This is a genomic window from Stenotrophomonas sp. P2112, from assembly GCF_041897515.1.
Classification (GTDB): domain Bacteria; phylum Pseudomonadota; class Gammaproteobacteria; order Xanthomonadales; family Xanthomonadaceae; genus Stenotrophomonas; species Stenotrophomonas sepilia.
Genome location: NZ_CP169216.1, coordinates 4,325,001 through 4,382,056, shown reverse-complemented (window position 1 = coordinate 4,382,056; position 57,056 = coordinate 4,325,001). Strand labels below are relative to the sequence as shown.

Below are 57,056 nucleotides of genomic sequence, written 5' to 3'. Positions count from 1 at the left end.
AAGCGATTCCCTCGCTCTGCGCGGGTTCGCACGCGTGCCGAATACTCAACGGTCTTCAACGGCGCCCGCCGTGTGTCCGATCCGCTGATGACCCTGCACTGGCTGCCGGCTGACCGGCCGGCCAGGCTGGGTCTGGCGGTTTCCCGCAAGGTCGATCCGAACGCCGTTGGGCGTAACCGGATCAAGCGCGTCCTGCGCGACATCCTGCGTCAGACACGTACCGATATCCAGCCAGGCGACTTCGTCGTCGTGGCCCGTAGTGCTGCGCGTTCCGCCAGCAACGACGAGATCCGCCAGGCCTTCCTGCGCCTGCTGCGTCGCCTGCGTGCATTGCCCGCGCCGGGCGTGGACGGCACAATGCCGCCGCCTGATGGCATCGCAACTCCTTCTTTGACCGAGCCGGCATCGCGTCCCGGCCCCGCCGAGCCTGTCCGCTGATGAACCAGACCCGCGTATTCCTCATTTTTGCCTGGCTGATGGTGGCCGTGCTGCTGTGGATGGAGTGGAGCCGTGAAAAGGCTGCTCCGACCCCGCCACCGACGACCACGTCGGCCCCGGCTGCCGTACAGAGTGTTCCGGGCGCTGCCTCGGGCAGCATTCCCAGTGCACAGGTCCCGGGCGCCCCGGGCCAGGCCGCTGTGCAGGCGCAGGCCAGTGCCACCCCGGCCAGCCAGCGCGTGACCGTCACCACGGACGTGCTGCGCCTGGTGCTTGATGGTGGCCGCGTGCTCGACGCCGAGCTGCTGCAGTTCCCGCAGACCAAGGACGAAGGCAGCCCGCCGGTTCGCCTGCTGACCGAAGACCCCGCGCATCCGTACAGCGCGATCAGTGGCTGGGCCAGCGAAGACAAGAACACCCCGGTTCCCGGCGCCGACGGCTTCAAGCTGGTCGGTGACACCAAGGACTTCGTGCTGGCCAAGGGCCAGAACGAGCTGCAGATCCCGTTCGTGTGGACTGCCGACAACGGCGTGACCATCAAGCGCACCCTGACTGTCTCGCGCAACGAGTACGCCGTGCGCTTCAAGGACGAAGTCAGCAATGCCGGCGCCGCGCCGTGGAACGGCTACGTCTACCGCACCCTGGACCGCACCCCGACCATCCTGTCGCGGAGCATGACCAACCCGGACTCCTTCAGCTTCAACGGTGCCACCTGGTACGACAACGACAAGAAGTACCAGCGTCGTGCGTTCAAGGACTACCTGGAAGACGGCACGCTCAACCAGAACATCACCGGCGGCTGGCTGGCGATGCTGCAGCACCACTTCTTCACCGCCTGGATCCCGCAGAAGGACCAGACCGCACACTACGTACTGTCGCAGGTGGCCGGTCGTGACCTGATCGAAGCGCGTGGCCCGGCCTTCACCGTGGCCCCGGGCCAGTCCACCAGCACCGAAGCCCGCCTGTGGGTCGGCCCGAAGCTGGTCAACCTGATTGCCAAGGAAGACGTGCCGGGCCTGGACCGCGTGGTCGACTACAGCCGCTTCTCGATGATGGCGGTGATCGGCCAGGGCCTGTTCTGGGTGCTGAACCAGGTGCACAAGCTGGTCGGCAACTGGGGCTGGGCGATCGTCGGCCTGGTGGTGCTGCTGAAGCTGGTGCTGTACCCGCTGTCGGCGACCCAGTACAAGAGCGGTGCCAAGATGCGTCGCTTCCAGCCGCGCATCGCGCAGCTGAAGGAGCGCTATGGCGATGACCGCCAGAAGTTCCAGACCGCGATGATGGAGCTGTACAAGAAGGAAAAGATCAATCCGATGGGCGGCTGCCTGCCGATCCTCATCCAGATGCCGATCTTCTTCGCCCTGTACTGGGTGCTGGTGGAATCGGTCGAACTGCGCCAGGCGCCCTGGTTCGGCTGGATCCAGGACCTCACTGCACGCGACCCGTACTTCATCCTGCCGGTGATCAACGTGGCGGTGATGTGGTTCACCCAGAAGCTGACCCCGGCACCGGGCATGGACCCGATGCAGCAGAAGATGATGCAGTTCATGCCGCTGGTGTTCGGCGTCATGATGGCCTTCATGCCGTCCGGCCTGGTCCTGTACTGGGTGGTCAACGGCGGCCTGGGCCTGCTGCAGCAGTGGTGGATGACCAAGCGCCATGGCGGCGAGCCGGTCCCGGCCACCACCACTCCGGCCCCGGTCAAAAAGAAGTAATCGGTAGAGCCGGCCGCTGGCCGGCTGACCCCAGCAGAAGCCCGCCGCAAGGCGGGCTTTTCGCATGCGGCGGTAGAATCGCCGGCACACCGTTCCTCCCACCTTCGAGTCCGCCATGCCGCGTGCGTCGTCGTTCCGCCTGTTCCTGCCCTCGCTGTTGTTGACCCTGGTTGTTGCCGGCTGCGGCGACAAGGACGCGAAGGCGCCGGCGACCACCGTCACCCAGGCGAGCGCGCAGGCTGCGGCCGCCGCCGATCCTGCCGCTTCGCCGTTGCTGGCGGCGCTGCAGAAGCAGCTCGATGGCTACCGCCGGATCATCGTGCTGCTGGCCGACGAGGAGCAGCAGTCGACCGCCGACCGCGGCACCTCCACGCGTGTGGGACAGCAGCTGTTCCACGATGGCCTGGAACAGCGAACGACCATCGCCGCGCAGTTCGACACCCTGCTGCGCGGTTCCAGCCCGCAGCGCTTTGCCACTCTCGGCACGGTGCTGGACTACATCGAGTCTGCGCCGGAACTGTTCGACGCCGATCGCCTGGCCTTCCGTGAAGTGCTGCGTGACCTGCATGAGCGGGTCGGCACCGATTCCTCGCTGCCGGCGGTGAAGCTGCACCAGCGCATCGGTGAGGATCTGGAAGCGCTCGATGAGATCGAGCGCAACTACAACCAGGAACTGACCCGCATCTTCAGCCGCTTCGAGCGCACCCGCGCCATCGAACTGAAGCGCGAGAAGTGGGACGACTACATCGCCCACCTGCACAAGGACTACAGCCGTGAAGCGATCCTGCGCGACTACGGGGTGATCGAGCCGTATCCGATGTCGATGAAGGACAGTGACCGCGAGATCTTCGGCCGAGACCTGCCGGCCAAGACCGTGGTGCTGACCTTCGACGACGGTCCGCACAAGGCCTACACCGATGAAGTGGTGGCCATCCTCAAGCGTTACGACGTGCCGGGCGTGTTCTTCGAAGTGGGCCGCAACCTGGGCAAGGTCGAGGCCGATGGCAAGGTCAGCCTCGGCCCGATGGCGAAGATCAGCCGCAACCTGATGGAACAGGGCTATGCGGTCGGCAACCACAGCCTGACCCACGCCCAGCTGTCGCGCACCACCGGCGACGCCCTGCGCCAGCAGGTGCTGGACACCGACACGCTGCTGAAGGATGTCGACAGCAAGCGCGCGCCGCTGTTCCGCTTCCCGTACGGCGCGCGCAATGCCGAAGGCCTGCAGCTGCTCAACGAAGCCGGGCTGAAGTCGATCATGTGGAACATCGACTCGATGGACTGGGCTGACCCGGTGCCGGAATCGATCGTGCAGCGCGTACTCGACCAGGTGAACAAGGAGCAGCGCGGCATCATCCTGTTCCATGACATCCACGATCGCGCAGTGAAGGCGCTGCCGCAGATCCTCGACCGGCTGATCGCCGAGGGTTACCAGTTTGCCGGCTGGAACGGCCGCGACTTCACCGTGGCCCGTGCGCGCAAGGGTGATGCCGCTGCCGCCACCGTCACCACCGGCTACGAGAAGTCGTGGGCGATCGTGGTCGGCATCGACAACTACGCCAAGTGGCCGAAGCTGGAATACGCCAGCCATGATGCGCAGGCGGTGGCCGATACCCTGACCGGGCAGTTCCGCTTCCCGTCCTCGCAGGTGATCGTGCTGAAGAACGAGCAGGCCACGCGCAACAACATCCTCGCGGCCTTCCACGACCGCCTGGCTGACGATCGCACCGGGAAGAACGACCGCGTGTTCGTATTCTTCGCTGGCCACGGCGCGACCCGCCAGCTCGCCTCCGGGCGCGACCTCGGCTACATCATCCCGGTCGATTCTGATCCGAAGGAATTCGCCACCGACGCGATTGCGATGACCGACATCCAGAACATCGCCGAAAGCATGCAGGCCAAGCATGTGTTGTTCGTGATGGATGCCTGCTACAGCGGCCTGGGCCTGACCCGTGGCGGCCCGTCGTCGTCGTCGTTCCTGCGCGAGAACGCACGTCGCAGCGCGCGGCAGATGCTGACCGCCGGCGGCGCCGACCAGCAGGTGGCCGATGCCGGCCCCAACGGCCACTCGGTGTTCACCTGGGTGCTGCTGCAGGCGCTGGCTGGCAAGGGTGACCTCAACGGCGACGGCCTGATCACCGGTACCGAGCTGGCCGCCTACGTGGCGCCGGCCGTATCGGCGGTCTCGCACCAGACCCCGGCCTTCGGCAGCCTGCCCGGTTCGCAAGGCGGCGAGTTCGTGTTCCAGGTGCCGGACAGCCAGGAATTCCTCAATGCCGATACGCGCCAGCTGACCGCCGATGCGATCGCGCTGAACAACAAGGTGGAGGCCGCCAGCGAGGCCAAGGGCAGCCAGGCACCGGTGACGGTGGCTGACCTGCAGGGCGGCAAGGCCAAGCTGGTAGTGCCCTCCGCCGGACCGGCGTCCGACCGCCAGCGCGCGCAGCAGGCCAACGACCGTGGCCTGCAGCTGTACCGCGAGAAGCAGTACGACGAGGCAGCCGCGCAGTTCACCGAAGCGCTGAAGCTGCGTCCGGACTTCGCCCAGGCCGCCAACAACCTCGGCTTCGTCTACTACCGCCAGCAGCGCTACGTCGAAGCGGCGCGCTGGCTGGAGAACACGCTCAAGATCGATCCGTCGCGTGCGGTGGCCTATCTCAACCTGGGCGATGCCTACTTCAACGCCGGCGACAAGGCCAAGGCGAAGCGGGCCTACACGACCTACCTGGCGCTGCAGCCGCAGGGCAGTGGTGCCGCGCAGGCACGCGCGCAGCTGGAGAAACTCTGAGCCATGAATGATGCAATCCGCACCGATACCATCGTGGCCATCGCCAGTGCCCCCGGCGCGGGCGGTGTCGGCCTGCTGCGCCTGTCCGGTCCGCGCGCAGCGGCCATCGCCAACGCGTTGGGTGCGCCTGCATTGCGCCCCCGCCATGCGCACTACGCACGCCTGCGCGACGCTGATGGCGAGGTCATCGACGATGGCATCGTGCTGTGGTTCCCGGCGCCGAACAGCTTCACAGGCGAAGAGGTGGTGGAACTGCAGGGGCACGGCAGCCCGGTCCTGCTGCAGCAACTGGTCGCGCGCTGCATTGCGCTCGGTGCGCGCCAGGCGCGGCCGGGTGAGTTCAGCGAACGCGCGTTCCTCAACGGCAAGCTCGACCTGGCCCAGGCCGAGGCCATCGCCGACCTGATCGCGGCCGGCGACAACCGCGCCGCACGCGCCGCGCGACGTTCGCTGGATGGTGTGTTCTCGCGGCGCATCGACGCCGTGGTCGAGCAGTTGGTGCTGCTGCGCATCCACGTGGAAGCAGCCATCGACTTCGCCGACGAACCGCTGGATACCCTCGGTGGCGCGCAGGTGCGGCGTGGCCTGGAACAGGCGCGCAGTGATCTCGCCCTGCTGCGCGGCGACGCCGAACGTGGCCGCCGCCTGCGCGATGGCCTGCATGCCGTGCTGATCGGTCCGCCGAATGCCGGCAAGAGCTCACTGCTGAACGCGCTGGCCGGCAGCGAACGCGCCATCGTTACCGACATCGCCGGCACCACCCGCGACACGTTGCGCGAGACCATCCGCCTGGATGGCCTGGAGCTGACCCTGGTCGACACCGCCGGCCTGCGCGACGGCGGCGATGCCATCGAACGCGAAGGCATGCGCCGCGCGCACGTGGAAATCGAGCGCACCGACCTGGCGCTGATCGTGCTGGATGCGCGCGATCCGGCGGCCGGGCAGGCGGCGTTGGGTGACGCCGTGGCAGCAGTGCCGCACAAGATCTACATCCACAACAAATCGGACCTGCTCGGTGTGCTGCCGGCGCTGGACGACCCGGACCGCGTGTTCGTTTCGGCCGCCACCGGCGCCGGGCTGGACGACCTGCATGCGCGCCTGCGTTCGATTGCCTCGGCCGGGGCAGGGGAGCAGGTGGATGGCGAGTTCTCCGCGCGCACGCGCCATGTGCATGCCATCGAGCGAGCGCAGGAACACGCGCAGCGCGCCGATGGCGAGCTGGCGCACGAGCACCTGGAGCTGGCCGCCGAGGAATTGCGGCTGGCGCATGATGCGCTGGGTGAGATCACCGGGCAGATGAGTGCCGATGATCTGCTGGGAAGGATCTTCTCCAGTTTCTGCATCGGCAAGTAACACGGGGTCACATCCCCGAAGACGCTCTGATCGTCTAGCTTACCCATGACTGGCGGCAATGGGTTTCAAACCTGTGCGCGACACCTCCTTGATATCATCCCGCCATGAACCCGATTACCGACAGTGACGTGCGATCAGCTCTGCTGGGCAAGGTCATTGCTGAGCATGTCGCAAATCCAAACACGCTTGTGGTGGAGGAAATGGGGCTTGCGCGCGGCGCCTGCCGTGTCGATGTATGTGTCATCAATGGCCACCTGCACGGCTACGAGATCAAGAGTGATGTCGACACGCTGCGGAGACTCCCGTTGCAGCAGCAGTTCTACTCCGATGTCCTCGACAAGGCGACGATCGTGGTGGGTCAGCGCCACCTGGACCATGCATTGGAGACGTTGCCTGCTTGGTGGGGGGTCAGGCTGGCATCACGTGGAGCGCGCAACGCAGTGAGGCTAGAACTAGTGCGGCCTGCAAAACTCAATCCATCAGTGAGCGCGACGGCCGTCGCAGCACTCCTATGGCGCGATGAACTTTCTGCTCTGATCGGTGGGCGGACGCCGGAAAGATCAGCGCTGCGCGGCAACCGCGCAACGCTATGCGAACGACTGTCGGAGCTCTACAGTCTTGCGGAAATCCGTGCGCTGGTCAGGGAACAGTTGAAGCGCCGGTCAGACTGGCGAGGTCGCGAACAACCTTAGTCATATGGTGGTTGGTCGCCACCGTTGGCCAGGTCGAGCTTCCCCCGGTACTGGTGACACTGTTTGCGCAGTCTTCGATGTACGCATCGCCCCAGCTGTAGCCGCGCCCCATGAAGACCACCGGCAGATCGGAGACCAGGTGCCTGCACAGATCACGGTACTGGTCGCGGCCATTGCGCTTGATCTGGGTACCCACAACAATCCGCCACTGATCATCGATCGTGTACTTGATCTTGGCGTTGGGGTCGAACAGGCGCGGATCCATCAGTTCCGTCTGCGGGGAAGCGCAGCCATAGTCACCAAACCACGGCATCCGTCCAGAATGCATGCCGGCTAGCCGCGTGTACGCGCGCCATTCCCGGCGATTCACATCGCCATGTGGGCGATAGCTCGAAGAGGGGCTCAGACTGGCAGGAAAACTGCCTCCTACGATGGTGATTGATCTCCAGTCGGCCAGATCCGGAACCGCCGCAATCCATGCCTGCCAAGTCGATGCCTGCAGCGTGGGTGAGTCGGCGACGTCGGCCGAGCTATCGAGGATCAGATCCACCTGACCAGATACCACTCCCAACAGTCTCAGCAGCCCGGAGATCCGAGCAAGGCGTCCTCCTTCAAGATCATCCGGTACGAGCCGCAATCCGCAGCCACGATCATCGCGTGCGACAATGCGTGCCACCGCCTGTTGGTAGTCGACGTGCCGGTCAATGCCGGTAACGGGAATGGCCTCGCATCCCGCGGTGCGAATGAGGTCGAAGATCCGCTCCAGATGATGCTGGCCGTCCGCCATGGTGTCGTCCCCAGCAAGATAGGGCGAATCAAACAGGCAGCGGCGCGACTTCCAGTTACTGCTCAGACGTCTGCCCACATTCTTCAGGTGGTCATCGAGTGACTTGGCCGGCGCATCGTTCTCGAAGTCCCACTGCTCGATAGGGATCTCGAACAGAGGATAGATCCCATCCTTGATTCCTTCGTTGGTACGACCCACCGCGAGATACTCACCCTGTCGCCATTTGAGGATCGGCATGTACATCGGTTGTTCCATGATCTGCCCCTGACAACCCGCTTTTGGTCATTCGAGGCTAGTCGCGGGCCATATAGCGCTTCAATCAGAATTGTTTGAAGAGTGGCGGCGGTCAGATCGGAGCCCCTGCCGGCATCCGCTCCCCCCCTTCCCCCACCTGTCATATTGCCGCCGCATACTGACAGCCATCACATACCGCTTGGGGAAGTCGCAGTGAAGTCGTGGGGTTGTGCGTTGCTGTTGTCGCTGGCCGTGGCACCATCGGTGGCCATGAGTGCTGAATCCTCCACCCCGGCCGCACCCAAGGTGTCGGTCTATGGTCATCGCGGCGCAAGCGCACTGCTGCCCGAGCACACCCTGGCGTCGTACGCGCAGGCGATCGCCGATGGCGCCGACTACATCGAACCGGACCTGGTGATGACCAGGGACGGGGTGATGGTGGCCCGCCACGAGAACGAGATCGGCGGCACCACCGACGTCGCCTCGCATCCGGAGTTCGCCAGCCGCCGCACGAGCAAGGTGATCGACGGTCAGAAGGTCGACGGCTGGTTCACCGAAGACTTCACCCTGGCCGAGCTGAAGACCCTGTACGCGCGTGAGCGCCTGCCGGAGCTGCGCAGTACTGCCTACGACGGCCAGTTCCGCATCGCCAGCCTGGACGAGATCCTGGCCTTCCTGGTGCAGCAGGCCGGGCGTGCCAACCGCGGCATCGGCCTGGTGCCGGAGATCAAGCACCCGACCTACTTCCAGTCCATCGGCCTGCCGATGGAAGACAAGCTGCTGGCCGCACTGCGTGGCAACGCGTACACCAATGTCGGGCCGGTCACCATCCAGTCATTCGAGACCGCCAACCTGCGCTACCTGCGCGGGAGGATCGGCCGGGGCAGCAACATCCGGCTGCTGCAGCTGCTGTGGAAGGGCGATACCCAGCCGGCCGACATCGTCAAGGCCGGCGGCGCGCTGACCTATGCGCAGATGATGACCCCGGCCGGCCTGAAGGACATTGCCGGCTACGCCGATGGTATCGGCCCCGAGCTGCGTTCGATCATTCCACTGGATGCCAAGGGCGCGCTGGGCACGCCGACCTCGCTGGTACGTGACGCGCATGCCGCTGGCCTGATGGTGATTCCGTACACCTTCCGCCCGGAAAACCACTTCCAGCCCAGCAACCTGCGCCAGGGTGCCGACAGCGCGCGCAATGCCGAGGGATCGATCGCCGAGATGCGGGCTTACCTGGCGACGGGCATCGATGCCTTCTTCACCGACGACCCGGCACTGGGCAGGCAGGCGGTGGATGGGATGGGCGCGGCGGGGAACTGATTCTCCTGGTAGTGCCGGCCGCTGGCCGGCAACGCAAGGATTGCCAACGAAGGTTCATGAGGTTGCCGGCCAGCGGCCGGTACCACCCTCACCTCAACCGCGCGGTTCGTCCGGGCGGCGGAACGGGATCACCACGTAGTCCTGGCCCTCGCGCGGCTGCCACAGTACCGGCACGCGCTGCGGTGACGGCGGCTCCAGCTCGTCGTCGGACAGCGGCTCGGCCTCGTCTTCTTCGTCTTCCCAGCTGTAGCGCTGGCGCGGTGGCAGTGGGTCGGCGTTGCGGAACAGCAGCGCGGCGATGATGCCGGCGAAGGCGCCGCCCATGTGCGACTGCCAGGACACACCATCGGCGTGCGGCAGGATGGTCATCAGCATGCCGCCGTAGAACAGCATGCCGATCAGACCGGTGGCGATCGCCGCACGGTCGCGGCGCAGCAGGCCGAGGCTGGCCAGCAGGAACATCAGGCCGTGGGTCACGCCACTGGCGCCCAGGTGCACGCTGCCCGGATTGCCCAGCATCCACGCGCCGAGGCCCGAACCCAGCCACAGCAGGGGCAGCGCGCGTACGGTGGCCTTCGGATACACGCTGCCGGCGAGCGTGCCGAGGATCAGGATGGCGATGCTGTTGGCGGCGATATGCTCGACCGAGGCATGCAGCATCGGGCCGCCGATCAGGCCGAGCAGGCCCTTGGCTTCCAGCGGTGCGACCGCCCAGGGTCGCCAGTCGAACGTGCCCTGCAGGGCGAACACGGCCACCAGCACCAGCACGGCGGCCAGGCTGACATTGAACGCCCGCAGGATGCGCGAGCGATCATTGCGGGGGGCCGGCACGTCGTCGGCGGGCAGGGGCGCGTTGTTGTCCATACCTCAGCAATGGCGGTGACTGGCGCGAAACCAAGGCCACCGTAACGGGAGAGTGGAGGCGGCCGGCGGGACAATCCCACCGGCCGCACCGTTCAACGGGTCAGGCTCAGGCCTGGCCTTCGCCTTCCTTCGGCGGGTACTTCAGGCTCAGCACCACGGTGGCGGCGATGATCACCGCGACCACGCCCAGCGAGACCGGGGTCGGGATCTTGAACAGGTCGATGATCATCATCTTGATGCCGATGAAGCCCAGTACCAGCGCCAGGCCGTACGGCAGCAGGTGGAAGCGGTCGGCCATGCCGGCCAGCAGGAAGAACATCGCGCGCAGGCCCAGCACCGCGAACACGTTGGAGGTGAGCACGATGAACGGGTCGGTGGTGATCGCGAAGATTGCCGGGATGCTGTCCACGGCGAAGATCACGTCGGTGACCGCGATCAGGATCAGCACCGCGAACAGCGGGGTGAACCAGCGCACGCCATCACGCTTCACGCTCAGCGCGTTGCCGGCGTAGTCCGGCAGCAGGCGCAGGTGCTTGCGCATCCAGCGCAGGGCCGGATTGGTCTCCAGGTCCGGCTCCTGGCCGGCGGCGAACCACATCTTCCAGCCGGTGAACAGCAGGAAGGCACCGAACACGTAGAGCAGCCAATGGAACTGGCTGATCAGCACGCTACCGGCGAAGATCATGATCGTACGTAGCACGATCGCACCCAGGATGCCGATGATCAGCACCTTCTGGCGCTGCTCTTCCGGCACCGCGAAGTAGCTCATGATCATCAGGAAGACAAAGATGTTGTCGACCGCCAGCGCCTTCTCGACCAGGTAGCCGGTCAGGAACTCGAGGCCGACCTTGTTGGCCACGACCTGGCCGGCGGTCTCATTCAGGTAGTACCAGAGGCCGGCGTTGAACAGCAGGGCCAGCGCGACCCAGCCGATGGACCACCACAGGGCCTCCTTGAAGGTGACCTTGTGCGGTCCACCATGGCGCATCAACACGAGGTCGACCAGCAGGGCGATGACCACCACCGCTGCGAAGCCGCCCCACAACCACACGTTACCGATCGTCTGCATTGGGAATGTCCGTTGGAAAGATGAATGCCAGGCCGGACGGCGAGGATCTGCAACGGAGGATCGGGAGGGGATCCAGGGACAGAGCTTCGCCAGTACGGCGAAGGTCTCGCTCGCAGTTCCAGTCGGCTGGAACTGCCGTTGCACCGGAGCCTGCGGGCTCGAAATGACGGCGACAACGTCTGGGAGCTACTCCCCTTCTGGGGCCGATTCTGCCGTCTGGCCCCGCCGCCGTCAAATGGGGAGGCCAGGGGTCGGATCCCCAAAGGGGCTCCGACCTCATCGTCGCCACACTGGGGTCAGAGCCCCTGCGGGGATCCGACCCCGGCGCCCGGTTTACAATGGGTGGATGAATACCCCCCTTCCGATTGTCCGCCTCAAGAATGCGTGGCGCTCCAGCCACCCGTGGATCTTCCAGAAACTGGTCGAGAAGCCGACCGTCCGGCCCAAGCCCGGTTCCATCGTCGACGTGGTCGGCATCGATGGCGAGTTCATTGGCCGCGGGTTCTACAACGGGCACTCGCGCATTGCCGTGCGCATCCTTGAAACCGACCAGAACGTACCGGTGGATGCCGGCTGGTTCTCGCGCAAGATCGCCCAGGCAGTGTCGCTGCGCCGTGAGGTACTCAAGCTCGATGCGGTGTCCGATGCCTGGCGCGTCGTGCACAGTGAAGGCGACGGCCTGTCCGGCCTGGTGGTGGACCGCTACGGCGACCTGGTGGTGGTCGAGTTCTTCGCCGCCGGCATGTTCCGCCACCGCGAATGGATCTACGATGCGCTGCGCGAGCAGTTCCCCGGCTGCCGCTTCCACAGCTTCGCCGACGAGCACGTGCAGAAGCAGGAAAGCTTCGACTTCCACGGCAACACCACCACCGAAGCGTCGGTGATCACCGAGTACGGCATCAAGTTCCGCGCCGACCCGGCCGGTGCGCACAAGACCGGTTTCTTCGCCGACCAGCGCGAGAACCGTGAGTGGCTGAGCCAGCAGGTGGAAGGCAAGAGCGTGCTCGACCTGTGCTGCAACACCGGCGGTTTTGCCGTGTACGCGGCGGCGCGTGGTGCTTCGGAAGTGATCGGCATCGACATCGACGAGGACGTGATCCAGATCGCCAAGGGCAATTCGCGCCTGAACAACGTGCGTCCGAAGTTCATCCAGTCCGATATCTTCCCGTGGCTGCGCGACGCCGCCAACCGCGGTGAGCAGTACGACGTGGTGATCCTGGACCCGGCGAAGATGACCCGCGACCGCGACCAGGTCATCACCGCACTGAAGAAGTACCTGGACATGAACAAGCTGGCGCTGGGCGTGGTCAAGCCGGGCGGCCTGTTCGCCACCTTCTCCTGCACCGGCCTGGTGGCCGAGGACCAGTTCCTCGACATGCTGCGCCGCGCGGCCTATTTCTCCGGCCGCACGATCCAGATCCTGAAGGTGGCCGGCGCCGGTCCGGACCATCCGTTCATGGCCCACGTGCAGGAATCGCGTTATCTCAAGGCCGTGTTCTGCCGCGTAGTGGATTGACCGCAGGACGCTGTAGAGCCGAGCCCATGCTCGGCTGATCTGCCTGACAGCCTCAAGATCCGCCGGGCGTGGCCCGGCGCTACCCAATGCGCGGCCACGGCGCTATGGTCGGGCTCTTCCCCATGCCGGTGAGAGCCCATGCCATCGTTGCGCCACCTGTCCGTCGTGCTCGCCCTGGCGCTGTGCGCGCCGCTGTCCGTCCACGCCATCGAGTTCAGCGCGCAGGAGCTGGCCCGCGCCAAATCCCTGCAGCAACGCCTGGTCACGCTCGACAGCCACCTGGATACGCCGGCCAACTTTGGTCGCAGCGGTTTCGACATCGAGCAACGCCACGACCGCAACGCCCTTTCGCAGGTCGACTACCCGCGCATGGTCGAAGGCGCGCTGGACGGCGGTTTCTGGGCGATCTACACCGACCAGGGCGACCGCACCGCTACCGCCCATCTGGCCGAGCGTGACCACGGCCTGCAGCGACTGATGGAAATCCGCGAGATGCTGGCGGCCAATCCCGAGCGCTTCGCGCTGGCACTGACCGCCGATGACGCAGCGCGGATCAAGGCTGCCGGCAAGCGCGTGGTCTACATCAGCATGGAAAATGCCAGCCCGCTGGTGGCTGACCCCAGCCTGCTGTCGTTCTATCACCGCGCCGGCCTGCGCCTGCTCAGCACCGTGCACTTCGCCAACAACGAGTTCGCCGATTCGGCCACCGATCCCAAGGGCGCGGAATGGAAAGGACTTAGCCCGGCCGGCAAGGAGCTGGTGCGGGAGGCGGTGAAGCTGGGCATCGTGATCGACCAGTCGCACGCCTCGGACGCGGTGTTCGACGACCTGCTGGCAATGATGCCGGTGCCGTTCGTGCTGTCGCACAGCTCGGCCAAGGCGGTCTATGACCATCCGCGCAATCTCGACGATGCGCGCCTGCGCAAACTGGCCAAGGCCGGCGGCGTGATCCAGGTGAACGCCTATGGCGGCTACCTGATCGACACCGCAAAGACGCCCGAGCGCAAGCAGGCCGAGGAAGCGCTGAGCAAGCAGCTGGGCGGCTGGGAAGGCATGGGCATCGAACAGGGCGTTGCGCTGCTGAAGGCCGAGCAGGCGCTGGACCACGAGCACCCGGTGCGCCACGCCAGCCTGGACGACTTCTTCGCCCACTTCGAGCACATCCTCACGGTGGTCGGCCCGGAACATGTGGGCATCGGCCTGGACTGGGATGGTGGTGGCGGACTGAGTGACCTGCCCGATGTCAGCCAGCTGCCGAAGATCACCGCGTGGCTGCTGCGCAAGGGCTATACCGAGAAGCAGATTGCCGGCATCTGGGGCGGCAACCTGCTGCGGGTGATGCGCCAGGCGCAGGATTACGCTGCAAAGCAGGGCGGTTGAAGCGCCCTGCGGTAGTGCCGGCCGCTGGCCGGCATTGCTCGTATCAACAGGATGCGAGGTGCCGGCCAGCGGCCGGCACTACCGGCGAGCCGGTTACTTCGCGATCAGTGCGTGGCGGCGGCTGTACAGGAAGTACAACACCAGGCCGACCACGTTCCACAGCAGGAAGTACAGCTGAGTGGTGTGCGGCAGGCTGATGAACAGGTAGATGCAGCCCAGTGCGGCCAGCGGGCCGACCACGAAAGCCACCGGCGTGCGGAAGGTGCGCTCGCGGTTCGGCTCGCGCAGGCGCAGCACCACCAGACAGATGCCCACCGCAGTGAACGCGGCCAGGGTACCGGCATTGGCCAGCGCCGCGATCTCGTCCAGGCGCGCCACACCAGCCAGCGCCGACACCACCACCGCAGTGAACAGTGTGGTCGCCACCGGCGTGCCGGTGCGTGCGTTGACCTTGGACAGGCCACGCGGCAGCAGGCCATCGCGGCTCATCACAAAGAAGATGCGGCTCTGGCCGTACAGGAAGGCCAGCAGCACCGTCGGCAGGGCGATGATCGCGATCACGCCGATCACCATTGCCGCGGTCGGATGGCCCAGCTGGCGCATGATCAGCGCCAGCGGCTCGGCGCTGTGGCCGAACACCGCGTAGCTCATCGCACCGACGGCCGCCAGCGCCACCAGCACGTAGACGATGGTGCAGCCGATCATCGAACCGATGATGCCGATCGACAGGTCGCGGCCCGGGTTCTTGGTCTCCTCGGCGGCGGTGGAGATCGCATCGAAGCCGTAGAAGGCGAAGAAGATGATGGCTGCCGCCGCCATCACGCCGTGCTCGACGCCGTCGGGGCCCATCGATTTGGCAAAGCCGTACGGCATGAACGGCTGCAGGTTGGCGCTGTCGAAGGCGGGCAGGGCCACGGCGACGAAGATGGCCAGCGCGATCAGCTTGAACACCACCAGGATGGCGTTGAGCGTGGCGCTTTCCTTGGTGCCGGCCATCAGCATGCCGGCCACCAGCCAGGTGATGATGATCGCCGGCAGGTTGATCATGCCGCCTTCCACGTGCGGGCCGGCGGCCAGCCAGGCCGGCAGGTGCACATTCCAGCCGAACTGGGTATGGACCCATTCGAGGAAGCCGACGAAGTAGCCTGACCAGCCCACCGCCACCGTACTCACCACCAGCGAGTACTCCAGGATCAGGCTCCAGCCCACAACCCAGGCGAATACCTCGCCCAGCGCGCTGTAGCTGTAGGTGTAGGCACTGCCGGCGGCCGGCATCATCGTCGACAGTTCGGCGTAGGACAGTGCCGCGCAGGCGCAGACCGCACCGGCAATCGCGAAGGAGATCAGCACGGCCGGGCCGGCCAGGTTGGCACCCACGCCGATCAGCGTATAGATGCCGGTACCGACGATGGCGCCGATGCCCAGCGCGATCAGGTGCGGCCAGCTGAGCGTCGGGATCAGGCGCCTGCCGGCTTCGTGGACGGTGACGGAATCTAGGGACTTGCGCCGGAACAGGGACATGCAGGCCTCGGAAGGGGTGACTAAGAACGACAAGTTCCCGAGTGTGACCGAACGCAGCGCAGCATTACCACTGACGCGGGTCATACCCGACGCGCCGCGCGCTGCACCGCGATCAGGCTGCCGGAATCGGCATAAAGCAGGCCGGACCCCCGCGCCGGGCGACGTCAGGGCATGGCGGGCCAGTGGCAGCCGTCTTCCTGCCAGGCCTCGACGTCGTCGTGAAAAGAGCTCCTGCGCCCGTCACGGGCACGCTCATAGCGCAGGTCCAGCACCAGCGCGCCCTGGGTACTCAACAGGTAGCGGCCGTTGAGGCGGCCATCGATGCGCTCTTCCCAGACGCTGTCGAACTGGTACGGGCGATCTTCGGCCAGCACCGTGCTTTGCATCGAGATCCGGCGCAGGGGCAGGCGCTTGCGCTGGCCGGCGTAGCGCACGTCGGACTGTCCGTCCTCCAGCCAGCGCCATTCCAGGTGGATGCTGCCGTTGCGACCGCCGGTCAGGCAACGATGGTCCTGTACGGTGGCGCCAGAGGCGGTGCCGGCGAACAGCAGGGCCAGGCCGAGCAGCGGCAGCCGCCCGTTCATCCGTTCAGCCCCAACCGGATGCCGAACCCCACCAGGAACAGGCCGGCCACGCGGCGCAGCGCGTCGCTGATCCGCGGGTGCTGGATCAGCCGGCGACGGGCCAGGTTGCCCACGCCGATCAGCATCGAACAGTAGGCGATGCTGACCACCAGGATGATGCCGGCCAGCGCCGCGAAGGTGGCGATGCCCTGGTGTGCCTTGGGATCGATGAACAACGGCAGGAAGGCCATGTAGAACAGGATCGCCTTCGGGTTGAGCAGGCTGACCAGGATCGCCTGCTGGAAGTAGCGGCCCGGTTGCATGCGGATCGGGCCGGCATCACCGCCCTCGTGCTTCGGTGTGCGCAGCAGGCCGATGCCGACCCACACCAGGTAGGCCGCACCCAGGTACTGCACGGCGTGGAACACCAGCGGGTTGGCCTTGAGCAACGCGGCCACGCCGGCCAGCGCCAGCCACATCAGGATCTGGTCGCCGACCAGCAGGCCGGCCAGTGCGGTGTAGCCGCCGCGCACGCCACCACGGCCGGTGGCGGTCAGCAGGGTGAAGGTACCGGGGCCGGGCAGGGCGAGAAACACCAGCACGGCGACCAGAAACGTCCACAGGTCCTGGATGCCCATCCACGGCATGGCGGCGTTCTCTCTTACGGGGGGCCGCCATTGTCGGCCAGCGCCGGGACCGGCGACAGGGGGCCGGCAGGACCCTCGGGCATGCCAGACAGCAGAGGTTGCAGGTGCTGGCGCAGCTGCGCGTGCAGCTGCCGCACCGCCGGCGAGAACTGCTTGCGGTGCGGGCAGACCAGCTGCAACGGTATGTGGCTGCCGATGCCGTCGAGCAGCAGCTGCAGGCGCCCTGCGAGCACATCCTCGCGCAGGTCCAGCCAGGATTTGTAGGTGATGCCTTCGCCGGCCACCGCCCAGCGCCGCACCACATCGGCGTCATCGCAGACCAGCGGGCCGCGCACCGGAATCACGCTACGGCGCCCGTCGACCTCGAACGACCAGCGATCATAGGCGCGGCCACTGAGCTGGTAGACCAGGCAATGATGCTCGCGCAGATCGTCCAGGCGCGTGGGCGTGCCGCGCCGCTGCAGATAGTCGGGCGACGCCGCGAGTACGCGCCGATTGCCTTCCAGCAGGGGCAGGGCGACGTAGTTGGCGTCGTCGAAGTGGCCGATGCGGATGGCCACGTCGACCGGGTCGCGGAACACGTCGGCCACTTCGTCGGACAGGCGCAGGTGCAGGCGCAGCCGGGGGTGCGCGGCGCGAAAGGCGCTCAGCCAGGGCAGCAGCAGATTTCGACCGAAGTCCGACGGCGCCGACAGCTGCAGGGTGCCGTGCAGTTCGGCGTCTTCGCCCTGAACGCGCGCCTGGCCCTCGCGGAGGGTGGCCAGCACCTCCTGCGCATACGGCAGGTACAGCGCCCCCTCGCCGGTCAGGCGCAGGCTGCGCGTGGTGCGCACGAACAGGCGCAGGTCCAGCTCGCGTTCCAGCCGCGCCACCGCCGCAGCAACCTGCCCCGGCAGCAGGTCGGCTTCGCGGGCCGCCTGCGAGAAGCTGCCCAGTGCGGCAGTACGGACGAACAGCTGCAGATCGTCGAAGCGGATCATCTTCATCGCCAGAGTGAAAGTGCTGCCCGATTCTGCGCCTTTCCGAGGGACCGCGCGCGGCGCAACCTGTCGCCTCCTTCCCCACTGGACCGCTGCCATGCGCGCCATTGCCTACACCCAAGCCGGCCTGCCGATCGATGATGCCCAGGCCCTGATCGACATTGAACTGGAACTGCCGCAGCCCGGCCCGCGTGACCTGCGCGTGGCGGTACGCGCGGTGGCGGTGAACCCGGTCGACACCAAGGTCCGCCGCGGCGTGGCCACCGATGGCCCGCGCGTGCTGGGCTGGGATGCGGTCGGCATTGTTGATGCGGTGGGCAGCGAGGTGACCCTGTTCCAGCCCGGCGACGCGGTCTACTACGCCGGCGTCATCGACCGCCCGGGCAGCAATGCGCAGTACCAGCTGGTGGATGAGCGCAGCGTCGGGCGCAAGCCGGCCAGTCTCGACGATGCCGCCGCCGCAGCGTTGCCACTGACTGCAATCACCGCCTGGGAGCTGCTGTTCGACCGCCTGCGCATCCCGGAGGGTGGTGGCGAAGGCCAGACCCTGCTGGTGATCGGTGCTGCCGGTGGTGTCGGTTCGATCCTGGTGCAGCTGGCACGGAAGCTGACCAGGCTGACCGTGATCGGCACCGCCTCGCGCCCGGATACCCAGGACTGGACGTACGCAATGGGGGCACACCACGTGATCGACCACAGCCTGCCGCTGGCCGAGGGACTGGCGCGGCTCGGCATCAGCGAGGTGCAGCATGTCGCCAGCCTGACCCACTCCGACCAGTACTACGCGCAGATCGTGGAACTGCTGGCACCGCAGGGCCAACTGGGGCTGATCGATGACCCGGGCCAGGTGGACGTGATGGCGCTCAAGCGCAAGGCACTGTCACTGCACTGGGAGTCGATGTTCACGCGGCCGCTGTACCGCACCGCCGACATGCAGCGCCAGCACGACCTGTTGAACCGTGTGGCCGAGCTGATCGATACGGGCGTGCTGCAGACCACCCTGGGCGAGCACTTCGGGCGCATCGACGCGGCCAACCTGCGGCGCGCCCACGCGCTGCTGGAAAGCCAGCGCGCCAAGGGCAAGATCGTGCTGGAAGGCTGGTAACACCGGCGGTTCCCGCGCCCCCTTGGGGTCAGATCCCTTTCCCCCCAGGGAAAGGGATCTGACCCCTGCCTCAGGCCACGCCGTTGTCGACGTGGGTGGTGAAACCGGGCTGCTCGCGCAGCCGTTCGAACCACGCCGAGAGGTGTGGCAGCACGGGCTTGTTGCCGGGCGTGCTGCGCCAGCGCTGGGCCGATAGCCCGAGCACGATGTCGGCCAGGGTGAAGGCGTTGCCCGTCACGTGGCAGTGGCCACCGGCCAATTGTGTGTCGAGTACGCCCATCAAGTGGTTCCACTGCGCCAGGCTGGCCTCGGCGCGGGCATCGTCCGGGTAGTCTGGGTGCCGCCGCACGCGCGCCATGAACACGTGCCGCCAGGCGCTGTTGAGGTCGCTGGCCTGCCAGTCCATCCACTGCTCGACCCGGGCGCGGCCCTGCGCCGTACCGGGCAGCAGGTCATCACGGCCAGCACGTGCGGCCAGGTAGCGGCAGATGCTGTTCGATTCCCACAGCACGAAGCCGCCATCGCGCAGGACCGGCACCTGCCGGTTCGGATTCAACGTGGCCAGCAGGTCCGCCGGTGGTTCTGGCTCGTGTTGGAGTGGCAGGTCGAGGCCGGCGCACAGCCACAGCACCTTGCGCACGTTGATGGAGGTGGGCTTTCCGTACAGAGCGAGCATGGTCCTGACGCAGCAGCTGAGACTCGGCCAGCCTACACTTGCCCCATGCAAACCGAATACCTGCTCATTGCCGGCCTTCTATTGGCCGTGCTCATCCTGCAGCTGGTCGCCCTGCTGCGCCGCCCGCCGCATGAACGCTTGGAACAGGCCGTGCGCGAGGAGGCGCGCGCCGGGCGCAGCGAACTGCGCGAACAGCTCGATGGCTTCGCCCGCGCGCTGACCGATCTGTCCACCCGCACCGATCAGCGCCTGGACCTGCTGCGCGAAGCGCTGGGCGAAGATGCCCGCAAAGCGCGCGCTGAAGTGGCCGACAGCCAGCAGCGCGGCGCAGCATTGATGGGGCAGCGGCTGCAGGAACTGCGCGGCCAGCTGGAGACCTTCGGCCAGCAGCAGGAGGCACGCATCCATGCGTTTGGCCAGCAGCTGCAGGAGCTCACTGCGCGCACCGATACCCAGCTCGGGGCGCTGCGCCAGACCCTGGTGGACGATGCACGCAAGGGCCGCGAGGAGGGCGCGCTGTCGCAGCAGCGCCTGACCGACAGTCTGGGCCTGCGCCTGCAGGAACTGACACAGCGCAACGAGCAGCGCATCGCCGAGATGCGTGCCACGCTGGAGGAACAGCTGCGCGCGCTGCAGAACGACAACGCGCAGAAGCTGGAGCAGATGCGCCACACCGTGGACGAGAAGCTGCAGTCGACGCTGGAAACGCGACTGGGCAATTCCTTCAAGCTCGTCTCCGAGCGCTTGGAACAGGTGCAGCGTGGCCTCGGCGAGATGCAGCAGCTGGCCACCGGCGTGGGCGACCTCAAGCGCGTGCTGACCAACGTCAAGAACCGCGGCAGCTGGGGCGAAGTGCAGCTGGAGAATATCCTCGAGCAGACACTCACCCAGGAGCAGTACGCGCGTGCGGTGAGGGTGCGCCCGGATAGTGGCGAGATGGTCGATATCGCCGTGCGCCTGCCGGGCCGCAGCAGCGACGACACGCCGGTGTGGCTGCCGATCGACTCCAAGTTCCCGCGCGAGGACTACGAGCGCCTGCTGGACGCACAGGAACAGGGCGATGCCGAAGGCGTGCGCCTGCAGGGCATCCAGCTGGAGCGCGCGGTGCGCGTGCAGGCCAAGTCGATCTGCGACAAGTACATCGCACCCCCGCATACCACCGATTTCGCAGTGATGTTCCTGCCCACCGAGGGGCTGTACGCCGAAGTGATCCGCCGCCCGGGACTGGTCGATCTGCTGCAGCGCGAGCACCGCGTGGTCGTGGCCGGGCCGACCACGGTCACCGCGCTGCTCAACAGCCTGCAGATGGGGTTCCGCACGCTGGCCATCGAGCAGCGCTCCAGCGAGGTATGGAGCCTGCTGGGCGCAGTGAAAAGCGAGTTCGGCAAGTTCGCCGGCATCCTGGAGAAGGCCGAGAAGCAGATCACCACCGTCGGGCGCAGCATCGGCGAGGCCAGCCGCAAGACGCGCACCATCGAACGGCGCCTGCGGGGTGTCGAGTCGCTGGCTGCCGAGCAGGCCCAGTCGCTGCTCGGCGACCTGGCCGAGGGAGATGCCACGGCCGAGGAAGAGGCGAGCGACGGCGAGGAGGCCTGACCGGGAGGCCTGACCGGCGCCGACACGCCGCCTGCATCGCCGGTGCGTATGCTGGCGGCCTGCCCGCCCGATCCGGTACCACGATGCCGCCGGTGGCACCCTGCAGCGGCTCGGCCGGCTGCAGCGCGAGCAATGCGTGATTCCCTATGCCGACGCCGGCAAGGGCTGCAGCCGCAAAAGCGACTGCACGGGCCAGTGCCTGGCCGCAGGCGAGGCAATGGCCGGTGATGTGGCGTCCGGTACCTGCCAGCGTGATGCCAGCCAGAACTTCGGTTGCCGCCAGCGTATCGATGACGGCAAGGCGCAGGGCACGATCTGCGTGGATTGAGGATGCCTGTAGAGCCGAGCCCATGCTCGGCTGCCATGGCATCAGCCGAGCATGGGCTCGGCTCTACAACAGCGCGCGCGGCGCTATGCTGGTGGGCCATTCCCGCCGTAGCCGGAGCCCCGCGTGAGCACCCCGATCCAGGACATTCCCCTCACCACCATCGACGGCCAGCCGTCCTCGCTTGCCGACTACCAGGGCAAGGTGCTGCTGCTGGTCAACGTCGCCTCCAAGTGCGGCCTGACCCCGCAGTACGAAGGCCTGCAGGCGCTGTATGCGGAAAAGCACGCGCAGGGCCTGGAAGTGCTGGGCTTCCCCGCCAACAACTTCCTCGGCCAGGAGCCGGGCAGCGAGGCCGAGATCCAGCAGTTCTGCCAGCTTACCTACGACGTCAGTTTCCCGATGTTCTCCAAGATCAGCGTGGCTGGCGAGGACACCCACCCGCTGTACCAGCGGCTGACCGCCGCCCAGCCGCAGTCGATCGGCGAAGGCCCGCTGCGTGAGCGCCTGGCGAGCAAGGAGATTCCGATCCACGCAGCACCGGCGGTGCTGTGGAACTTCGAGAAGTTCCTGGTCGGCCGTGATGGCAAGGTGGTTGCACGCTTTGCCCCGGACGTGGCGGCCGATGACGTGCGCCTGCGTGACGCCATCGAGGCCGCGCTGGCGGCCTGAGCAAAGCGTGCCAACCCAGGTTGGCACCTGCCGGAAAAGAAACTCGCTGGAAAAGAAAAACCCCGCCGAGGCGGGGTTTTCTCATGCATCGCAGAGCGATCTCAGTGGGTCCATTGCGGCATCGGCATCGCATCCACGGGGATCGGCGAATTGGCATCATCATGGCCGCGGTCGCGCTTGCTGCGCAGGTCGTTCTCGATCTGGTAGTTGCGGCGCTGCATCCACGCATCGCGCACCAGCGAGTACTCGTCCACGGCGGTGTCGCGCAGATCGTCGATCGCCAGCAGCTGTGCGCGGGTGTCGACCAGCTGCAGGCCCTGCAGGCCAATGCGGACCTTGTCTTCCTCGATGCGGCGGATCGGCGACAACGGGATGTCACCGGCCAGGCCGAACACGTCGCGCACGGTACGCGGGCCGAAGAACGGCAGTTCCACGTAGCGCGAACGACGCCAGCCCCAGGCTCCCAGGGTCTGGCCGAAATCTTCATTGCGACGCGGCACCATCGCCTTGCTGGCCGGATCGAACAGGCCACCGATGCCCAGCGTGCTGTTCATCAGGAAGCGGCCGAGGCTGTCCCACGCATCGGCACCGCGGCCCTGCAGCAGCTGGTTGGTGATGGTCACCGGCGCACGCAGGTTGCTGAAGAAGTTGCTGACGCCGGTACGCGCGAAACGCGGCACCACGTGGGTATAGGCGGTGGCCAGCGGGCGGGCCACACCGCGGTCGACCGCATTGTTGAACTTGTGGACCTTGCGGTTGAACGGTTCCCACGGATCGTAGGCCGCGGCACTGCCGGTGTTGCCGGTGCCACCATACAGGGCGTCGAAATCATCGTCGCTGGCGGCGGTGGATGCTGCGGTCTTCGGTGGGCTGGCCTCTGCGCCCTGCGGCGCAGTTGTCGGCACCGCAGCGGCAGGCGTTGCCGGGTTGGCCACGGGAGCGACCGGAGCAGTACCGACCACCCCGGTATCGGCCGTTGCGGCCGTCGCCTCGGCAGCAGGGCCGGGCGCGACCACGGTGCTGGCGACCGGTGCGTCGCTGCGCGCGGGCTTGCCGGCACAGGCGGTCAGGGCGGTGGCCAGGAGGATCAGGGGGAAAGTGCGTACGACGTTCATGTCAGCTCGCAGCAGAAGTAGCGTTGAAGTCCAGGTCGGGCGACAGCCGGTAGGCTGCGCTCAGCTCGTTGAAGCCGACCGGCGCGCCGGAAATGGCCAGCGCATGGCCCGCCTTGCGTGCCCGGGCGGCCAGTTCGGCCAGCAGGGCCAGGCCGGCGCTGTCCACGCGCTCGACCTCGCCCAGCTCCAGCCGCGCCAGCTGGGCTGGCAGGGCCTGCAGTTGCGGCCACAGTGCAATCACCGCGGCACGGTCGAGCACCCCGCGCAGGCGCAGGGTGTCGCCTTCCAGCAGCGCCAGTGCGTTACTTGCCATTGCCCGCCGGCCCGGCCTGCAGGCTGCCGCTGTGCAGCTCGCTGGCCACCTGCTTGATGCCCTTCTGGCGCAAGGGCGTATCGAACTGGTTGCGGAAGGTCTGCACGTAGGAAATGCCTTCGATGTTGACGTCGAAGATCTTCCACTGGCCGTTCACGTTGCGCATCCAGTACTCGACCGGGGTCGGTTCGTTGCCGGCGCGCACCAGTTCGGTGCTGACGCGCACGCCACGGTTGCCCGGCAGCGGGCTTTCACCCTTCAGGCGGAAGCTCGGCTTGCCCTGGATGTTGAGCAGGGTCGAACCGTAGCGCTGCATCAGGCTGTCGGCCATCGCATCGGCGAACAGCTTGATGTCGCCGTCGGAGGCGCCGCGGGCGTGCGGGCCCAGCACCAGGCGTGCCGCATAGTCGCGGTCAAAGGTGCGGTTCAGTTCGCTGTCGATGTAGCTGCGCAGGCTGGCCGGGTTGCTGCTGAACTCGCTGCGGCGCTGCTGCAGCGTGGTGAGAATGCGCGTGCTGGCATCGATCACCACCTTGCCGGCCTGGCCCTGCGCTGCGGCAGCGGCGGGGGCGGCCGCCTGGGCCTGGGCAAGGAACGGGGTGGCCATCAGCAGCGCCGAGGCGAGCAGGGCGGGAATCAGTTTCATTTTCATGGTTGCGGTTCCGTTGCAGGCGCCTGCGCGCCATCGTTGGGCTTCTGGGCAGGGCCACCACCGGCGCCGCCACTGAACATGTACTTGCCGACCAGCTGGATCAGGTCCACCGCCGGTTGGGTGAAGACGATCTCGTCACCGGCCTTCAGCACGTCCGGGTCACCGCCCGGCTGCAGACCGATATAGCTCTCGCCGAGCAAACCACTGGTGAAGATGCCCGCCGAGGTGTCCGCCGGCAGGTCCTTGACCTTGCTGTCCATGCGCAGGGTCACGATGGATTCGAACTTCACCGGATCCAGGTCGATGGAGGCGACCTGGCCGACGGTGACGCCGCCGATCTTCACCGGCGCCTGCTTGCGCAGCTGGCCGACCTGGGAGAAGCGCGCCTTCAGCTCGTAGCCCTGGCTGCCCCAGCTCCAGCGCTGGTTGGTCGAGGCCACGGCCAGCACCATCAGCGAGGCCAGGGCCAGCAGCAGGAATGCGCCGACAGAGAATTCGAGTCTGGGACCGCGGATGGCCATGTGGATTACCTGATCGAGTCGTGGTGGCCGCGCGCGCATGCGCACCGCCGGTGGAGGGGTTAGGTGAACAACATTGCCGACAGCACGAAGTTGAACATCAGCACCAGCAGCGAGGCATTGACCACCGCACGGGTGGTCGCCACCGAGGTGCCCTCGATGGTCGGCTCGGCGTGGAAACCAACATAGGCGGCGACCAGCGCTGCGGTGCCGCCGAAGATCGCCGACTTCAGCATCGCCACGCCGAAGTCGTCCCAGAAATCGACGCTGTTGCGCAGTGCCGACCAGAACACGCCATTGTCCAGGCCCAGCACATGCACCGCTTCGAAGTAGCTGGCGCTGATCGCCAGCGAGCAGAAGATGCCGGTCAGCAGCGGCACGGTCAGCACCGCCGCCCAGAAGCGCGGCGCGACGGCCTTGGCCACCGGGTCGATCGCCATCAGCTCCAGTGCCTTGATCTGGTCGGTGGCGCGCATCAGGCCCAGTTCGGCGGCGATCGAGCTGCCGGCGCGGCCGATGAACAACAGCGCGGTCAGCACCGGCGCCAGTTCCCGGTACAGCGACAGGCCGAGCAGGGTCGACAGCGCGTCGGCCGCACCGAAGGTGGTCAGCGTGCGGTAGCCCTGCAGGGTCAGCACCAGGCCGACGAAGGCACCACCGACGGCGATGATCGGCAGCGAGCGTGCGCCGATCTTGTAGATCTCGCGGGTCAGCTCGGCCAGGAAATCACGGGTCGGCAGCGAACCACGCAGCACAGTCAGCGAGAACAGGCCGGCGCGACCCAGCGAGCGGGTGGCTTGGACGAACGGCATCAGGCGACCCTCGCGCGCGGCGCGGCATCGAACGGAATGGGGCCATCGGGCTGGCCGTGCAGGAACTGCCGAAGCAGCGGGTCCTGACTGGACTGCAGCGCCTCGGGCGTGCCCTGGAACACGATGCCGCCATTGGCGATGGCGATCACCTGGTCGCAGATCGGCAGGGTCTCGTGCACGTGGTGGCTGACAATGATGCTGGTCAGGCCCAGGCTGTGGTTGAGGCGCTGGATCAGGCTCATGATCACGCCGGAGGCGATCGGGTCCAACCCGGTCAGCGGCTCGTCGTAGATCATCAGTGGCGGATCCAGTGCCAGCGCGCGGGCCAGCGCGACGCGGCGCGCCATGCCGCCGGACAGTTCGCGCGGCCAGGCATCGGCAGCGGCCAGCAGGCCCACGGCATGCAGCTTCATTTCCACCAGGCGGCGCAGCACGGCGGTCGGCAGGCGGGTATGCGTGCGCAGTGGCAGCGCGACGTTTTCGGCGACGGTCAGATCGGTCAGCAGGCCGTTGCCCTGCAGCAGCACACCCACGCTCTTGCGCATCTCCAGCAGCGCGCCGCTGTCATGCGGAACCGGCCTGCCGAACAGGGTGACCTCGCCGGCGACCGGACGCAGTTCGCCGGTCAGTGCCGCCAGCAGGGTCGACTTGCCACTGCCCGACGGGCCCAGCACGGCCGTGATGCTGCCCTTGGGCACCTGCAGCGACACGTCACGCAGGATCGTGCGCCCGCTCCGGTCGATGCGGACGTTGGATAACTGCACCAGACTGGAGGCGGAAGCCGACATGGGCACCATTAACGTTTTTTAGACATCGAAGGATCGGGCCCATCGGCTGAACATAAGCAGACTGGACGGTCCAGTATTGTGGCACGGCATGACCCTTGCCAGGCCGGGACAATCGGCCGGCAGCGCGGAACAATCCGTACCGGCGATGGGCTGGCCATTGAATACTGCCTGCCGTGCTGCACACTGTGCATGATGAGTGACCCGGGCAGCGATTTCCGCCTCTACCATTCCAACTCCCTGGACGTGCTGGCTGCGCTGCTGGCACGCAACGTGCGTGTGCCGGTTCCGGGCCAGCCGTTGCTCGCGCCGGAGGTGGTGCTGATCCCGCAGGTGGCGATGCGGCGTTGGCTGCAAGCGACACTCGCTGCCGAGTATGGCGTGGCCGCCAACCTCGAGTTCCTGACCCCGGGCGAGTTCGTTGCCCGTGCACTCAATGCCAATGTGCCGGGCGAACGCGACGACCTGGACGCGGCGGGCCTGCACTGGAAGCTGTACCAGGCACTGCGCGACCCGGCGCTGCTGGCGCAGCCACCGATGCGCGCGCTGCAGTCCTATCTTGCCGGCGGCGACGCCCTGAAGCCGTGGGCACTGGCCGGTGAACTGGCGTCGGTGTTCGAGAAGTACCAGGCCTGGCGCCGCGACTGGTTGCTGCGCTGGGAGGCCGGCGCCGACCCGGCCGACCCGCAGGCGATCCTCTGGCGCACCATCGCCCATGGCCGCGACTACCGCGCGCGCCGCATCCAGGCGTACCTGGATCGCTTCGAGGGTGCCGGCCAGCCGCTGCCGCAGGGCCTGCCACCGCGGATGTCCGCGTTCGCGACGCTCAACATCTCGCCCGACGTGCTGCGGGTGATGGCCACCCAGGCGCGGGTGGGCGAGCTGCACTTCTATATGCCCACTCCGGTGCAGTCGTACTGGGGTGACCTGCAGACGCTGGCCGAGCGCCTGCGCAGCGGCGCGCCCGATCCCTTCGGTGAAGCGGCCGGTGAGAACCGCCTGCTGGAGGCCTGGGGTGCGGCCGGCCGCGACTTCATGGCGGTGCTGGGCAGCTACGAGGTGGTGCACCCGGCCGGCGAGATTGCCGCGTATTCGGATCCGGAAGAAGACACCCGGCCGACCCTTGACGAAGGCGGCCTGTCCGACAGCCTGCTGCATCGCCTGCAGCGCGATCTTTTCCATCGCCGCGCGTTGCCCTCGGGCGAGCTGCGCGATGGGCTGCGCAGCGACGACCCCAGCCTGCAGGTGCATGCCTGCCACACCCGGCTGCGCGAGCTTCAGGTGCTGCACGACCAGCTGCGCAGCCTGCTGCAGGACCCTCGCTTCGACCCGCCGCTGCAGGCGCGCGAGATCGCGGTGCTGGCGCCGGACATCGATCCCTATGTGCCGTACCTGGAGGCAGTGTTCGGCGGCCGCGGCGGCGAGGAGGAGCACATTCCCTACGCGCTGGCCGACAGCAGCCCACTGGCAGGAGAGCCGCTGGCCGATGTGTTCGTGCACCTGCTGGGCCTGCCGGTCTCGCGTTTCGGCCTGAACGAAGTGCTGGACCTGCTGGCCAGCGCGCCGCTGGCCGAAGCGGCCGGACTGGAGGCGGTGGACTTCGATCGCCTGCACGGCTGGCTGCAGCAGGCCGGCGCACGCTGGGGCCTGGATGCGAAGCACCGCAACCAGCACCAGGCGCCGGCCGACGACGCCTACACCTGGCAGTTCGCACTGGACCGCCTGGTGCTCGGTCACGCCACCGGCAGCGAGGCGGACCTGGCCGGCGTGGCGCCGTGGATCGAACTGGAAGGCGGCGCGCTGGAAGCACTGGACCGGCTGCTGCGGCTGCTGCGCGTGCTGGCGGTCTACCAGCGTCGCCTCGGCGAGCTGCTGACCCCGGCGCAGTGGCGGCAACGGCTGCTGTCGCTGCTGGACGCGCTGCTGCCGACCGCGCCCAGCTCGCCCAACAGCCAGCGTGCCCTCGAGCGCCTGCGCAAGCTGCTGAATCAGTTCGCCGACGATGCCGCCAAGGCCGGTTTCGAAGATGGCGTGCCGCCTGAGGTGGTGCGTTCGCACTTCGCCGGCGTACTGGGCGAGGCCGATACGCGCGCGCCGCTGCTGACCGGTGGCATCAGTTTCGGCCGCATGGTGCCGATGCGCCTGCTGCCGTTCCGGGTGATCTGCGTGCTCGGTCTCAATGACGGCGATTTCCCGCGCCGTGACCCGGCCGCGGGCCTCAACCAGCTCACCGCCGAGCTGGACACGCCACGCCGCCGCCCGGGCGATCGCTCCACCCGCGAAGACGACCGCTTCCTGTTCCTGCAGCTGTTCGCCGCCGCGCAGGAGGTGTTCTACCTCAGCTACCTCGGCGCCGATCCACGCGATGGCAGCGTGCGTGAGCCGTCGGTGCTGGTCAGTGAACTGATCGATGCCGCCGCCGCGTATCACCTCGATCCGCCTGCGGCGGTCCGCGACTTTACCGTGCGCCATGCACTGCAGCCGTTCTCACCGGCGGCGTTCGGAGAGGGTGATCCACGCCGCTTCAGCTATCGGCGGCAATGGCATCCCGCTGCCGGCCGCCTCACCGGCCAGCGTGGTGGCCTGCAGCCGTGGTTCGATGCCCCGCTGCCGCCGCCGCCCGACGATGCCGTGGAAGACGAGCTCGCGCTCGACACCCTGCGCCGCTTCCTGTGCGACCCGGCCGGGCAGTTCCTCGCACAGTCGCTGGGTCTGCGCCTGGCCGACGATGCCGGGGAAGTTGATGACCTGGAACCGCTGGTGCTGTCATCGCGCGGCCCGGAAAAGCGCAGCGTGCAGGCGGCGGTGGTGCGCGCCACGCTCAGCGGTGATACCGAGCCGTTGTACCCGCGGCTGCGCGCGCGTGGCCTGTTGCCGTCCGGTCCATTGGGCCAGCGCCAGTTCGAGGTGGAGCAGCTGAAGACGCGTCCGTATGCCAGTGCGCTGCTGGGCTGGATGCAGGGCGAGCCATTGGAAAGCCGTCGCTACGAAGTGGACATCGATGGCGTGCGCCTGCACGGCCGCGTGGCCGATCGGCATCCCGAAGGCCTGGTGCGGCTGCGCGCCGGCACGCTCAATGGCAATGCAGTGATCCGCCAGGGCCTGGACTGGCTGCTGGCCAACGCCGCCGGCGACGCACTGCCCCTTGTGCAGTTCCACGATGGCGGCGACGCCGGTCCTGGCCCGCATGTACTGCCGGCACTGAGCGCGCCTGCTGCACGCGCGGCGCTGCGCGCGCTGCTGCAGTTGCGCCAGCGCGGCCTGCGTGAGCCGCTGCGCTTTGCCCCGTATACGGGCTGGGCGCTGTACAACGCGCCGGCAGAGAAACAGCGCAGCGAGGGCTGGAAGCAGTGGCACGGCAGCGACCGCAGCTGGGGTGAATCCAGCAGCGACGCCTGGCAGCTGCTGCTGCGGGGGGCCGACCCGTTCGCCTCCGATGCCAGTTATGCCGACCTGCTGCGCAACAGCCAGGTGGTCTTCAGCGCGGTGCGCGAAGGCCGCACCCTCGGCGCCGAAACGCGCCAGGAGGGCAGCGCATGAGCCCCGCCTTCATCGATGAGCGAGCCCAGTGCATGGCGGTCGATCCCTATCTGGCCCTGCCGCTGGATGGCATCCGCCTGATCGAAGCCAGCGCCGGTACCGGCAAGACCTTCACCCTGGCCACGCTGTTTACCCGCCTGGTGGTAGAGCAGGGCCTGCGCATCGGCCAGATCCTGGCGGTGACCTTCACCGATGCGGCTACCCAGGAACTGCGCAAGCGCATCCGCGAGCGCCTGGCGCTGGCGGCGCGACTGGTCGATCTGGAACCGGTCGAAGGCGAAGCACCGGACGTGCGGCTGACCCGCGAGGTGCTGCAGCGCCATCTGCAGGGAGGTACCGAGCGCGCCACCGCACTGAAGCGCCGCCTGCAGGTCGCCGCCGATGAGATCGACCTTGCGTCCATCCTCACCATCCATGGCTTCTGCACCCGCGTGCTGCGCGAGCATGCGCTGGAGAGCGGCCACACCTTTGATCCGCCGGAGCTGCTGGCCAGCGACCGTGAGTTGCTGGAAGCGCTCGCGGCCGACCTGTGGCGGGTATATGCCAATGACCCGGCCACGCTGGAACCGCTGACCTGGCTGTGGTCCACCCCGGACGCACTGGCCGCCGATCTGCGCGCGCTGCTGGCCGCGCCGCCGCTGCACCCGTTGCCACAGGCGGTGGCGCTGCCCGATCCGCAGGCCGCCCTGCAGAGTGTTGCCGAAGAGCTGTCCGCAAGCGTGCGCGAGCATGGCGAGCAGTTCTTCATCGACCTCTGCGATGCGGTCGACAACAAATGGATCAACGGCGTGTCGTACAAGCTGGGCTGGCTGCACCCGCTGGGCCGGCAACTGCTGGGCTGGGCCGAACGCGCCGACCCGCGCGAGCTGCTGACCAGCGAGCGCCTGCCGGCACTGCTGCCGGAGGCGCTGGCAGCCAAGACCAACAAGAAATTCGCCGAGCGCACGCCATCGTCGCCATTGCAGGCGCCGTTGGCCCGCTATGTCGCGCTTCTGGCCGAACGCGATGCCTGGCTCCGTGCCACCGCGTTGAACTTCCTGCACGTGCTTCGCGACGAAGCCAGACAGCGCCTTCAGGCGCTCAAGCGCACCCGCCGGGTGCAGACCTACGACGATCTGATCGATGGCGTCGCACTGGCCCTGGAAGGCCCGCAGCGCCTGGCATTGGTCAAGCAGCTGCGCGCGCAGTACCGCATCGCGCTGGTCGATGAGTTCCAGGATACCGACGACCGTCAGTGGGGCATTTTCCACACCGTGTTCGGCGATTCACCGGAAGTGCGCGAGCTCGGCCTGGCACCGGCGCTGTTCCTGATCGGCGATCCCAAGCAGGCGATCTACGGTTTCCGCGGCGGTGATATCCACACTTACCTGAAGGCCAAGCGGGTAGCGCAACAGGCGCCGGTGCTTGACCAGAACTTCCGCTCGCGACCGGCCGTGCTGCGCGCGCTGCAGGCGCTGTACGACAACGGTGGCGAAGACGCCTTCCTCGAGCGTGGCATCCAGTTCGAGCCGGTGCGGCCCGGTGGCGTGCGCAGCGATGCGGACTACCAGCGCGACGGCCATGCTGCCCCGGCACTCACTCTGCGCGTGCTGCGCAGTGGCGGTGACAAGGCGATGAGTGCCGATGCCTCGCGCGAAGCAGCCGCCCAGGCCTGTGTGGCGGCGATCCACCAGATCCTGGTCGAGGCGCGCGCCGGCAATGCGGTGCTGCGTGGGCGCCCGGTACAGCCGGGTGACATCGCGGTGCTGGTGCGTTCGCATCGCGAGGCCACGCTGGTGCAGCGCGCGCTGGCCGCGGTCGGCATTCCTGCCGTGGCAGCGGGCAAGCAGAGCCTGTTCGCCACCAGCGAAGCGCGTGATCTGCGTGCACTGCTGCTGGCGCTGCTGCAGCCGGCTGACGAAGGTCGCCTGCGCGCAGCGCTGGCCACAGTGCTGCTCGGCCAGCGCGCCAGTGCGATCGCGGCGATGGAGCACGAGGGCGACCTGCAACGCGGGTTCCAGGCGCAGCTGCTGCATTGGCGCGAGCGCTGGCAGCGCGGCGGCCCGTTCGCGGTGATCGCCGACGTCTGCGCCGCGCAGGGCGAGCGCCTGCTGGCGCTGATCGATGGCGAGCGCCGCCTGACCAACTACCTGCAGCTGGGCGAACTGCTGCAGGAAGCCTCGGCGCAGGCGCTGGGCATGCACGGCCTGCTGGACTGGCTGCAGGGCCAGATGGCCAGCGCCGACCAGGATGACGAGCAGCAGCTGCTGCGCCTGGAATCGGATGCGCGCCGCGTGCAGATCATCACCCTGCACAAGAGCAAGGGCCTGGAGTACCCGCTGGTGTTCCTGCCCTTCGTGGGCATCGACGGCGGTGCGCCCAACACCGCCTCGCACTGCACGGTGCATGTGGGCGGCCAGCGCCAGCTGCACTGGAAGCTGGGCAAGGACGAGGCCTGGGAAGCGGCCACTGCGCAGCGCGAGCGCGAGCAGCGTGCCGAGGATGCCCGCCTGCTGTATGTCGGCCTGACCCGCGCCGAGCACGCGCTGTGGATCGCCGTGGGTGATCTGGCCGGGCTCGGCAGGACGCGGCTGGCACCGCTGCTGGGTGACCTGCAGGCGCTGCGCGCGCATGCCGATGTGCGCATCGATGACAGTGAGGTACCGGCTGCGCTGCCGCAGCTGGCGGCCGAAGTGGAAGGGGATCTTCCGGCGGTGCGTGCACTGACCCGGCGCGTTCCGCACGACTGGTGGGTGTACAGCTTCACCCAGCTGGCCCACGCCGATGCCGGCGCGGGCAGTGACATCGAAGCCGCTGCCACCGCGCTGCCGGCGCCGGCAGCCGACGAACCCACCGGCCCGGAGCTGCCGCTGGAACCGGCACTGCCGGAAGCCGCCGCGGAGGCCGAGGACAGCGCGCCGCTCGACCCGCGTTTCATGGGCAGCCGCTTCGGCAACGTGCTGCACGAGGCAATGGAAAACGTCGACTTCGCCGCATGGGCTGACTGGCAACCAGGCCGGGAAGCTCCCGAGGGCCAGGCCGAGGTGCTGCGCAAGGCGCTGCACGATGAGGGCTATGCCGACGTCGATCTGGACGATGGCGTGGCGGTGCTGGTGCCGCTGGTGGGCCACACGCTGACCGTACCGCTGCCCGAAGGCGGTGCGCTGCACAGCCTCGGTGAAGGCGAGCGCCGCGCCGAAATCGACTTCCATTTCGCCATCGAGGCGACCACCGTGCCGGCGCTGCTGCAGGTGCTGCATGCGCATGGTGTTTCCAGTGGCCGCCGCGGCTTCGGCCAGCGCCGCCGCCTGGAGGGGCTGATGACCGGCATGATCGACCTGACCTACGTGCGTGATGGCCGGTGGTACGTGCTCGACTACAAGTCCAACCGCCTGCCCGGCTACAGCCCGGACCTGCTGGCCATTGCCATGCGCCACAGCGAATACGATCTGCAGGCGCTGATCTACACCGTGGCCCTGCATCGCTGGCTGCGCTTCCGCTTGGGCGCCGCCTACGACTACGAGCGCGACATGGGCGGCATCCGTTACCTGTTCTGCCGCGGCCTGGATGGCACGGGCAACGGCGTGCACGTGGATCGTTTCCCGTTCGCGCTGGTGGATGCACTCGACGCGCTGTTCGCCGGCGGCGAGCAGGCCCAGGCCCAGCTCGCCGCGCGTGCCCGAGGAGCCAGCGCATGAGCCTGCTGAAGGAACTGCACCAGAAGGGCCTGCTGCGCACCCTCGACCACGCATTGGCGACCAGCCTGCAGCGGTTGCGCGACGACACGCCCGACAATGTGGCACTGGCGGCGGCGCTGGCTTCGCTGGCGGTGTCGCAGGGCCACGCCGCGTTCGATCCGGCTCAACCGCAGCGGTTGCTGGAAGGCGTGCCCGAGTGGCCCGCCGCGCAGGCCTGGCTGGCGCAGCTGCGCGCATCGCCATGGGTGGCCACACCGGAGCAGGCTGACGCCATCGCCGGGGATGCCCCCTTGGTGCTGGAGAACGGGCTGCTGTACCTGCGCCGCTACCGCGAGTACGAGCGCCAGTTGGCCACCGGTCTGCAGCGCATCGGCCGGCATCCGCTGCCGGCGCCGGACATGGCAGCGTTGGCGCCATTGTTCGCGCAGCTGTTCCCGCACGCATCGCACGGCGAAGATCACCAGGCACGCGCAGCCGGCGTGACGCTGCGCCATCCGCTGGCGCTGGTCACCGGCGGCCCCGGCACAGGCAAGACCACCACCATCGCACGCCTCTTGCTGCTGCTGGCCGCGCAGGCCCGGCACGCCGGCCAGCCGCTGCCCGAGGTGGCGCTGGCCGCGCCCACCGGTCGCGCCGCCGAGCGGATGGCCGAGAGCCTGCGCATGGCCGTGCAACGCCTGCAGGAACAGGGACTGGATCCGACGCTGTGCGCGGCACTGCCCAGCAGCGGCACCACCCTGCATCGACTGCTCGGCGTGATTCCCGACTCACCACGCTTCCGCCACCACACCGACAATCCGCTGGCGGTGGACGTGGTGGTGGTCGACGAAGCGTCGATGATCGATCTGCCGATGATGGCCAAGCTGGTCGATGCAGTTGCCAGCGGCACCCGCCTGATCCTGCTCGGCGACCCCGATCAGTTGCCGTCGGTCGAAGCCGGTGATGTGCTCAGCGCGATCCTGCGCGCCAGCGGCGATGGCATCGGCACCCGCGCCGACGATGCGCTGGCGCTGCATGGCCTGCTGGCACCGGCCACCTTGCAGCCGCAGGCCGCACCACGCGCCTTCGCCGGCCGTCGCGTGCAGCTGCAACGCGGCTACCGGCAGAGTGATGCGCTGGACCTGGCACCGCTGGCGCATGCCGTGCGTGAAGGTGACAGCCGCACTGCATTGCAGCTGCTGCGCGGTGGTGGATTGGCTGGCGTGCACTTCCACGAAGGTGAGGCGGACCCGCTGCGTGGCCAGCGTGAGCACCTGCTGGGCCACTGGCGTGCACTGGCCGAGGCCGCGGATCCGGTACGTGCCCTGCAGCAGGCCGGTCGCCTGCGCGTGCTGACCGCGCTGCGCGAAGGCCCGCAAGGTGCGCGCGGGCTGAACAGCCGTATCGAGCAGCTGCTGGCCGGCAATACCCCGGGCTACTTCCAGGGCCGCCTTCTGCTGGTCACCGAGAACAGCTACCGGCACCGCCTGTTCAACGGCGACATCGGTATCTGCCTGCGCGACGACAGCGGCGCGATGGTGGCCTGGTTCCCCGGCGACAGCGTCGACCAGCCGCGCGCCTTCCACCCCGCAGCACTGCCCGCGCACGAAAGCGCCTTTGCGATGACCGTGCACAAGGCACAGGGCTCGGAGTTCGATGAAGTGTGGCTGCAGCTGCCACGCCAGGACAGCCGCGTGCTGTCACGCGAGCTGGTCTACACCGGCCTGACCCGCGCCCGCCAGGTACTGCATGTGGCCGGCAGCGCCGACGTGCTGCAGGCCGCACTGAAGCGGCACGCCAGCCGCTTGGGCGGCCTGGCCTGGCGGTTGGGTGCCGAAGATGTGGCCGAACAACCGGCGCCCATCGAACAGCCCACGGTGCAGGGCACGTTGTTCTGACGCGGGCGTGATGCGCTGCCTGTAGAGCCGGGCCATGCTCGGCTGATGGGCCACGAAGCCGAGCGTGGCTCGACTCTACAAAAGCGCGCTTCGATCGTCCTGGTGGTCATCCACGCATGGCGTGGATCTACGCGATCAGCACCAACCCATCCGGAAACACGATCGCCGCTTCATCCGCACTCACGTCGAAGAAGCCCACGCCGTGCTTCTCGGCCAGATCCTGCACCCGCCCGTGCGCGCGCGCGGCCACCGAGTAGGCGAACGCGCCGTAGATCACCTGCCGGCCGATGCTGTACTCGGTCACCTCGGCGCGGTCGTCATCGTCGTTGCTCAGTGGTCCGTTCAACGGCGGGAATTCCTGCGCCATCTCCGTAAACCACGCCTGCAGCGCCGGGCTGCTGACTGCCGGGTCGTCGTACTCGTGGCGCTCGTTCCACTGCGTCTGCTTTTCGAACCAGGCGATGAAAGCCGCCGCCTCGCGTGGCGCGGCGCTGGCCTCGAACACCATCATGTCGTAACTCATTGGAGCTTCCTGTGCAGAGCAGGGGTCAGAGCCTTCGCCCGCGGCGAAGGATCCGACCCCGGCAACGGGGTCTGTGGACGCACAGGGTAGCGCGCTACGGCTGCGTCGCCGTGTCCATGGCCAGGCCCGGCGCCAACGCCTTGGCCTCCGGGAACAGCGCGAAGCGCAGGCCGACCAGGCCCATCAGCGCCTCGTCGCGGGCCTTGCACGCCGCCACGCTGCCAACCCGGCCCAGCGAGGTATCCAGCCGCTCGCGCAGCGCCTGGTCTGCAGCAATCGGCTTGCGCGCCGCGATCTGCCGCCGGTAGTGCCCAGCGATCTCTTCCAGGATGTGCTCGACGGCTTCGCGGCTGCGCTCGGGCAGTTCCAGCCGTGCACGACGCAGCTGCAGGATGTTCAGGCCGATGCGCGCCTCGTTGAGCATGTCCACCGAGGCAATGTCGCTGCCCTCCGGCGTCGCTGCCAGGCGCGGTGCGAGCAGGCCCAGCAGGTCGAGCATGCGTGCGGCGAAGCGCTGCCGATCCTGCTGGCCACGTCCTTCGGCGGCTTCGGCCAGCGTGGTCCAGCCCTGCCGCACCAGCCGGCGCGCGGTCCACTCGGCACCTACCGAACGGAACAGGCGGGTCATCACCACTGCAAAGCCAATGCCGATGAACATCGCGATCGACGAATTGAGGAAGGTCTGGATGTTGGCGCTGTAGGTGTTCTGCAGGCTCAGCAACGCAGCCAGATTGACTGTCAGCGGCAGCGCGAACAGCGCACTCTTGGGATGATGAAGCAGCAGTCCCAGCGGCAGGAAGGCCACCGCCAGCACAAGCGCCAGCAGGCCGAAGTCGTGCACGGCTGGGAACACGCCGAACAGGTACACGCCCGCCACCACCGAGGCGACCATCGCCCACACCAGGAACTGCACCATGCTGGGGGCCGGATCGTCCTGTGCGGCGAAAAATGCGGCCGTCACCGCCGCCATCATCGCGCCGTTGCCGCCGCCTTCCCAGCCCAGCGCGATCCACAGCACGCAGTAGCTCATCAGCGCTACGCCGGCACTGAGCGCGGAGAACAGCGCCATGCCGTAGTCGACGTGCTTGTCGGCGGCCACGCGTTCGGTGCGGATGCGGTAGTGCGCGCGATCCAACGGCGCCGTGCCCTGGTCGATCGCGTGCTGCAGGGTGCGGCAGTCCTGCCACAGGTCCACCAGTTCTTCCAGGCGCAGCAGCAGGCTGGCCAGCTGCAGGTGCTGCAGGTCGCGGTCCACCTGCGGCTTCAGCGCGCTGATGCGCGCGCGCAGCCGCGCGTACTCGCTGGCGTTGGTCGGGCCATCCAGCCACTCGCGGATGTCGTCGACCAGCGCCGGCAGCCCATCCGGCAGGGCCTGCCCATCGCTGCGCAGCGCGCTCAGGCGATCGGCGATCGACGACAACACCGGCAACAGCAACAGCATGCGCTCGCGCAGCCGCTCCATCGACACCGCAGACCCGGCATGGCGTGGATCGTCGCGGCGCAGGAACTCGATCAGTGCCTCGAACTGCACCAGGTCGGCAGCCAGCCGGTTGCGCGGCGCATGCGCGCGGCCACGCTCAAGGATCTGCCGGCACCACTGCGCAGCGTCCTCCATCCAGTTGCCGATCCGGGCGCGCAGCATCGGCCGCACCGAGGCCGGGAACAACAGCGAGGCGAACAGCACGGCCACCACCGTGCCGAGGATGATCTCCTCGCTGCGCGCCACCACGGTGTCGAAGATGGTCTCCGGCGAAGTTACCGCCGGGAAGCCGATGAAGGCGGTGGTGTAGCCGGCCAGCAGGAACGCGTAGCCGCGAGGGCCGCGATTGAGCAGGGCCATGAACAGGCAACCGGCCAGCCAGATCGACATCGCCGCACTCAGCACCAGCGGGGTTTCCACCAGCGCCGGCAGTACCAGCAGCGTGGCCAGCCCGGCCACCAGGGTGCCGACAATGCGGTACACGCCCTTGGCGCGGGTCGGGCCCAGCAGCGGCTGGCTGACGATGTACACCGTGCCCATCGCCCAGTATGGGCGCGACAGGTTGCCGGCCATGGCGATGTACAGCGCGGCCACCGCGGCCAGGTAGGTCTTGATCGAGAACAGCCAGGCCTGGCGATCGGTCAGCGCGTTCATGGCTTACTTCGCCGTGGCCTGTGCGGTGGACGGTGCAGCCGGGGCAACCGATGCCTGCCAGCCGCCACCCAGCACCAGGAACAGGTGGATCTGGTCGCGCGAGACCTGCGCTTCGGCGGCGGCCAGGGTGGCGTCGCTGCTGGCCAGGCTGCGGTCGGCATCCAGGCTGGACAGGTAGGGTGTGCGGCCGCCCTGGTAAAGCCGGCGGTTCTGGTCGGCGGCCAGCGCGGCCTGCTCCTGCGCCACGCGCAGCGATTGCAGCCGGCGCAGGTCCTGCGCATAGCGGTCCAGCGCGGTCTGGGTCTCGCGCAGTGCCTGCAGCACGGTGTGGTCGAACTCGGCCAGGGCCGCGTCGGCACCGGCTTCGGCGGCGTGGATGCGGGCATGCGTGCCCGAAGAGGGCAGTGTCCACGAGATCAGCGGGCCGATCGACCACTGCTGGGTCATCGGCGTGCCGAAGTCTTCCAGCAGGCCGGCGGCGCCCACTGAGGCACCCAGACGGATGTCCGGATACAGCTCGGCGGTGGCCACGCCAATCCGCGCCGTGGCCGAGGCCAGCTTGCGTTCGGCCTGGCGCACGTCCGGGCGGCGCTGCAGCAGCGCACGGCCATCACCGACCGGCAGCGGCTGCGCCAGGCCGGGCGCGTGCGCGCAGTCGATCACCCCGGCCGGCAGCTGGCCCGGGGTCTGGCCCAGCAGTGCGGCCAGCGAATAGGCCGCGGCCGAACGCTGCGCGCGCAGCGGCGGCAGTGCCGCCTCCAGCAGCGCCACCTGCGCATTGGCCCGGGCCAGTTCCGGCGGTGTGCCGCGGCCGGCGGCGATCAGGCGCTCGGTAACGGTGCGGCTGCGCTGCTGCAGCTGCAGCGAATGCTCGGCCACGTGCAGCTCGTGGTTGGCGTGGCAGATCTTCAGGTAGCTGTCGGCCACCTGCGCGACCACGCTGACCTGGGCCAGGTCACGTGCTGCGGCAACCGACTGTTCGTCGGCTCGCGCCGCTTCGGCGCCGCGCTTGAGCTTGCCGAACAGGTCGAACTGGTAGCTGACCGCGAACTTGCCATCGGCCAGGTTGATCACCGGCAGCTCGTGCTCCTGCAGGAACGATTCGGCCGACAACTGCGCGCGGCTGACGCCGGCCTCGGCCTCGTACTCGAAGCCGCCCGCGTCCAGCGCCTGTTCGTACACGGCGGCAGCGCGGCGCAGGTGCGCATCGGCGGCCTTCAGTTCCACGTTGTCACGCAGTGCCTGGGTGATCAGCCCGTCCAGCACCGGGTCGTTGTACAGCGACCACCAGCGGTCGGGCAGCGCCTGGTTGGCGGCAATCTGCGGGTTCTGCGTATCGATGAAGGCCGCATTGGCCTCCGGGCGCTTGAACGCCGAACCTTCCGGCAGTGCATAGTCCGGGCCGACGGTTTTGCACGCGGCCAGGCTGGCCAGTGCGACGATCAGGCCGAGACGGGGCAGGGCGGCGTTCACAGGCCCGCCTGTGTCGGCGAAGTGCCGGCCTTGCCGTTGTGCGGATGGCGGCCGGTGTCCACGGTCACCGTGGCGGTACGGCCGGCAATCAACTCAACGCCCTTGGGCACTTCGTCGATGGCGATGCGCACCGGGATGCGCTGCGCCAGCCGCACCCAGTCGAAGGCCGGGGTCACGTTCGGCAGCAGGGTGCTGCCGTTGCTGCGGTAGCGGTCCTCGATACCGGCGGCAATGCTCTCGACATGGCCGTGCAGCGGTGCCGATTCGCCCATCAGGCGGATGTCCACGCGCTGCCCCGGCGCCACGCCGCGCAGTCGGGTTTCCTCGAAATAGCCATCAATGCGGAACGAGCCGGTATCCAGCAACGCCAGCACCGGCTTGCCGGCCACCACGTAGTCGCCCACGCGCATCGTGCGGTCGTTGACGCGGCCATCGGCCGGCGCGCGCACCTCGGTGCGGCCCAGGTTGAGCTCGGCCAGGTCGACCGCGGCCTGTGCGGTGGCCAGCGCCGCCTGTGCAGCCTGCAGCTTGGCGCGGCGCACTTCGGCATCCTCGGCGGCGACCAGGTCCTGCAGGCTGCGGTCGCGGCCGATCTCGCGGCGCAGCTGTGCCACCGAGGCCTGGCGCTCGGCCAGGCTGGCCTTGGCCTGCTCCAGCGCGATGCGGTAGCGGGCGCGATCGACGACGAACAGCAGGTCGCCCTTCTTCACCGCCTGGTTGTCGGCCACGTTCACCGTTTCCACCAGCCCGGACACGTCCGGCGCCACCTGCACCACGTCGGCGCCGACGTGGGCGTCGCGGGTCCAGGGTTCATCCATGTAGTAGACCCACAGCTGGCGCAGCACCAGCAGGGCGACGATCACGGCTGCGCTGGTGAGCAGCACCGGCAGGGTCTTCTTCACGATCTTGTTCACGATTGCATCCAACGCAGGAGGTGGAACAGCAGGCCAAGCACGATCCCGTACAGCGCTAGGTTGAACAGCGCCGGGTGCCATACATGGCGGTAGGCGCCGGCACGCTGCAGCAGCGCGTGCAGGCCGCTGTTGACCAGATAGGCCAACACCATCAACCCAAGCAGGGTCGGGACGAACACTCCGTGGAGACTGAATTCACCGGGCATCGGTAGGGGGCGGGGACGAGGTGGGGGAGGGGAGGGACAACGAAACAACAGCAACGGGCAAAAGCCGCTGGCGTGTGCACGGCAGCGGCGGTGTTCGGGGGCAGCGCTCTTACGTGATGCGGTCGGCGGCCTCGGCCAGCAGGCGCCATGCCTTCAGCACGGCGTGCAGTTCATCCATGGAAAGCTCGCCGAACACGTCCTGGCGCAGGCCGATCAACTGATCTTCCAGTTCGCTGACCAGCGCATGGCCCTCGTCGGTCAGCCACAACAGATTGGCGCGGCGGTCGCTGGCGTCGCTCTCGCGGCGGACCAGGCCACTGGCACACAGCTTGTCCAGCAGGCGTACCAGCGAAGGCCCTTCCATGCCCAGCTGCTGGGCCAGCGCCACCTGGCGGATGCCACCGCCGGAGCGGCCGATCATCAGCAACGGCATGGTGCAGGCGGTGGAGATGCCGTAGCTGCCGAGCCGGCTGTCGGCCAGGCGCTGCCACTGCCGCCCTGCATAAAGCAGGCCGGAGCTGAGCTGCATCTGCAGCACGGTGCGCTCGTCGAGGGGTCGGTCCATAAGAGATAGATAGGATACTACTAATTTCATTCCTATCAATAGGTTTTTCTGAATGGGTGGGGTGTTAGGAAAGCGTTGCGCCTGCCTGGTGTCGGGTGGGGCAGCGGGCGCCGGACGGTGCAGGACACGCCGTGAACCCCCCTCCAGGGTCCGGCCCAGCCGCTGGCGGCTGTGCGTTCGGGCGCTTGCGAGGCATGCCTCGCAAGCAAAGCGCCCTCACCCTTGGGGGGCTCGGCCGCGGCATCCATGCCGCGGACGGTCCTGCCCCGCCCGGCCCCCGCTTCCCTCCCATCAGCCCGCGGGTGCGGTGGGTTGGCTCTTTGGAGGCAGGAGCAGCAGCCAAAGCTGTGCGGACCAACGGTCCGCACCTACCACAGCAGTCGCGCAGTCGCGCGGCGCTTCCGAAGCCATGAACCCAAGCTTTTGACCCCGCTTTCGGGCGGTTCGGCCGCGCCCGCAGGAAACCGTCAAGGAGGGGGGAGAGGGGGCTGCGCAGGACCGTTGGCGCCATGGATGGCGCCATCGAGCCCCCATGGACGGGTTTACGGCGTGTCCCGCGCAGCCCCCTCTCCCCCTCCAAACCGATAGCAACGAGGCGCCGCAAGAACCCCCCGATGAACCGTCCCAACAGGACGACCCACCCCCCGGTCGGGTACGATGCTCGCCCCCCGTTCGGGACGCTGTACGCAATGAGCAAGAACAACGAAAAGGCCGCCCAGCAGGGCGACGTGACCCAGGACCAGGCCGAGGATGCCGTGCGCACCCTGCTGCGCTGGGCCGGTGAGGACCCGTCCCGCGAAGGCCTGCTGGATACCCCCCGCCGTGTCGCCGAAGCCTATGGCGACTGGTTCAGCGGTTACCGCGATGACCCGCGCGCCTACATGGAGCGCACCTTCGAGGAAGTGGCAGGCTATGACGAACTCATTGTCCTGCGCGACATCGAGTACGAAAGCCACTGCGAACACCACATGGCGCCGATCATCGGCCGCGTGCATGTCGGCTACCTGCCGGCCGGCAAGGTGGTGGGCATCAGCAAGCTGGCCCGCGTCGTCGAAGCCTACGCCCGCCGTTTCCAGGTGCAGGAGAAGATGACCGCGCAGATCGCCCAGTGCATCCAGGATGTGCTGCAACCGATCGGTGTCGGCGTGGTGGTCGAAGGCGCCCACGAATGCATGACCACCCGTGGCATCCACAAGCGCGGCGTCAGCATGGTCACCTCCAAGATGCTGGGCAGCTTCCGCGACGACGCGCGTACCCGCGCCGAGTTCCTGCGCTTCATCGAAGTGGGCGGCAAGCGCTGAGCCGCCTGCCCGCACCCCGCCGGCCCCTGCGGGCCGGCATGTCCACGGATGCCGGCGCGGCCGCCGTGCGTGGCTGCCCCTCCCCGCCAGCCCTCATGACTCCTTTCGCTGCATGAAGCATCGCGAACGCATCTCCCGTTACCGCCATCTGCGCGAACAGCCCCAGTGGAAGCTGCTCGCCGCCGACCACGCTCCGGAAATCATCGGCCTGCTGCAGGGGCTGTTGATGGACGGCGAGCGCACCCTGCCTTCGTCGGTGCTCAACGAGCGCCTGCAGCGTGCGCTGGATCAGCTCAATAGCGACGAACTGTCGCGCGAGCTGCCGCGTACCGCGCAGGCCTACATCGCGCACTGGCTGGCCCAGGGCTGGCTGGAACGCCGCCTGCCCGAGGGCGCCGACCAGGAGCAGTACGAGCTTTCGACCGCGGCGCTTCAGGCGATCCGCTTTGCCGACGGCCTCGAGCAGGCCCGTGTGGCCGCCACCGAGAGCCGGCTGGCGCTGGTCATCGAACAGCTCTCGCAGCTGGCCGCGCAGACCGAATCCGATCCGGACGCCCGCCTGTCGGCGCTGCGCGACGAGCGCGACCGGATCGACGCCGAGATCGCCCGTGTCGGCGCCGGCCGTGTGATCGCGCTGGACGGCAAGCGCGCGCTGGAACGTGCGCGCCAGATCATCGGCCTGGCCGACGAGCTGACCGAGGACTTCCGCCGCGTGCGCGACGACTTCGAGCAGCTCAACCGCGAGTTCCGCGAACGCATCATCGACGACGAGGGCGAGCGCGGCGATGTGCTGTCGCAGCTGTTCGAAGGCGTGGACGTGATTGGCGAAAGTGATGCCGGGCGTAGCTTCCAGGCCTTCTGGCGCCTGCTCAACGACGCCGAGCAGAGCGCCCAGCTCGATGCCGCGCTGGAAGCGGTGCTGGCGCGTGGCTTCGCCCGCCGCCTGGACCGCAACGAACGCAACTTCCTGCGCGGCTTCACCAGCACCATGCTCGAGCGCGGTGGCCAGGTGCACGATGTGCTGCAGAACTTCGCGCGCAGCCTGCGCGGCTTCGTGCAGAGCCGTGGCTATCTGGAACAGCGTCGCCTCAACCAGCTGCTCAAGCAGGCGCAGTCCGAAGCGCTCGCTCTGCGCGACGAGTTCCCCGCACAACGCGGCATCGGCCGCGACCTGCAGCTGACCACCAGCCGCCTGCGCTCGTGGTCGCAATGGAAACTGCACGATCCGCGCAGCGCCCAGGTCGATGGCAACGTCGAATACAACGACGCAGCCGCGATCAGCCTGGAAAGCGTTGGCGATCTGGTCGCTTCGTCCGAAATCGACTTCCGTACCCTGCGCCGCGACCTGCACGACCTGCTCGATGCACAGCCGCGGCTCAGCATCGCCCAGGCCCTTTCGCAGCGCGAAGCGCCGCAGGGTCTTGGCAGCGTCATCGGCTACCTGTCGCTGGGCACGCGCTTCGGCAACGTGATCGCCGGCGAGCAGGAGCTTGCGCAATGGCGTGGTGGCGACGGCCAGATCCGTCGCGCCCGCATCCCGCTGGTTTGGTTCACCCAGGAGAGACGCCATGAGCTGGCATGAAGATCCCATCGACGCACCGCAGGCCGACGTGGCGGAAGACGCCTACGAGGCCGAGCCGGTGGCGGCCGTGGCGCAGCCCCGCCGTGGCAACGACGTGTACTACCTCGGCGATACCGGGCGCCTGCCGCTGGATGCGCGCCGTGCGCTGTGCCAACTGCTGATCGGCCCCAGCATCGACCAGCTGCGCCACGCCAAGCTGTGGCCGGCGCTGATCCGCAGCGAGGCGGCCATCCGCTCGTCGCTGGCCGACCTGTTCCTGGAACTGGTGCTCGACCGCGACAGTGGCGTGGCGTTCACCCGCCAGGCCGATACCGAAGACGTCGATGCGCCGGTGCTGCTGCGCACCTCGCCGCTGACCTTCATCGACTCGGTGCTGCTGCTGTACCTGCGCCAGCAGCTGGCCGAGGCCGATGCGCGCGGCAACCGCGCGGTGGTCGCCGACGCCGAGATGGCCGAAGCGCTGGCCATCTACGAAAAGAACCTGTCCACCGACCGCGCCGGCTTCAACCGTCGCGTCGCATCGGCGGTGCAGAAGATGAAGGACAACCACATCCTGACCCGCCTCAGCGGCCAGGAAGACCGCCACGAAGTCTCGCCGGCGCTGAAGCTGCTGTTCTCCGCCGAAGACGTGTCCCAGCTTTCGGCGGTCTACCGCCAGCTGCGTGAAACCCCGGCCGCCGAGGCCTGAGAGACCCGACCATCGCATGGCTATCTCCAAGCACACTCCCGCCCTGTTCAACGAAGGCCTGCCGGACCCGCGCCTGCAGCAGTTCCGCATGCGCCGCCTGCAGGTGCACAACTGGGGCACCTTCAACGGCCTGACCGAAGTACCGATCGCCGAGCGCGGCTTCCTGTTCGTCGGCCGCTCCGGCTCGGGCAAGTCGACCCTGCTCGATGCCATGTCCGCGCTGCTGACGCCACCGGCCATCGTCGACTTCAACGCCGCTGCACGTGAAGCCGAGCGCAGTGGCCGCGACCGCAACCTGGTGTCCTACGTGCGCGGCGCGTGGGCCGACCAGCAGGACAGCGGCACCGGCGAAATCGCCACCCAGTACCTGCGCAAGGGCGCGACCTGGACCGCGCTGGTGCTGGAATACCGCGCCGGCGATGGCCGCGTGGTCAGCCTGGTGCGCCTGCTTTGGATCTCCGGCAACGGCACCTCGGCCGGCGATGTGCGCAAGCATTACATGATCGCCGAGCGCCCGTTCGACATCGCCAAGGACCTCGGCGGCTTCGACCTGGACCTGCGCAAGCTGAAGCAGAAGCTGCCCGACCTGCACCACTTCGACACGTTCTCCGGCTACGCCGAGCGTTTCCGCGACCTGCTCGGCATCGACAACGAGATGGCGCTGCGACTGCTGCACAAGACGCAGTCGGCGAAGAACCTGGGCGACCTCAACGTCTTCCTGCGCGACTTCATGCTCGACACGCCGAAGACCTTCGACGCCGCCGAGCGCCTGGTCAGCGACTTCGCCGAGCTTGATGGCGCGCACCAAGCGGTGGTCACTGCCCGCCGTCAGGTGGAAACCCTGTTGCCGGCGCGCGCCTACTACAACGATCTGAAGGAAATGCACCGCCGTCGTGGCGACGACGAAGCGCTGAAGCTCGGTGTTGACAGCTTCCGCGAAAGCCGGCGCCAAGCGCTGATCGAGGCGCGCCTGCGCGAGATGGACGTGCGTGACCGCGGCCTGCTTGGCGAAGAAGCCCAGCGCCGTGCCGCACTGGACAATCACACCGAGCGCCTGGCCGAACTGGAGCTGCAGCGCCGCCAGCAGGGCGGTGAGCGCATCGAGGAACTGGAACGCGAGCAGGGTCGTGCCGAAGCTGAGCGCGACCGCCGTCAGGCCAAGCGCGAGCAGGCACGCCAGGCGGCGCAGCAGCTGGGGGCCGAACTGCCGGACGACGCCCATGGCTTCGCCGAACTGGTCGAGCGCGCACAGAACGAGCTGCAGGACCGCCAGCGTGCCTCCTCGGCACTGGACGACGCGATCAGTGACCGCCTGGGCGGCAAGCGCGATGACGAGCGCCGCTTCGGCGAGGTCCGTGCCGAACTTGAAGCGATGCAGCGCACGCCCTCCAACATCCCGGCGCCGATGCAGAAGCTGCGCGCACGCCTGGCCGAGGAAACCGGCATCGCCGAGGCGGCACTGCCCTTCGTCGGCGAACTGATCCAGGTCCGCTCGGAAGAGCAGGGCTGGCAGGGTGCCATCGAGCGCGTGCTGGGTGGCTTCGCGCTGTCGCTGCTGGTCGACGACAAGCATTACAACGACGTCGCCGAATGGGTGAACCGTACCCACCTTGGCATGCGCTTCACCTACTACCGCGTGCGCCGCAACGATGATGCATTCGCCCGTGAGCCGTCGGCGAAGTCGCTGCTGCACAAGCTTGAACTGCGCGAGCATGTATTCGAAAGCTGGCTGCGCCGCGAGCTGGGCAAGCGCTTCGACTACGAATGCGTGGATGCCAGGCAGCTGCGCAACGTCGACCGCGGCATCACCCGCGAAGGCCAGGTCAAGCATCCCGGCGACCGTTTCGAGAAGGACGACCGCAGTGCGGTGGGCGACCGCCGTCGCTGGATCCTCGGCTTCAACAACCACGACAAGGTGGGCGCCTTCGAGCGCGAAGCACAGGAACTGGCCAAGCGCATCGCCAGCTGCGAGACCGACATCGCGCGCCTGCGCGGGCAGCGTGATCGCGACAACGAACGCCGCCTGGCATGCCACGAGCTGGTCAGCATCAGCTGGAACGAGATCGACATCGCCGCTCCGCAGCAGCGCCTGAGCGATATCGAAGCCACCCTGCGCGACCTGCGTGAAGGCAACGCCGATCTCGCCAAGCTGGCCAAGCAGATCGACGCCGTGCGCGCCGACATCGAGCAGTCCCGCCGCACCTATGAAGACGTCCGCGTCGAGCGCGGCCAGCTGGTCAAGGAACGTGATCGCCTTGACCGCGCACGCCAGCAGAGCCGCGCACTGGTGCTGCCGAGCCTGGCCCAGGAGCAGGAAGCCGGCCTCGCCGAGCGCCTGCAGGAACAGGGGCCGCTCAGCCTGGAAACGCTCGAAGCGCACATGCGCCAGATCAGCAACGCGCTGAACGAGCAGTTGTCGTCCTCGCAGCAGGACCTCAACCGCATCGAGAACCAGCTGATCGGCTGCTTCCGTCGCTTCATCCAGCAGTGGCCGGAGGAGTCGGGCGACTTCACCGTGTCGGTGGCCTCGGCCGAGGACTTCCTCGCACGCCTCGAACGGCTGGAACGCGACGGCCTGCCACAGCACGAAGAGCGCTTCTTCGACCTGCTGCAGAACCAGAGCAAGAACAACCTGCTGGCCCTGCAGCGCCACAGCGCAGAGGCCCGCAAGTCGATCGGCCAGCGCCTGGACGAGGTGAACGCCAGCCTGGAGCAGGTGCCGTTCAACCGTGGCACGCTGCTGACCATCGAACTGAGCGACCGCCGCCTGCCGGAGGTCGCTGAGTTCCACCTGCAGCTGCGCGAGGTGCTGTCGCAGCAGCAGACCGAGCAGCGCGAGCTGGCCGAGTCGCAGTTCACCGTGCTGCGCCAGCTGGTCAACCGCCTCGGCTCGCAGGAAGGCGAGGACAAGCGCTGGCGCGAGCTGGTGCTGGACGTGCGCATGCACGTGGAGTTCATCGGCGTCGAGCTGGATGCGGAAACGCGCCAGCAGGTCGAGATCTACCGCAGCGGCGCCGGCAAGTCCGGTGGCCAGCGCCAGAAGCTGGCCACTACCTGCCTGGCGGCTGCGCTGCGCTACCAGCTCGGCGGCGCCGACAGCCAGCTGCCCAGCTACGCCGCGGTCGTGCTCGACGAGGCCTTCGACAAGGCCGACAACGAGTTCACCGCACTGGCAATGAACATCTTCGACAACTTCGGCTTCCAGATGGTGGTTGCCACCCCGCTGAAGTCGGTGATGACGCTGGAACCGTTCATCGGCGGCGCCTGCTTCGTCGAAATCAGCGGCCGTCACGACTCCGGCGTGCTGCTGATCGAGTACGACGAAGAGGGCAAGCGCCTGAAGCTGCCCGAGCGCAGCCGCCAGCAGGCCAACGAACCGGAAGAAGCTGAGGCCTGACCCGGCCGATTGAAGGGGAATGCCGGCCAGCGGCCGGCACTACCCATGGGCGGGGTTCGGTAGTGCCGGCCGCTGGCCGGCAACCGCATTCACGAACCGCGGAACGTATCCCACGCCATCCGCGCGATCAGCACCACCACCAGCCCCACGAACAGCTTGCGGATGAACGGCGTGCCGCCCTTCAGCGCCAGGCGCGTGCCCACCACCGAGCCGATGATGTTGGCTGTGGCCATCGGCAGCGCAAACAACCACAGGATGTTGCCGGTCGGCACGAAGAACGAGATCGCCGCCACGTTGGTCGCCAGGTTCACCACCTTCGACGCCGCCGAGGCGCGCAGGAAATCCAGGCCGAAGAAGCGCACGAACAGGAAGATCAGGAAGCTGCCGGTGCCCGGCCCGAAGAAGCCGTCGTAGAAGCCGATCGCCGCACCGATCGCCAGCGCGATCACCAGTTCACGGCGGCCGATCTCCTGGGGCCGGTGCAACGCGCCGAAGTCCTTCTTCCACAGCGTGTAGGCCAGCATCGCGATCAGCAGCACCAGCACCAGTGGGCGCACCGCGTCCTTGGGCAGCAGGCTTACCGCAGTGGCCCCGGCGAAGGAGAAGATGAAGGCCGTGCCGGCCGCGAACAGTACCGGTTTCCACGGGAAGCGCACATTGCGCGCATAGCGCCACGCAGCCGCACCGGTACCGAACATCGAACTGAACTTGTTGGTACCAAACAGCATCGCCGGCGTCTGCTGCGGCAGCACCGTGAACAGGCCGGGCAGCTGCACCAGGCCACCGCCACCCACGGCGGCATCCACAAGACCGGCGATGAAGGCGATCACCACCAGCCACCACAACTCAGGGGGAACCAGATCCAGCACGGCGATCAATCAAGGTGGGGGCGCGACAGCATACGCCTGTCCTGCTCCAGGTGACTCCCGCCGCGCGTGCATCAATCCCTGCAACCCGGCGACAATGCCGGCATGAGCCGAAAATCCGCCGATCCCTGCCCCTGTGGCCTTCCCGCCGACTATGCCGCCTGCTGTGGTCGTTTTCATGCCGGTGAAGCCGCGCCCGATGCCGAGCACCTGATGCGTTCGCGCTACAGCGCGTATGTGCGGGGCCTGGCCGACTACCTGCGCCACACCTGGCATCCGGATACGCGTCCGGCCGAGTTGTCGCTGGGCGATGCGCCAGGCCAGCGCACCCATTGGCTGGGCCTGACCGTGCACGACCACGCGGTCACCGGCGCAGACAGTGCTGAAGTGCGCTTCACCGCGCGCTACCGCATCGGCGGCGGCAGCGCGGTGAGAATGACCGAGCACAGCCGATTCCGGCGCATCGACGGCCGCTGGTATTACCTCGACGCGGTCTGAGCCCTACGCACTGGATGCAGCCAGCAGGCGCTGGCCGCCGTGCGCGCGGACCTGGTTGCGACCTCCGTCCTTGGCCATGTACAGCGCCTGGTCGGCGGCCTTGAGCACTGCCGTCGGTCGCGGATCCACGCGGCTGTCGGCCAGCCCGATACTGACCGTCACCTGCACCACCTGGCCGGTGCCGCCGCGTCCGCGCTGCTGACGGCCAGCTTCGTCGTCACGGCTGCGGGTGCTGCGGTCGCGCAGTTGCATGCGGGTGTCCTCGATGCTCTGCCGCAGTGCTTCGACGGCCTCGATGCAGGCCGCCGCTGGGCGGTCCAGGAACACCACCGCGAATTCCTCGCCGCCATAGCGGAACGCTCGGCCACCGTCGCCGACACGCGCCAGCCGCGACCCCACCAGGCGCAGCACGTCGTCGCCGGTATCGTGGCCGTGGGTGTCGTTGAACGACTTGAAGTGGTCCACGTCCACCATCGCGATGCTGTAGGTGCCGCGCGCCCGCTGCAGGGTCTCGTTGAACGCCCTTCGCCCGGGCAGGCCGGTCAGCTCATCGCGAAAGGCCATGTGGAAGGATTCCTGCAGCATCGCGCCCAGCATCAGCAGCAGGGCGGCGCTGCTCAGCGCCGGCAGCAGTACCGGCTGCAGGAAGATCCGCGGCAACATCCACCACAGGCACAGCAGGGCCAGCAGCATCGCCGTGTGCAGTGGCCGCGGATGCCGCCACGCCTGCCAGCCCAGCGCTGCGCTCGCCAGCAGGAACAGCAGCGCCGGCAGCTGCGCCAGCGCATTCCAGTCGGCGGGAATCCAGGCCCAGTGACGGCTCGACAGCAGATCGTGCATGCCCTGCGGCTGTTGTGCCGCAAGCAGCAGGAAGATCACCAGGGCCGCGCCGCAGACCACGCTGCGCAGCAGCAGGTCCTGGCGTCGGCGTCCGCGTTCCGGCCACACTGCCAGCCCGGCAAACAGCAGCGGCACCCAGGCCGAGATTGCGTGGAAGCGCAACGGAGTCAAGGCGTCGACATGGCCGCTGCGCAGGTAGCCCCCGACGTCCCGGTGCAGCAGGGCGAACACCACCGCCACGACCAGCAGCAGGCACAACGTGCGTATCTGGTGGTAGAGCAGGGCCAGGCCCGCGCCGAGGCAGGCCAGCAGCCAGGGCAGGATGCGTTGGGCGGGGCTGGCCACATCCTCGGTGCCCAGTGCCATCCACAGCACCAGGACGACCAGCACGGCGGGCAGCACGAACAGGTAATGCGCAGGCTGGCGGAGTGGATGCAGGGGCACGCAGGAAGTCCAGTGCGGTGACGATGCGGCCGCAACACTGCCGTTAGCGGCGTCCTCACCCGCTTCTTGAACACGCGCTTCTTGAAAAGGTACGCCCGCAACCATGTGAATGGGGCAGTGTGCCGCCATGACGTCGCACTCACTGCACTGCGCCGATGCTGTAGGCATGGACAGCGTACCCACCGCCGTCGCTGCCCCGCAGCACGACCTCGCCCACCACTTCGCACGTGTTCGTGCCCGCAGCCTGCAGTTGGCCGCACCGCTCAGTGCAGAGGACGCCATGCTGCAGAGCATGGCCGACGCCAGTCCCAGCAAGTGGCACCTGGCCCACACCACCTGGTTCTTCGAACGCTTCGTGCTGGCAGGATTCGCCAGTGCGCCGGCGCGTGATCCAGCCTGGGACTATCTTTTCAACAGCTACTACAAAAGCATCGGTCCGGCGCACGCGCGGCCGCAACGCGGTCTGTTGTCGCGGCCCTCGCTGCAGCAGGTGCGCGACTACCGCCAGCAGGTCGATGCACAGGTGCAATCGCGACTGGCGGCAGGCGACCTTGATGAGCAGGCGCTGCAGCACCTGCAGTTGGGCCTGCAGCACGAACAGCAGCACCAGGAACTGCTGTTGACCGACATCAAGCATGCGTTCTGGTGCAATCCGTTGCAGCCAGCCTACCGTGATGACCTGCAGCCTGCCACCAGCGCTGCCAGTGCGCAGGGCTGGATCGAATCACCCGAACGCATCATTACCATTGGCGCCGCAGCCTGGCCGCAGCACACCGCCTTCGCCTACGACAACGAATCGCCGCCGCACCGCGTGCTGCTGGCTGCACACGCACTGGCAGAGCGTCCCGTCAGCAATGGCGAGTACCTCGTCTTCATCGAGGCTGGCGGCTACCGCGAGCCGCGCTGGTGGCTGAGCGAAGGCTGGGCGTTGCGCGAAGCCGAGGGCTGGCAGCACCCGCTGTACTGGGACGATGCCCTGCAGCGCGAGTACACCCTCGGCGGTTGGCGAGAACTGGACCCGCATGCGCCGGTCTGCCATCTCAGCTATTACGAGGCCGATGCCTGCGCCCGCTGGGCTGGTGCGCGCCTGCCCAGCGAGTTCGAGTGGGAAGCCGCCGCTGCGTCGCAGCCCCTGCGTGGCCATTTTGCCGACGACGATCAGCTGCACCCTCGGGCGGGGCAGGGCAGTGGGCTGCGGCAGCTGTTCGGCGATGTATGGGAATGGACCCACAGCGCGTATGGCGCCTATCCGGGCTTTCGCCCTTTTGCCGGCAACCTCGGTGAATACAACGGCAAGTTCATGTGCGGGCAATGGGTGCTGCGCGGTGGCAGCTGCGCCACGCCGCGTGGCCACGTGCGTGCCAGCTACCGCAACTTCTTCATGCCCCCGGCGCGTTGGCAGTTCTCCGGGCTGCGCCTAGCCAGGGATCTCGCATGAGTACGGTGCAGGACGCGCTGCAGGCGCTGACCGATCTCACTCCCGGCCGCCAGCAGATCCTTGCCGACGTGGTGGCCGGGCTGTTGCGCACGCCCCGCCAGCTGCCGTCCAAGTACTTCTACGATGCACGCGGCTCGCGCCTGTTCGAGCAGATCACGCATACTCCCGAGTACTACCCCACGTGTACCGAGCTGGCCCTGCTTTCACGGGTACTGCCGGACATCGCCCGAAGCGTCGGGCCGCACCTGCACGTGGTGGAGCTGGGCAGCGGCAGTGGCCGCAAGACCGCGTTGCTGCTGGCCGCCCTGCACGACCCGGTGGCCTACACGCCGATTGAAATCTCGCGTGCCGCGCTGCTGTCCAGCATCGACCATCTGGCCCCGGCGCTGCCCGAGGTGGAGATGCTGCCGGTCTGTGCCGACTTTACCCGTCCCGTCGCCGTACCCATGCCCGAACGCGAACCCGCGCGACGGCTGCTGTTCTTCCCGGGTTCCACGCTGGGCAACTTTGAAGGCGAGGACGCGGTCGCGCTGCTGCGCGCGATGCGCCAGACCATGGGGCGTGATGGCCTGGCCCTGGTCGGCATCGACCTGCACAAGGACCCGGCGTTGATCGAGGCGGCCTACAACGATGCGCAGGGCGTCACCGCCGCATTCACCCTCAACCTGCTGGCCCGCCTGAACCGCGAAATCGGCAGCGACTTCGATCTCGATGGCTTCCGTCATCGTGCACGCTACAGCTCTGCGCGGTTGCGCATCGAGACCGATCTGGTCAGCCAGCGGGCACAGGACGTCCACCTGGATGGCCGCATTTTCCACTTCGCCGCCGGTGAACCCATCCGCGTCGAGTACAGCCACAAGTACACCGATGACAGCTTCGACGCGCTGTTGCGGCAGGCGGGCCTGCAGGTGGCGCAGCGATGGGATGCCGAAAGCCCCGCCTATGGCCTGCGCTTGCTGCGGCGCGCCTGAGGTGGTGGCCAGCCGGTGCCCCTTCAGGTTCGGCGGCATCGCTACCCCTAAGATGGCCGTGCAACGGCAACACGGAGGACGCCATGCCTGTTCTGACCACGCTCGGCCTGGCGGCCGCCCTTGCGTCGAACCCGACGCTGCCTGCGGCTTCGGCCGCCAGCACCGATCCGGCGTTCAGCCGCTGCTTGGCGGGCCTGCAGGCCACCGCCGCGACCCAGGGCATCGGCGCCGACCGCTTCAACGAGATCACCGCCGGGCTCACCCCGGACCCCAGCGTGCTCGGCCTGCTCGATGCACAGCCCGAATTCACCACGCCGATCTGGGACTATCTGGCCGCGCTGGTTGATCGCCAACGCGTCGCTGATGGTCGCGCCCTGCTGCAGCAGCACCGCGACCTGCTCGATCGCGTGTCGGCCCAGTATGGCGTCGATCCGGCCACCATCGTCGCGGTCTGGGGCGTGGAGAGCGACTACGGCCGCGTGTTCGGCAAGCGCCCGCTGCTGCAGTCATTGGCCACGCTGTCGTGCGCCGGCCGCCGCCAACCTTTCTTCCGCGGTGAGCTGCTGGCGCTGCTCACGCTGATCGACCGCGGCGACCTGCAGGCACAGGGGCTCACCGGTTCCTGGGCCGGTGCCTTCGGGCACACCCAGTTCATGCCCAGCACCTATGCACGCATCGCCGTGGATGGTGATGGCGATGGCCGCCGCGATCTGGTCGGCAGCATTCCCGATGCACTGGCCTCCACCGCCAACTATCTCAAGCGTGCCGGTTGGCGCAGTGGCGAACCATGGGGCATGGAGGTGCGTGTGCCCGCCGGCTTCAACGCCAGCCAGGCCGGCCGCACCCAGCGTCGCGCCCTGGCCGACTGGCGCGCGCAGGGCGTGACCGCGCTGCATGGCAGCGCGTTGGCTCCGGCCAACCTGCCGGCGGATGCGCGCGCCGCCCTGCTGCTGCCGGCCGGCAACAACGGCCCGGCGCTGCTGGTGTTCCGCAACTACGACGCGATCTACAGCTACAACGCTGCCGAAAGCTATGCGCTGGCGATCGCGACGCTTGCTGACCAGCTGCGTGGCGGCACCGGGTTGGCTACCGCCTGGCCGACCGACGATCCAGGCCTGGGCCGCGATGAGCGCCGCCAGCTGCAGACCCTGCTGCTGGCCCGCGGCCACGACATCGGTGCCGCCGACGGCATGATCGGTACCGCCACGCGTCGCGCGATCCAGGCCGAGCAGCAGCGCCTGGGCTGGAGCGAGGTGGACGGCCGCGCAGGCCAGCGCATCCTGCGCACGCTGCAGGAAGAGGCGGCCGCCATCGCACCCGCTGGGCAGAATGCCTTGCCGGCGGCACGTTGACCGCGACATCATCGCCGCGGTCTTCAAGGAGCGTCATCGCATGCAGTCGAATCCGGACATCAGCACCGGCCTGTATCACGGCCTGGAGGCCTGGCAGGTGCGAACCGCCAATGCCACAGCGGTCGTGAGTGTGTTTGGTGGCCAGCTGCTGTCGTTCATTCCCGATGGGCAGCCCGATCTGCTGTGGCTTTCGCCCACGCGCGCCGAGCTGCCCACGCCTATCCGCGGTGGCGTTCCGGTGTGCTGGCCGTGGTTCGGCCGCCAGGGCAAGAGCGCCGATGCACCGGCGCATGGCCTGGTACGTACCGCACGCTGGGAGCTTCTGCAGGCCACCCGGAGCGATGACGGCGAGGTAGAGCTGCAGTTGGCACCTGCGCCCTGCGCCGATCCCGGCCTGCGCCTGCAGATGCAGCTGCGCGTCGGCCGCCAGCTGCGCCAGCAGCTCGCCACCGAAAACACCGGAACCTCGCCGGTGACCTTCACCCAGGCCCTGCACAGCTACTTCCGGGTCGGCGATGCCACTCGTGTCGAGGTCGATGGCCTCGACGGCCTGCACTACCTGGACAAGTACGAGGACGGCGCGCAGCTGCGCCAGCAGCAGGGGCCCTGGTCGCTGCGTGATCCGCGCGATCCGGGGCGCAGCGACCGCATCTATACCGGTGTCGGCGGCCACTACGTGCTGCGCGATCCCGTCCTGCAGCGGCGGATCGAGATCCGCAGCGAAGGCAGCCAGACCCTGGTGGCCTGGAACCCGGGCATGGAGGCAGCGGCGAAGATGGCCGATGTCGGCGACGGTTGGCACGATTACGTGTGCCTGGAAGTGGCCAACGCCGGGCCAGAGCAGATTACCCTTGCACCCGGCGCGCGCCACCAGCTTGTGCAGGTGCTGGCCAGTGAACCGCTGCAGGCCGTGGCGGGAGTTTCAGAGTAGCGATGGGATCGACAGGAATGGATGGCATGCAGGAAGCACAGTGGTGGTACGCCAACAGCAAGCAGAGCGAAGGGCCGGTGGACCTGGCCGGGTTGCGCCGGTTGCAGCAGGACGGCACCGTAACCGCACGCACGCTGCTGTGGCGCGTAGGGATGGCATCGTGGCGGCCACTGGCCGAACTGGATCCTTCGCTGGCGCAGATGGCTCCGAACCCCTCGCCGGTTGAACCGGTGCCGGCGGTCACCGTCAGCGATACCCGGACCGCTGATCCGTCCGACCCCTACCGTGCACCCGCCGCTTCGCCCGTGGCCGCGACCGTACCGGAGCTGGAAGGCGACATCGCCTTGTACGCCGCCGTGGTCGGCGGCAACTTCCCGATCTATCGACAACGCTGGCGGCTGGACCAGGGCATCGCCGAGGGCAACGGCACCTGGCACTGGCCGGCCTTCCTGGTCGGCGTGATCTGGATGGTGTACCGGCGGATGTACCGGCTGGCGGCGATCTGGGCTGGCATGCTGGTGTTCTTCAGTATCGCCGAGGCGTTGCTGGGCGTACCGGAAGGCGTGTCGATGGTCATCACCCTTGCGATCAACGTCACCGCTGCGGTGTATGCCAATCGCTGGTACCTGGCGCATTGCCAGCGTGAGATCGCCCGCGCGCGCGCCTTGGCGGGCGATGACGAGGCACGCCTGCGCAGCGAGCTGTCCAAGCGGGGTGATACCAATGCAGCGGCCGCAGCCATGGTTGCCATCATTCTCGTTGCGGCGATGTTCGTCGGCCAGGCAATGGCAGGCTGAGACCGGAGCAGCTTCAGATTCACCGATGCCTGCCGCTACTGCGGGTTCATCCCGGGCATGGAATCGCCGACATGAATCATCTGGATACCCCGCCGGTTTCTCCGACGGATGACAATCCCTATCTCGCGCCTGTTGCAGAGGTGGACGGTGCGACCGCTCCATCCGACGCGGACGATCTGAACCTCCTCGTGGGGCCCAACGCAGCGCTCTACCGCCAGCGCTGGCACCTGGACAGCCCAGTGCCGAAGCCGCCGCGGCCGTGGCACTGGCCCGCCTTCCTGGTGCCGACCTACTGGCTGCTGCACCGGAAAATGTACCTGGCGGCCATCCTCTTCGAGCTGGTCCTGTTCGGCATCGCGCTGCTGGCGGCCCGTGCCAATCCGTTGCTCATGGTGGTGTTGCTGGCGGTGCCACGGTTTGCCATCGCGATGACCGCCAATGCCCTGTACCTGCGCTATTGCACGCGGCTGCTGGGCAAAGTGAAGGCTGCTCACGCCGGGCAGCACCACCGCATCCGTACCGAACTGCAGCGTCGTGGCGGGACCAGCGTCTGGGCGGTGGTGATCGGCATGGCGGCTGTCGGGGTGATCAACACCGTCGCCCGCA

Annotated in this window: 47 protein-coding genes and 1 pseudogene (2 of these 48 cut by a window edge); 26 read left to right on the top strand and 22 right to left on the bottom strand. The window is 67.8% G+C overall.

The genetic code is table 11. The features are described from left to right. The 5 genes from rnpA to ACEPA4_RS20095 form a co-directional block, all read left to right on the top strand. Positions 1–438, top strand: partial view of a ribonuclease P protein component gene (gene rnpA / locus ACEPA4_RS20115; RefSeq protein ID WP_072168770.1) — the 3' portion only. Its footprint begins 57 nt before the window's first position; 438 of the gene's 495 nt are visible here — the last part of the coding sequence; its start codon lies beyond the left edge, outside the window; it ends in the stop codon at positions 436–438. Further along, a complete protein-coding gene (gene yidC / locus ACEPA4_RS20110; protein ID WP_111175889.1) occupies positions 438–2,153 on the top strand; it encodes a membrane protein insertase YidC in 1,716 nt (571 codons plus the stop codon). Before rnpA ends, yidC begins: the two co-directional genes overlap by 1 nt. A 115-nt stretch (positions 2,154–2,268) precedes the next feature. After that, positions 2,269–4,941, top strand: coding sequence for a polysaccharide deacetylase family protein (locus ACEPA4_RS20105; RefSeq protein ID WP_262090449.1), 2,673 nt, complete (start codon positions 2,269–2,271; stop codon positions 4,939–4,941). Positions 4,942–4,944: 3 nt separating this feature from the next. Further along, entirely contained in the window at positions 4,945–6,294 is a 1,350-nt protein-coding gene (mnmE, locus tag ACEPA4_RS20100; RefSeq protein WP_262090450.1) for a tRNA uridine-5-carboxymethylaminomethyl(34) synthesis GTPase MnmE, read from the top strand. 104 nt (positions 6,295–6,398) lie between these two features. Beyond that, positions 6,399–6,986: a sce7726 family protein gene (locus ACEPA4_RS20095; RefSeq protein ID WP_080104375.1), complete on the top strand. Its 588-nt coding sequence runs from the start codon at positions 6,399–6,401 to the stop codon at positions 6,984–6,986. Here ACEPA4_RS20095 and ACEPA4_RS20090 read toward each other — a convergent pair. Next, on the bottom strand, positions 6,934–8,016 hold the full coding sequence (locus tag ACEPA4_RS20090; RefSeq protein ID WP_005421222.1) for a beta family protein: 1,083 nt from the start codon (positions 8,014–8,016) through the stop codon (positions 6,934–6,936). The genes ACEPA4_RS20095 and ACEPA4_RS20090 overlap by 53 nt on opposite strands. A 204-nt stretch (positions 8,017–8,220) precedes the next feature. Between ACEPA4_RS20090 and ACEPA4_RS20085 the strand changes: the two genes are divergently transcribed. Then, the gene (locus ACEPA4_RS20085; RefSeq protein WP_235648712.1) at positions 8,221–9,327 is read left to right on the top strand and encodes a glycerophosphodiester phosphodiesterase; all 1,107 of its coding nucleotides are present in this window, start codon (positions 8,221–8,223) and stop codon (positions 9,325–9,327) included. 93 nt (positions 9,328–9,420) lie between these two features. Here the strand turns inward: ACEPA4_RS20085 and ACEPA4_RS20080 are convergent, their stop codons facing one another. Beyond that, a complete protein-coding gene (locus ACEPA4_RS20080) occupies positions 9,421–10,191 on the bottom strand; it encodes a rhomboid family intramembrane serine protease (protein WP_065179045.1) in 771 nt (256 codons plus the stop codon). 106 nt (positions 10,192–10,297) lie between these two features. Next, the gene (locus ACEPA4_RS20075) at positions 10,298–11,260 is read right to left on the bottom strand and encodes a TerC family protein (protein WP_010487446.1); all 963 of its coding nucleotides are present in this window, start codon (positions 11,258–11,260) and stop codon (positions 10,298–10,300) included. Between the two features lie 346 nt (positions 11,261–11,606). On the opposite strand from ACEPA4_RS20075, the gene ACEPA4_RS20070 reads away from it, so the two are divergent. Together ACEPA4_RS20070 and ACEPA4_RS20065 are read left to right on the top strand one after the other, a co-directional pair. Further along, a complete protein-coding gene (locus tag ACEPA4_RS20070) occupies positions 11,607–12,776 on the top strand; it encodes a class I SAM-dependent rRNA methyltransferase (protein ID WP_049417152.1) in 1,170 nt (389 codons plus the stop codon). Between the two features lie 138 nt (positions 12,777–12,914). Continuing rightward, positions 12,915–14,156 (top strand): dipeptidase, encoded by a 1,242-nt coding sequence (locus ACEPA4_RS20065; RefSeq protein WP_164093364.1) that lies wholly within the window; start codon positions 12,915–12,917, stop codon positions 14,154–14,156. Between the two features lie 93 nt (positions 14,157–14,249). On the opposite strand, the gene ACEPA4_RS20060 is transcribed toward ACEPA4_RS20065, so the two are convergent. From ACEPA4_RS20060 to ACEPA4_RS20045, 4 genes are all read right to left on the bottom strand, one after another. Next, positions 14,250–15,677 (bottom strand): amino acid permease, encoded by a 1,428-nt coding sequence (locus ACEPA4_RS20060; protein ID WP_005421234.1) that lies wholly within the window; start codon positions 15,675–15,677, stop codon positions 14,250–14,252. Positions 15,678–15,841: 164 nt separating this feature from the next. Next, positions 15,842–16,261, bottom strand: a complete 420-nt coding sequence (locus ACEPA4_RS20055; RefSeq protein WP_053496733.1) for a hypothetical protein — start codon at positions 16,259–16,261, stop codon at positions 15,842–15,844. After that, a complete protein-coding gene (gene leuE, locus ACEPA4_RS20050) occupies positions 16,258–16,887 on the bottom strand; it encodes a leucine efflux protein LeuE (protein WP_049417162.1) in 630 nt (209 codons plus the stop codon). Before leuE ends, ACEPA4_RS20055 begins: the two co-directional genes overlap by 4 nt. Positions 16,888–16,901: 14 nt before the next feature. Beyond that, a complete protein-coding gene (locus tag ACEPA4_RS20045; protein ID WP_065197167.1) occupies positions 16,902–17,873 on the bottom strand; it encodes a LysR family transcriptional regulator in 972 nt (323 codons plus the stop codon). 91 nt (positions 17,874–17,964) lie between these two features. Here ACEPA4_RS20045 and ACEPA4_RS20040 point away from each other — a divergent pair, with 91 nt between their 5' ends. Continuing rightward, positions 17,965–18,972, top strand: coding sequence for a zinc-binding alcohol dehydrogenase family protein (locus tag ACEPA4_RS20040; protein WP_065186609.1), 1,008 nt, complete (start codon positions 17,965–17,967; stop codon positions 18,970–18,972). A 70-nt stretch (positions 18,973–19,042) separates the two neighbouring features. Here the strand turns inward: ACEPA4_RS20040 and ACEPA4_RS20035 are convergent, their stop codons facing one another. After that, complete coding sequence (locus ACEPA4_RS20035) at positions 19,043–19,648, bottom strand: glutathione S-transferase family protein (protein ID WP_164093363.1); 606 nt, start codon at positions 19,646–19,648, stop codon at positions 19,043–19,045. A 45-nt stretch (positions 19,649–19,693) separates the two neighbouring features. On the opposite strand from ACEPA4_RS20035, the gene rmuC reads away from it, so the two are divergent. From rmuC to ACEPA4_RS20020, 3 genes and pseudogenes are all read left to right on the top strand, one after another. After that, complete coding sequence (rmuC, locus tag ACEPA4_RS20030) at positions 19,694–21,244, top strand: DNA recombination protein RmuC (RefSeq protein WP_065179038.1); 1,551 nt, start codon at positions 19,694–19,696, stop codon at positions 21,242–21,244. An 82-nt stretch (positions 21,245–21,326) separates the two neighbouring features. Then, positions 21,327–21,572: pseudogene (locus ACEPA4_RS20025) on the top strand (hypothetical protein); the annotation flags it as partial. A gap of 123 nt (positions 21,573–21,695) precedes the next feature. Continuing rightward, on the top strand, positions 21,696–22,241 hold the full coding sequence (locus ACEPA4_RS20020; protein ID WP_139728028.1) for a glutathione peroxidase: 546 nt from the start codon (positions 21,696–21,698) through the stop codon (positions 22,239–22,241). A 101-nt stretch (positions 22,242–22,342) separates the two neighbouring features. Here the strand turns inward: ACEPA4_RS20020 and ACEPA4_RS20015 are convergent, their stop codons facing one another. From ACEPA4_RS20015 to ACEPA4_RS19990, 6 genes are read right to left on the bottom strand one after another with little or no spacing between them, the layout of a single operon-like run. Continuing rightward, positions 22,343–23,356 (bottom strand): VacJ family lipoprotein, encoded by a 1,014-nt coding sequence (locus tag ACEPA4_RS20015; RefSeq protein WP_070488825.1) that lies wholly within the window; start codon positions 23,354–23,356, stop codon positions 22,343–22,345. A 1-nt stretch (position 23,357) separates the two neighbouring features. Further along, entirely contained in the window at positions 23,358–23,669 is a 312-nt protein-coding gene (locus ACEPA4_RS20010; RefSeq protein ID WP_111126908.1) for a lipid asymmetry maintenance protein MlaB, read from the bottom strand. Then, positions 23,659–24,321: a phospholipid-binding protein MlaC gene (locus ACEPA4_RS20005; RefSeq protein WP_053496740.1), complete on the bottom strand. Its 663-nt coding sequence runs from the start codon at positions 24,319–24,321 to the stop codon at positions 23,659–23,661. Before ACEPA4_RS20005 ends, ACEPA4_RS20010 begins: the two co-directional genes overlap by 11 nt. Further along, the gene (gene mlaD / locus ACEPA4_RS20000; RefSeq protein ID WP_065186607.1) at positions 24,318–24,842 is read right to left on the bottom strand and encodes an outer membrane lipid asymmetry maintenance protein MlaD; all 525 of its coding nucleotides are present in this window, start codon (positions 24,840–24,842) and stop codon (positions 24,318–24,320) included. Before mlaD ends, ACEPA4_RS20005 begins: the two co-directional genes overlap by 4 nt. 59 nt (positions 24,843–24,901) lie before the next feature. Further along, on the bottom strand, positions 24,902–25,651 hold the full coding sequence (locus tag ACEPA4_RS19995) for an MlaE family lipid ABC transporter permease subunit (RefSeq protein ID WP_005414955.1): 750 nt from the start codon (positions 25,649–25,651) through the stop codon (positions 24,902–24,904). Next, the gene (locus tag ACEPA4_RS19990) at positions 25,651–26,439 is read right to left on the bottom strand and encodes an ABC transporter ATP-binding protein (RefSeq protein WP_065179062.1); all 789 of its coding nucleotides are present in this window, start codon (positions 26,437–26,439) and stop codon (positions 25,651–25,653) included. The genes ACEPA4_RS19995 and ACEPA4_RS19990 overlap by 1 nt, the downstream gene beginning before the upstream one ends. A 189-nt stretch (positions 26,440–26,628) precedes the next feature. Here ACEPA4_RS19990 and recC point away from each other — a divergent pair, with 189 nt between their 5' ends. The 3 genes from recC to recD are packed head-to-tail and all read left to right on the top strand — an operon-like array spanning position 26,629 to position 35,530. Next, on the top strand, positions 26,629–29,976 hold the full coding sequence (gene recC / locus ACEPA4_RS19985) for an exodeoxyribonuclease V subunit gamma (protein ID WP_111126906.1): 3,348 nt from the start codon (positions 26,629–26,631) through the stop codon (positions 29,974–29,976). Beyond that, entirely contained in the window at positions 29,973–33,653 is a 3,681-nt protein-coding gene (recB, locus tag ACEPA4_RS19980) for an exodeoxyribonuclease V subunit beta (RefSeq protein ID WP_164093361.1), read from the top strand. Before recC ends, recB begins: the two co-directional genes overlap by 4 nt. Continuing rightward, a complete protein-coding gene (gene recD, locus ACEPA4_RS19975; RefSeq protein WP_164093360.1) occupies positions 33,650–35,530 on the top strand; it encodes an exodeoxyribonuclease V subunit alpha in 1,881 nt (626 codons plus the stop codon). The genes recB and recD overlap by 4 nt, the downstream gene beginning before the upstream one ends. Positions 35,531–35,657: 127 nt before the next feature. Here the strand turns inward: recD and ACEPA4_RS19970 are convergent, their stop codons facing one another. The 6 genes from ACEPA4_RS19970 to ACEPA4_RS19945 all read right to left on the bottom strand — a co-directional run bounded on the left by ACEPA4_RS19970 (position 35,658) and on the right by ACEPA4_RS19945 (position 41,345). Continuing rightward, positions 35,658–36,053: a hypothetical protein gene (locus ACEPA4_RS19970; RefSeq protein ID WP_262090456.1), complete on the bottom strand. Its 396-nt coding sequence runs from the start codon at positions 36,051–36,053 to the stop codon at positions 35,658–35,660. A 94-nt stretch (positions 36,054–36,147) separates the two neighbouring features. Then, positions 36,148–38,187 carry an FUSC family protein gene (locus tag ACEPA4_RS19965; RefSeq protein ID WP_065197173.1) on the bottom strand — a complete coding sequence of 680 codons (2,040 nt, stop codon included), beginning with the start codon at positions 38,185–38,187 and terminating at the stop codon, positions 36,148–36,150. A gap of 3 nt (positions 38,188–38,190) precedes the next feature. Next, positions 38,191–39,660, bottom strand: a complete 1,470-nt coding sequence (locus ACEPA4_RS19960) for an efflux transporter outer membrane subunit (RefSeq protein WP_262090459.1) — start codon at positions 39,658–39,660, stop codon at positions 38,191–38,193. After that, positions 39,657–40,574 (bottom strand): HlyD family secretion protein, encoded by a 918-nt coding sequence (locus ACEPA4_RS19955; protein ID WP_065179028.1) that lies wholly within the window; start codon positions 40,572–40,574, stop codon positions 39,657–39,659. Before ACEPA4_RS19955 ends, ACEPA4_RS19960 begins: the two co-directional genes overlap by 4 nt. Next, the gene (locus ACEPA4_RS19950; protein ID WP_025875651.1) at positions 40,571–40,780 is read right to left on the bottom strand and encodes a DUF1656 domain-containing protein; all 210 of its coding nucleotides are present in this window, start codon (positions 40,778–40,780) and stop codon (positions 40,571–40,573) included. The genes ACEPA4_RS19955 and ACEPA4_RS19950 overlap by 4 nt, the downstream gene beginning before the upstream one ends. A 109-nt stretch (positions 40,781–40,889) precedes the next feature. Then, the gene (locus ACEPA4_RS19945; RefSeq protein ID WP_005421298.1) at positions 40,890–41,345 is read right to left on the bottom strand and encodes a MarR family winged helix-turn-helix transcriptional regulator; all 456 of its coding nucleotides are present in this window, start codon (positions 41,343–41,345) and stop codon (positions 40,890–40,892) included. A 689-nt stretch (positions 41,346–42,034) separates the two neighbouring features. Here ACEPA4_RS19945 and folE point away from each other — a divergent pair. The 4 genes from folE to ACEPA4_RS19925 all read left to right on the top strand — a co-directional run bounded on the left by folE (position 42,035) and on the right by ACEPA4_RS19925 (position 48,313). Further along, positions 42,035–42,646, top strand: coding sequence for a GTP cyclohydrolase I FolE (gene folE, locus ACEPA4_RS19940; protein WP_065179742.1), 612 nt, complete (start codon positions 42,035–42,037; stop codon positions 42,644–42,646). A 112-nt stretch (positions 42,647–42,758) separates the two neighbouring features. Then, positions 42,759–44,228: a DUF3375 domain-containing protein gene (locus ACEPA4_RS19935; RefSeq protein ID WP_053496749.1), complete on the top strand. Its 1,470-nt coding sequence runs from the start codon at positions 42,759–42,761 to the stop codon at positions 44,226–44,228. Further along, the gene (locus ACEPA4_RS19930) at positions 44,215–44,916 is read left to right on the top strand and encodes a DUF4194 domain-containing protein (RefSeq protein ID WP_005421303.1); all 702 of its coding nucleotides are present in this window, start codon (positions 44,215–44,217) and stop codon (positions 44,914–44,916) included. Before ACEPA4_RS19935 ends, ACEPA4_RS19930 begins: the two co-directional genes overlap by 14 nt. Positions 44,917–44,932: 16 nt before the next feature. Next, positions 44,933–48,313, top strand: coding sequence for an ATP-binding protein (locus tag ACEPA4_RS19925; RefSeq protein WP_262090462.1), 3,381 nt, complete (start codon positions 44,933–44,935; stop codon positions 48,311–48,313). 89 nt (positions 48,314–48,402) lie between these two features. Here the strand turns inward: ACEPA4_RS19925 and ACEPA4_RS19920 are convergent, their stop codons facing one another. Continuing rightward, on the bottom strand, positions 48,403–49,182 hold the full coding sequence (locus ACEPA4_RS19920) for a TSUP family transporter (RefSeq protein WP_053496761.1): 780 nt from the start codon (positions 49,180–49,182) through the stop codon (positions 48,403–48,405). Between the two features lie 102 nt (positions 49,183–49,284). Between ACEPA4_RS19920 and ACEPA4_RS19915 the strand changes: the two genes are divergently transcribed. Beyond that, a complete protein-coding gene (locus ACEPA4_RS19915; protein ID WP_032954755.1) occupies positions 49,285–49,677 on the top strand; it encodes a YchJ family metal-binding protein in 393 nt (130 codons plus the stop codon). A gap of 3 nt (positions 49,678–49,680) precedes the next feature. On the opposite strand, the gene ACEPA4_RS19910 is transcribed toward ACEPA4_RS19915, so the two are convergent. Continuing rightward, entirely contained in the window at positions 49,681–50,961 is a 1,281-nt protein-coding gene (locus tag ACEPA4_RS19910) for a diguanylate cyclase (protein WP_053496752.1), read from the bottom strand. A 166-nt stretch (positions 50,962–51,127) separates the two neighbouring features. Between ACEPA4_RS19910 and egtB the strand changes: the two genes are divergently transcribed. From egtB to ACEPA4_RS19880, 6 genes are all read left to right on the top strand, one after another. Then, positions 51,128–52,399 (top strand): ergothioneine biosynthesis protein EgtB, encoded by a 1,272-nt coding sequence (gene egtB / locus ACEPA4_RS19905; RefSeq protein WP_065186601.1) that lies wholly within the window; start codon positions 51,128–51,130, stop codon positions 52,397–52,399. Continuing rightward, positions 52,396–53,370 (top strand): L-histidine N(alpha)-methyltransferase, encoded by a 975-nt coding sequence (gene egtD, locus ACEPA4_RS19900; protein WP_065186600.1) that lies wholly within the window; start codon positions 52,396–52,398, stop codon positions 53,368–53,370. The genes egtB and egtD overlap by 4 nt, the downstream gene beginning before the upstream one ends. Before the next feature lie 83 nt (positions 53,371–53,453). Then, positions 53,454–54,722: a lytic murein transglycosylase gene (locus ACEPA4_RS19895; protein ID WP_374082922.1), complete on the top strand. Its 1,269-nt coding sequence runs from the start codon at positions 53,454–53,456 to the stop codon at positions 54,720–54,722. A 40-nt stretch (positions 54,723–54,762) separates the two neighbouring features. Then, on the top strand, positions 54,763–55,653 hold the full coding sequence (locus ACEPA4_RS19890; RefSeq protein ID WP_065186618.1) for a D-hexose-6-phosphate mutarotase: 891 nt from the start codon (positions 54,763–54,765) through the stop codon (positions 55,651–55,653). A gap of 26 nt (positions 55,654–55,679) precedes the next feature. Then, positions 55,680–56,450, top strand: a complete 771-nt coding sequence (locus ACEPA4_RS19885; RefSeq protein ID WP_262090467.1) for a GYF domain-containing protein — start codon at positions 55,680–55,682, stop codon at positions 56,448–56,450. A 71-nt stretch (positions 56,451–56,521) separates the two neighbouring features. Next, on the top strand, positions 56,522–57,056 hold the 5' portion of the coding sequence (locus ACEPA4_RS19880; protein ID WP_065186597.1) for a DUF2628 domain-containing protein. 11 nt of this gene lie beyond the right edge of the window; only the first 535 of its 546 coding nucleotides appear in the window; it begins with the start codon at positions 56,522–56,524; its stop codon lies off the right edge, out of view.

What these genes read in the sequence shown, in the direction of transcription:
- yidC (WP_111175889.1), top strand. Translation starts at nt 438, where the DNA reads ATGAACCAGACCCGCGTATTCCTCATTTTTGCCTGGCTGATGGTGGCC.
- ACEPA4_RS20105 (WP_262090449.1), top strand. Translation starts at nt 2,269, where the DNA reads ATGCCGCGTGCGTCGTCGTTCCGCCTGTTCCTGCCCTCGCTGTTGTTG.
- mnmE (WP_262090450.1), top strand. Translation starts at nt 4,945, where the DNA reads ATGAATGATGCAATCCGCACCGATACCATCGTGGCCATCGCCAGTGCC.
- ACEPA4_RS20095 (WP_080104375.1), top strand. Translation starts at nt 6,399, where the DNA reads ATGAACCCGATTACCGACAGTGACGTGCGATCAGCTCTGCTGGGCAAG.
- ACEPA4_RS20090 (WP_005421222.1), bottom strand. Translation starts at nt 8,016, where the DNA reads ATGTACATGCCGATCCTCAAATGGCGACAGGGTGAGTATCTCGCGGTG.
- ACEPA4_RS20080 (WP_065179045.1), bottom strand. Translation starts at nt 10,191, where the DNA reads ATGGACAACAACGCGCCCCTGCCCGCCGACGACGTGCCGGCCCCCCGC.
- ACEPA4_RS20075 (WP_010487446.1), bottom strand. Translation starts at nt 11,260, where the DNA reads ATGCAGACGATCGGTAACGTGTGGTTGTGGGGCGGCTTCGCAGCGGTG.
- ACEPA4_RS20070 (WP_049417152.1), top strand. Translation starts at nt 11,607, where the DNA reads ATGAATACCCCCCTTCCGATTGTCCGCCTCAAGAATGCGTGGCGCTCC.
- ACEPA4_RS20065 (WP_164093364.1), top strand. Translation starts at nt 12,915, where the DNA reads ATGCCATCGTTGCGCCACCTGTCCGTCGTGCTCGCCCTGGCGCTGTGC.
- ACEPA4_RS20060 (WP_005421234.1), bottom strand. Translation starts at nt 15,677, where the DNA reads ATGTCCCTGTTCCGGCGCAAGTCCCTAGATTCCGTCACCGTCCACGAA.
- ACEPA4_RS20055 (WP_053496733.1), bottom strand. Translation starts at nt 16,261, where the DNA reads ATGAACGGGCGGCTGCCGCTGCTCGGCCTGGCCCTGCTGTTCGCCGGC.
- leuE (WP_049417162.1), bottom strand. Translation starts at nt 16,887, where the DNA reads ATGCCGTGGATGGGCATCCAGGACCTGTGGACGTTTCTGGTCGCCGTG.
- ACEPA4_RS20045 (WP_065197167.1), bottom strand. Translation starts at nt 17,873, where the DNA reads ATGAAGATGATCCGCTTCGACGATCTGCAGCTGTTCGTCCGTACTGCC.
- ACEPA4_RS20040 (WP_065186609.1), top strand. Translation starts at nt 17,965, where the DNA reads ATGCGCGCCATTGCCTACACCCAAGCCGGCCTGCCGATCGATGATGCC.
- ACEPA4_RS20035 (WP_164093363.1), bottom strand. Translation starts at nt 19,648, where the DNA reads ATGCTCGCTCTGTACGGAAAGCCCACCTCCATCAACGTGCGCAAGGTG.
- rmuC (WP_065179038.1), top strand. Translation starts at nt 19,694, where the DNA reads ATGCAAACCGAATACCTGCTCATTGCCGGCCTTCTATTGGCCGTGCTC.
- ACEPA4_RS20015 (WP_070488825.1), bottom strand. Translation starts at nt 23,356, where the DNA reads ATGAACGTCGTACGCACTTTCCCCCTGATCCTCCTGGCCACCGCCCTG.
- ACEPA4_RS20010 (WP_111126908.1), bottom strand. Translation starts at nt 23,669, where the DNA reads ATGGCAAGTAACGCACTGGCGCTGCTGGAAGGCGACACCCTGCGCCTG.
- ACEPA4_RS20005 (WP_053496740.1), bottom strand. Translation starts at nt 24,321, where the DNA reads ATGAAAATGAAACTGATTCCCGCCCTGCTCGCCTCGGCGCTGCTGATG.
- mlaD (WP_065186607.1), bottom strand. Translation starts at nt 24,842, where the DNA reads ATGGCCATCCGCGGTCCCAGACTCGAATTCTCTGTCGGCGCATTCCTG.
- ACEPA4_RS19995 (WP_005414955.1), bottom strand. Translation starts at nt 25,651, where the DNA reads ATGCCGTTCGTCCAAGCCACCCGCTCGCTGGGTCGCGCCGGCCTGTTC.
- ACEPA4_RS19990 (WP_065179062.1), bottom strand. Translation starts at nt 26,439, where the DNA reads ATGTCGGCTTCCGCCTCCAGTCTGGTGCAGTTATCCAACGTCCGCATC.
- recC (WP_111126906.1), top strand. Translation starts at nt 26,629, where the DNA reads ATGATGAGTGACCCGGGCAGCGATTTCCGCCTCTACCATTCCAACTCC.
- recB (WP_164093361.1), top strand. Translation starts at nt 29,973, where the DNA reads ATGAGCCCCGCCTTCATCGATGAGCGAGCCCAGTGCATGGCGGTCGAT.
- recD (WP_164093360.1), top strand. Translation starts at nt 33,650, where the DNA reads ATGAGCCTGCTGAAGGAACTGCACCAGAAGGGCCTGCTGCGCACCCTC.
- ACEPA4_RS19970 (WP_262090456.1), bottom strand. Translation starts at nt 36,053, where the DNA reads ATGAGTTACGACATGATGGTGTTCGAGGCCAGCGCCGCGCCACGCGAG.
- ACEPA4_RS19965 (WP_065197173.1), bottom strand. Translation starts at nt 38,187, where the DNA reads ATGAACGCGCTGACCGATCGCCAGGCCTGGCTGTTCTCGATCAAGACC.
- ACEPA4_RS19950 (WP_025875651.1), bottom strand. Translation starts at nt 40,780, where the DNA reads ATGCCCGGTGAATTCAGTCTCCACGGAGTGTTCGTCCCGACCCTGCTT.
- ACEPA4_RS19945 (WP_005421298.1), bottom strand. Translation starts at nt 41,345, where the DNA reads ATGGACCGACCCCTCGACGAGCGCACCGTGCTGCAGATGCAGCTCAGC.
- folE (WP_065179742.1), top strand. Translation starts at nt 42,035, where the DNA reads ATGAGCAAGAACAACGAAAAGGCCGCCCAGCAGGGCGACGTGACCCAG.
- ACEPA4_RS19935 (WP_053496749.1), top strand. Translation starts at nt 42,759, where the DNA reads ATGAAGCATCGCGAACGCATCTCCCGTTACCGCCATCTGCGCGAACAG.
- ACEPA4_RS19930 (WP_005421303.1), top strand. Translation starts at nt 44,215, where the DNA reads ATGAGCTGGCATGAAGATCCCATCGACGCACCGCAGGCCGACGTGGCG.
- ACEPA4_RS19925 (WP_262090462.1), top strand. Translation starts at nt 44,933, where the DNA reads ATGGCTATCTCCAAGCACACTCCCGCCCTGTTCAACGAAGGCCTGCCG.
- ACEPA4_RS19915 (WP_032954755.1), top strand. Translation starts at nt 49,285, where the DNA reads ATGAGCCGAAAATCCGCCGATCCCTGCCCCTGTGGCCTTCCCGCCGAC.
- egtB (WP_065186601.1), top strand. Translation starts at nt 51,128, where the DNA reads ATGGACAGCGTACCCACCGCCGTCGCTGCCCCGCAGCACGACCTCGCC.
- egtD (WP_065186600.1), top strand. Translation starts at nt 52,396, where the DNA reads ATGAGTACGGTGCAGGACGCGCTGCAGGCGCTGACCGATCTCACTCCC.
- ACEPA4_RS19895 (WP_374082922.1), top strand. Translation starts at nt 53,454, where the DNA reads ATGCCTGTTCTGACCACGCTCGGCCTGGCGGCCGCCCTTGCGTCGAAC.
- ACEPA4_RS19890 (WP_065186618.1), top strand. Translation starts at nt 54,763, where the DNA reads ATGCAGTCGAATCCGGACATCAGCACCGGCCTGTATCACGGCCTGGAG.
- ACEPA4_RS19885 (WP_262090467.1), top strand. Translation starts at nt 55,680, where the DNA reads ATGCAGGAAGCACAGTGGTGGTACGCCAACAGCAAGCAGAGCGAAGGG.